The organism is Micromonospora sp. CPCC 205546 (assembly GCF_036902715.1).
Classification (GTDB): Bacteria; Actinomycetota; Actinomycetes; order Mycobacteriales; family Micromonosporaceae; genus Micromonospora.
Genome location: NZ_JBAKHL010000004.1, coordinates 284,242 through 341,402, shown reverse-complemented (window position 1 = coordinate 341,402; position 57,161 = coordinate 284,242). Strand labels below are relative to the sequence as shown.

Annotated in this window: 53 protein-coding genes, 1 tRNA gene and 1 pseudogene (2 of these 55 only partly in view); 22 read left to right on the top strand and 33 right to left on the bottom strand. The window is 72.6% G+C overall.

The window, feature by feature from the left end:
- Positions 1–164, bottom strand: partial view of a histidine phosphatase family protein gene (locus tag V6U77_RS03655; RefSeq protein ID WP_334604710.1) — the beginning only. 484 nt of this gene lie to the left of the window's left edge; the window shows 164 of its 648 coding nt (coding positions 1–164); its start codon is at positions 162–164; the stop codon falls past the left edge of the window.
- A gap of 6 nt (positions 165–170) precedes the next feature.
- The gene (gene hemL / locus V6U77_RS03650) at positions 171–1,508 is read right to left on the bottom strand and encodes a glutamate-1-semialdehyde 2,1-aminomutase (RefSeq protein ID WP_334604709.1); all 1,338 of its coding nucleotides are present in this window, start codon (positions 1,506–1,508) and stop codon (positions 171–173) included.
- Between the two features lie 291 nt (positions 1,509–1,799).
- Between hemL and V6U77_RS03645 the strand changes: the two genes are divergently transcribed.
- Positions 1,800–2,135, top strand: coding sequence for an STAS domain-containing protein (locus V6U77_RS03645; protein WP_334604708.1), 336 nt, complete (start codon positions 1,800–1,802; stop codon positions 2,133–2,135).
- A gap of 237 nt (positions 2,136–2,372) precedes the next feature.
- Here the strand turns inward: V6U77_RS03645 and V6U77_RS03640 are convergent, their stop codons facing one another.
- Positions 2,373–2,927 (bottom strand): response regulator, encoded by a 555-nt coding sequence (locus V6U77_RS03640; protein ID WP_334604707.1) that lies wholly within the window; start codon positions 2,925–2,927, stop codon positions 2,373–2,375.
- Complete coding sequence (locus tag V6U77_RS03635) at positions 2,924–7,291, bottom strand: HAMP domain-containing protein (RefSeq protein ID WP_334604706.1); 4,368 nt, start codon at positions 7,289–7,291, stop codon at positions 2,924–2,926. The genes V6U77_RS03640 and V6U77_RS03635 overlap by 4 nt, the downstream gene beginning before the upstream one ends.
- 234 nt (positions 7,292–7,525) lie before the next feature.
- Here V6U77_RS03635 and V6U77_RS03630 point away from each other — a divergent pair, with 234 nt between their 5' ends.
- Positions 7,526–9,595 (top strand): SpoIIE family protein phosphatase, encoded by a 2,070-nt coding sequence (locus tag V6U77_RS03630; protein ID WP_334604705.1) that lies wholly within the window; start codon positions 7,526–7,528, stop codon positions 9,593–9,595.
- Positions 9,596–9,749: 154 nt separating this feature from the next.
- Positions 9,750–10,181 (top strand): hypothetical protein, encoded by a 432-nt coding sequence (locus V6U77_RS03625; protein WP_334604704.1) that lies wholly within the window; start codon positions 9,750–9,752, stop codon positions 10,179–10,181.
- A gap of 44 nt (positions 10,182–10,225) precedes the next feature.
- Here the strand turns inward: V6U77_RS03625 and V6U77_RS03620 are convergent, their stop codons facing one another.
- Positions 10,226–11,575 (bottom strand): FAD-binding oxidoreductase, encoded by a 1,350-nt coding sequence (locus V6U77_RS03620; RefSeq protein ID WP_334604703.1) that lies wholly within the window; start codon positions 11,573–11,575, stop codon positions 10,226–10,228.
- A gap of 90 nt (positions 11,576–11,665) precedes the next feature.
- Between V6U77_RS03620 and V6U77_RS03615 the strand changes: the two genes are divergently transcribed.
- Positions 11,666–13,762, top strand: a complete 2,097-nt coding sequence (locus tag V6U77_RS03615) for a S9 family peptidase (protein WP_334604702.1) — start codon at positions 11,666–11,668, stop codon at positions 13,760–13,762.
- Positions 13,763–13,813: 51 nt separating this feature from the next.
- Here the strand turns inward: V6U77_RS03615 and V6U77_RS03610 are convergent, their stop codons facing one another.
- Together V6U77_RS03610 and V6U77_RS03605 are read right to left on the bottom strand one after the other, a co-directional pair.
- Entirely contained in the window at positions 13,814–14,755 is a 942-nt protein-coding gene (locus V6U77_RS03610; protein WP_334604701.1) for a threonine ammonia-lyase, read from the bottom strand.
- A gap of 37 nt (positions 14,756–14,792) precedes the next feature.
- Complete coding sequence (locus tag V6U77_RS03605) at positions 14,793–16,013, bottom strand: alpha/beta fold hydrolase (protein WP_334604700.1); 1,221 nt, start codon at positions 16,011–16,013, stop codon at positions 14,793–14,795.
- A 157-nt stretch (positions 16,014–16,170) separates the two neighbouring features.
- On the opposite strand from V6U77_RS03605, the gene V6U77_RS03600 reads away from it, so the two are divergent.
- A complete protein-coding gene (locus V6U77_RS03600) occupies positions 16,171–16,359 on the top strand; it encodes a hypothetical protein (protein ID WP_334604745.1) in 189 nt (62 codons plus the stop codon).
- 58 nt (positions 16,360–16,417) lie between these two features.
- Here V6U77_RS03600 and V6U77_RS03595 read toward each other — a convergent pair whose 3' ends face one another.
- The 9 genes from V6U77_RS03595 to V6U77_RS03555 form a co-directional block, all read right to left on the bottom strand.
- Positions 16,418–17,938, bottom strand: a complete 1,521-nt coding sequence (locus V6U77_RS03595; protein ID WP_334604699.1) for an FtsX-like permease family protein — start codon at positions 17,936–17,938, stop codon at positions 16,418–16,420.
- Complete coding sequence (locus V6U77_RS03590; protein ID WP_334604698.1) at positions 17,935–18,636, bottom strand: ABC transporter ATP-binding protein; 702 nt, start codon at positions 18,634–18,636, stop codon at positions 17,935–17,937. The genes V6U77_RS03595 and V6U77_RS03590 overlap by 4 nt, the downstream gene beginning before the upstream one ends.
- Positions 18,633–19,169, bottom strand: a complete 537-nt coding sequence (locus V6U77_RS03585) for a PadR family transcriptional regulator (protein WP_334604696.1) — start codon at positions 19,167–19,169, stop codon at positions 18,633–18,635. Before V6U77_RS03585 ends, V6U77_RS03590 begins: the two co-directional genes overlap by 4 nt.
- A gap of 81 nt (positions 19,170–19,250) precedes the next feature.
- Positions 19,251–20,789, bottom strand: a complete 1,539-nt coding sequence (locus V6U77_RS03580; protein WP_334604694.1) for a SpoIIE family protein phosphatase — start codon at positions 20,787–20,789, stop codon at positions 19,251–19,253.
- A 1-nt stretch (position 20,790) separates the two neighbouring features.
- Positions 20,791–22,158 (bottom strand): sensor histidine kinase, encoded by a 1,368-nt coding sequence (locus V6U77_RS03575; protein ID WP_334604693.1) that lies wholly within the window; start codon positions 22,156–22,158, stop codon positions 20,791–20,793.
- A complete protein-coding gene (locus tag V6U77_RS03570) occupies positions 22,149–23,177 on the bottom strand; it encodes a SpoIIE family protein phosphatase (protein WP_442934361.1) in 1,029 nt (342 codons plus the stop codon). The genes V6U77_RS03575 and V6U77_RS03570 overlap by 10 nt, the downstream gene beginning before the upstream one ends.
- Entirely contained in the window at positions 23,165–23,584 is a 420-nt protein-coding gene (locus V6U77_RS03565) for an ATP-binding protein (RefSeq protein ID WP_334604690.1), read from the bottom strand. The genes V6U77_RS03570 and V6U77_RS03565 overlap by 13 nt, the downstream gene beginning before the upstream one ends.
- The gene (locus V6U77_RS03560) at positions 23,581–23,994 is read right to left on the bottom strand and encodes an STAS domain-containing protein (protein WP_101413704.1); all 414 of its coding nucleotides are present in this window, start codon (positions 23,992–23,994) and stop codon (positions 23,581–23,583) included. The genes V6U77_RS03565 and V6U77_RS03560 overlap by 4 nt, the downstream gene beginning before the upstream one ends.
- Positions 23,994–24,851 carry an STAS domain-containing protein gene (locus V6U77_RS03555; protein ID WP_334604689.1) on the bottom strand — a complete coding sequence of 286 codons (858 nt, stop codon included), beginning with the start codon at positions 24,849–24,851 and terminating at the stop codon, positions 23,994–23,996. Before V6U77_RS03555 ends, V6U77_RS03560 begins: the two co-directional genes overlap by 1 nt.
- 162 nt (positions 24,852–25,013) lie before the next feature.
- On the opposite strand from V6U77_RS03555, the gene V6U77_RS03550 reads away from it, so the two are divergent.
- Entirely contained in the window at positions 25,014–25,370 is a 357-nt protein-coding gene (locus V6U77_RS03550; RefSeq protein ID WP_091624489.1) for an STAS domain-containing protein, read from the top strand.
- 10 nt (positions 25,371–25,380) lie between these two features.
- Here the strand turns inward: V6U77_RS03550 and V6U77_RS03545 are convergent, their stop codons facing one another.
- The gene (locus V6U77_RS03545; protein ID WP_334604688.1) at positions 25,381–26,691 is read right to left on the bottom strand and encodes an MFS transporter; all 1,311 of its coding nucleotides are present in this window, start codon (positions 26,689–26,691) and stop codon (positions 25,381–25,383) included.
- Between the two features lie 50 nt (positions 26,692–26,741).
- On the opposite strand from V6U77_RS03545, the gene V6U77_RS03540 reads away from it, so the two are divergent.
- The 4 genes from V6U77_RS03540 to V6U77_RS03525 all read left to right on the top strand — a co-directional run bounded on the left by V6U77_RS03540 (position 26,742) and on the right by V6U77_RS03525 (position 28,748).
- The gene (locus V6U77_RS03540; RefSeq protein ID WP_334604687.1) at positions 26,742–27,425 is read left to right on the top strand and encodes a FadR/GntR family transcriptional regulator; all 684 of its coding nucleotides are present in this window, start codon (positions 26,742–26,744) and stop codon (positions 27,423–27,425) included.
- Positions 27,426–27,464: 39 nt separating this feature from the next.
- Positions 27,465–27,938, top strand: coding sequence for a large conductance mechanosensitive channel protein MscL (gene mscL / locus V6U77_RS03535; protein WP_334604686.1), 474 nt, complete (start codon positions 27,465–27,467; stop codon positions 27,936–27,938).
- A gap of 81 nt (positions 27,939–28,019) precedes the next feature.
- Complete coding sequence (locus tag V6U77_RS03530) at positions 28,020–28,268, top strand: hypothetical protein (RefSeq protein ID WP_334604685.1); 249 nt, start codon at positions 28,020–28,022, stop codon at positions 28,266–28,268.
- A 105-nt stretch (positions 28,269–28,373) separates the two neighbouring features.
- Entirely contained in the window at positions 28,374–28,748 is a 375-nt protein-coding gene (locus V6U77_RS03525) for a hypothetical protein (protein ID WP_334604683.1), read from the top strand.
- Here V6U77_RS03525 and V6U77_RS03520 read toward each other — a convergent pair.
- Entirely contained in the window at positions 28,690–29,997 is a 1,308-nt protein-coding gene (locus tag V6U77_RS03520; protein WP_334604682.1) for a benzoate/H(+) symporter BenE family transporter, read from the bottom strand. The genes V6U77_RS03525 and V6U77_RS03520 overlap by 59 nt on opposite strands.
- Positions 29,998–30,146: 149 nt before the next feature.
- Between V6U77_RS03520 and V6U77_RS03515 the strand changes: the two genes are divergently transcribed.
- Entirely contained in the window at positions 30,147–30,614 is a 468-nt protein-coding gene (locus tag V6U77_RS03515; RefSeq protein ID WP_334604681.1) for a helix-turn-helix domain-containing protein, read from the top strand.
- Between the two features lie 44 nt (positions 30,615–30,658).
- Here V6U77_RS03515 and V6U77_RS03510 read toward each other — a convergent pair whose 3' ends face one another.
- Complete coding sequence (locus tag V6U77_RS03510; protein WP_334604680.1) at positions 30,659–31,696, bottom strand: helix-turn-helix domain-containing protein; 1,038 nt, start codon at positions 31,694–31,696, stop codon at positions 30,659–30,661.
- A 63-nt stretch (positions 31,697–31,759) separates the two neighbouring features.
- Here V6U77_RS03510 and V6U77_RS03505 point away from each other — a divergent pair, with 63 nt between their 5' ends.
- From V6U77_RS03505 to V6U77_RS03485, 5 genes are all read left to right on the top strand, one after another.
- On the top strand, positions 31,760–32,479 hold the full coding sequence (locus tag V6U77_RS03505) for a PP2C family protein-serine/threonine phosphatase (protein WP_334604679.1): 720 nt from the start codon (positions 31,760–31,762) through the stop codon (positions 32,477–32,479).
- A gap of 80 nt (positions 32,480–32,559) precedes the next feature.
- The gene (locus V6U77_RS03500; RefSeq protein WP_151452587.1) at positions 32,560–32,898 is read left to right on the top strand and encodes a PadR family transcriptional regulator; all 339 of its coding nucleotides are present in this window, start codon (positions 32,560–32,562) and stop codon (positions 32,896–32,898) included.
- On the top strand, positions 32,895–33,713 hold the full coding sequence (locus V6U77_RS03495) for an ATP-binding cassette domain-containing protein (RefSeq protein ID WP_311412189.1): 819 nt from the start codon (positions 32,895–32,897) through the stop codon (positions 33,711–33,713). Before V6U77_RS03500 ends, V6U77_RS03495 begins: the two co-directional genes overlap by 4 nt.
- Entirely contained in the window at positions 33,710–34,402 is a 693-nt protein-coding gene (locus V6U77_RS03490; protein WP_334604678.1) for a hypothetical protein, read from the top strand. Before V6U77_RS03495 ends, V6U77_RS03490 begins: the two co-directional genes overlap by 4 nt.
- An 81-nt stretch (positions 34,403–34,483) precedes the next feature.
- Positions 34,484–35,668 carry a GNAT family N-acetyltransferase gene (locus V6U77_RS03485; protein ID WP_334604677.1) on the top strand — a complete coding sequence of 395 codons (1,185 nt, stop codon included), beginning with the start codon at positions 34,484–34,486 and terminating at the stop codon, positions 35,666–35,668.
- A 25-nt stretch (positions 35,669–35,693) separates the two neighbouring features.
- On the opposite strand, the gene V6U77_RS03480 is transcribed toward V6U77_RS03485, so the two are convergent.
- From V6U77_RS03480 to V6U77_RS03435, 10 genes are all read right to left on the bottom strand, one after another.
- On the bottom strand, positions 35,694–36,776 hold the full coding sequence (locus tag V6U77_RS03480; protein WP_334604676.1) for an NAD-dependent epimerase/dehydratase family protein: 1,083 nt from the start codon (positions 36,774–36,776) through the stop codon (positions 35,694–35,696).
- 78 nt (positions 36,777–36,854) lie between these two features.
- Entirely contained in the window at positions 36,855–37,151 is a 297-nt protein-coding gene (locus V6U77_RS03475) for a hypothetical protein (RefSeq protein ID WP_334604675.1), read from the bottom strand.
- Positions 37,152–37,324: 173 nt separating this feature from the next.
- Positions 37,325–38,428, bottom strand: coding sequence for a Gfo/Idh/MocA family protein (locus V6U77_RS03470; RefSeq protein ID WP_334604673.1), 1,104 nt, complete (start codon positions 38,426–38,428; stop codon positions 37,325–37,327).
- Position 38,429: 1 nt separating this feature from the next.
- Positions 38,430–39,491: a Gfo/Idh/MocA family protein gene (locus tag V6U77_RS03465; RefSeq protein WP_334604671.1), complete on the bottom strand. Its 1,062-nt coding sequence runs from the start codon at positions 39,489–39,491 to the stop codon at positions 38,430–38,432.
- The gene (locus tag V6U77_RS03460; RefSeq protein WP_334604670.1) at positions 39,488–40,375 is read right to left on the bottom strand and encodes a sugar phosphate isomerase/epimerase family protein; all 888 of its coding nucleotides are present in this window, start codon (positions 40,373–40,375) and stop codon (positions 39,488–39,490) included. Before V6U77_RS03460 ends, V6U77_RS03465 begins: the two co-directional genes overlap by 4 nt.
- A gap of 33 nt (positions 40,376–40,408) precedes the next feature.
- Entirely contained in the window at positions 40,409–41,251 is an 843-nt protein-coding gene (locus V6U77_RS03455) for an ATP-binding cassette domain-containing protein (RefSeq protein WP_334604669.1), read from the bottom strand.
- Positions 41,248–43,029, bottom strand: a complete 1,782-nt coding sequence (locus V6U77_RS03450; protein ID WP_334604668.1) for a dipeptide/oligopeptide/nickel ABC transporter permease/ATP-binding protein — start codon at positions 43,027–43,029, stop codon at positions 41,248–41,250. The genes V6U77_RS03455 and V6U77_RS03450 overlap by 4 nt, the downstream gene beginning before the upstream one ends.
- On the bottom strand, positions 43,026–43,967 hold the full coding sequence (locus V6U77_RS03445) for an ABC transporter permease (RefSeq protein ID WP_334604667.1): 942 nt from the start codon (positions 43,965–43,967) through the stop codon (positions 43,026–43,028). Before V6U77_RS03445 ends, V6U77_RS03450 begins: the two co-directional genes overlap by 4 nt.
- Positions 43,968–44,048: 81 nt before the next feature.
- On the bottom strand, positions 44,049–45,443 hold the full coding sequence (locus tag V6U77_RS03440; RefSeq protein ID WP_334604665.1) for an ABC transporter substrate-binding protein: 1,395 nt from the start codon (positions 45,441–45,443) through the stop codon (positions 44,049–44,051).
- A gap of 202 nt (positions 45,444–45,645) precedes the next feature.
- Complete coding sequence (locus V6U77_RS03435) at positions 45,646–46,794, bottom strand: ROK family transcriptional regulator (protein WP_334604663.1); 1,149 nt, start codon at positions 46,792–46,794, stop codon at positions 45,646–45,648.
- A gap of 514 nt (positions 46,795–47,308) precedes the next feature.
- Between V6U77_RS03435 and V6U77_RS03430 the strand changes: the two genes are divergently transcribed.
- The 3 genes and pseudogenes from V6U77_RS03430 (at position 47,309) to V6U77_RS03420 (ending at position 50,221) form a co-directional block, all read left to right on the top strand.
- Positions 47,309–47,383: transfer RNA gene (locus V6U77_RS03430), tRNA-Lys, on the top strand.
- Between the two features lie 753 nt (positions 47,384–48,136).
- Positions 48,137–49,510: a calcium-binding protein gene (locus V6U77_RS03425; RefSeq protein WP_334604662.1), complete on the top strand. Its 1,374-nt coding sequence runs from the start codon at positions 48,137–48,139 to the stop codon at positions 49,508–49,510.
- A 435-nt stretch (positions 49,511–49,945) separates the two neighbouring features.
- Positions 49,946–50,221 (top strand): annotated as a pseudogene (locus tag V6U77_RS03420) (GntR family transcriptional regulator).
- A gap of 204 nt (positions 50,222–50,425) precedes the next feature.
- Here the strand turns inward: V6U77_RS03420 and V6U77_RS03415 are convergent.
- Positions 50,426–51,121 carry a class I SAM-dependent methyltransferase gene (locus V6U77_RS03415; RefSeq protein WP_334604661.1) on the bottom strand — a complete coding sequence of 232 codons (696 nt, stop codon included), beginning with the start codon at positions 51,119–51,121 and terminating at the stop codon, positions 50,426–50,428.
- A 424-nt stretch (positions 51,122–51,545) separates the two neighbouring features.
- Here V6U77_RS03415 and V6U77_RS03410 point away from each other — a divergent pair, with 424 nt between their 5' ends.
- Positions 51,546–52,568: a zinc-dependent alcohol dehydrogenase family protein gene (locus V6U77_RS03410; protein WP_334604660.1), complete on the top strand. Its 1,023-nt coding sequence runs from the start codon at positions 51,546–51,548 to the stop codon at positions 52,566–52,568.
- 275 nt (positions 52,569–52,843) lie between these two features.
- Here the strand turns inward: V6U77_RS03410 and V6U77_RS03405 are convergent, their stop codons facing one another.
- From V6U77_RS03405 to V6U77_RS03395, 3 genes are all read right to left on the bottom strand, one after another.
- Entirely contained in the window at positions 52,844–53,230 is a 387-nt protein-coding gene (locus V6U77_RS03405; RefSeq protein WP_334604744.1) for a MerR family transcriptional regulator, read from the bottom strand.
- Positions 53,231–53,370: 140 nt separating this feature from the next.
- A complete protein-coding gene (locus V6U77_RS03400; RefSeq protein ID WP_334604659.1) occupies positions 53,371–54,870 on the bottom strand; it encodes a SulP family inorganic anion transporter in 1,500 nt (499 codons plus the stop codon).
- 225 nt (positions 54,871–55,095) lie between these two features.
- The gene (locus V6U77_RS03395; protein WP_334604657.1) at positions 55,096–55,962 is read right to left on the bottom strand and encodes an SDR family oxidoreductase; all 867 of its coding nucleotides are present in this window, start codon (positions 55,960–55,962) and stop codon (positions 55,096–55,098) included.
- 119 nt (positions 55,963–56,081) lie between these two features.
- Between V6U77_RS03395 and V6U77_RS03390 the strand changes: the two genes are divergently transcribed.
- Together V6U77_RS03390 and V6U77_RS03385 are read left to right on the top strand one after the other, a co-directional pair.
- Complete coding sequence (locus V6U77_RS03390; protein ID WP_334604656.1) at positions 56,082–56,714, top strand: TetR/AcrR family transcriptional regulator; 633 nt, start codon at positions 56,082–56,084, stop codon at positions 56,712–56,714.
- 56 nt (positions 56,715–56,770) lie between these two features.
- Positions 56,771–57,161: the 5' portion of a hypothetical protein gene (locus V6U77_RS03385; RefSeq protein WP_334604655.1), read on the top strand. It continues 116 nt past the right edge of the window; 391 of the gene's 507 nt are visible here — the first part of the coding sequence; its start codon is at positions 56,771–56,773; the stop codon falls past the right edge of the window.

Sequence of the window (57,161 nt, the reverse complement as noted above, 5' to 3'; positions counted from 1 at the left end):
GCCACCACGTGCACGACCTCCCGCTCGGCCAGCCCCTGCGCGGCGGCCTTGGCCATCTGCACGCCCAGCTCCGAGAGCCGGAAGCCCGGCAGCCGGCCGTAGAGGATGCCGTCCGGGTTGTGCACCTCGCCGTGCCGCAGCACGTGGACCACCGTCTTGCTCACCGTACGCTACCCCCCGTGACCCGCCGCTGCCGCAGCGTTGGCCGCCGCCGGCAGGGCGGCGGCGATCTGCTCCAGAGCGGCGTCGTCCAGCGCCGCAGACACGAACCACGCCTCGAAGGCGCTCGGCGGCAGGTAGACGCCGCCGGCGAGCATCGCGTGGAAGAACGCCTTGAACGCCGGCACCTGCTGGGTGCGGGCGCTGTCGTAGTCGACCACGTCGGCGTCGGTGAAGAAGATCGAGAACATGTTTCCCGCGTACGACAGCCGGTGCGGGACCCCGGCGGCGGCCAGCGCGTCGGCGGCGAGCCGGCCCACGACGGCGGCCGTGTCGTCGAGCTTGCGGTAGAGCGCGTCGTCGGCCAGCCGCAGCGTGGCCAGGCCGGCGGCGCAGGCCAGCGGGTTACCGGAGAGCGTGCCGGCCTGGTAGACCGGGCCGGCCGGGGCCAGCCGCTCCATGATCTCCGCGCGCCCGCCGAACGCCGCGGCGGGCAGCCCGCCGCCCATGACCTTGCCGTACGTCCACAGGTCGGCGTCGGAGGGGTCGAGGCCGTGCCAACCGGCGCGGGAGACCCGGAACCCGGTCATCACCTCGTCGACGATGAGCAGCGCGCCGTGCGCGTGCGCGATCCGGGCGAGCTGGGAGTTGAAGCCGTCGCGGGGGGCGACCACGCCCATGTTGCCGGCGGCGGCCTCGGTGATGATCGCGGCGATGTGCCGGCCCTCGGCGGCGAACGCCTGCTCGACGGCGGCGACGTCGTTGTACGGCAGCACGATCGTGTCGCCCGCCGCCGCGCCGGTCACGCCCGGCGAGTCGGGCAGGCCGAGGGTGGCCACGCCGGAGCCGGCGGCGGCCAGCAGGCCGTCGGAGTGCCCGTGGTAGCAGCCGGAGAACTTGATGATCCGCGGCCGGCCGGTGAACCCGCGCGCCAGCCGGATCGCCGACATGGTGGCCTCGGTGCCGGAGTTGACCAGCCGGACCTGCTCGACCGGGGTGCGGTCGACGATCTCGGCGGCCAGCTCGACCTCGCCGGGAGTGGGGGTGCCGAAGCTGGTGCCCCGGGTGGCGGCCGACCTGATCGCGTCCACGACCGCCGGGTGCGCGTGGCCGAGGATCAGCGGGCCCCAGGAGGAGACCAGGTCGACGTAGCGCCGGTCGTCGGCGTCGTGGAGCCAGGGTCCCTCCCCCCGGACCATGAAACGCGGCGTGCCGCCGACGGCACGGAACGCGCGCACGGGGGAGTTCACCCCGCCGGGCACGATGGCCTTGGCGCGGTCGAACAGGGCCTCGGAGGCCGGTGCGTCGGCCGGGTAGCGGCCGGATCCGGCGGGAAACATATCGGTCACGATGCCGCCATTGTGTCAGCGTCGGACGGCGAATCGGCAGGCACCCCGCACCGGGGTTACCAGGCTCACCCGGGCCGGCCTCCCACCGCCGCGCCGGCGCGGGCGTTCCCGCCCGCCGCGAGCGCCCGCCCCGCCTCCTGGGCCGCGTCCGTTTCCTCCGCCGGGGCGGCGGGTCGGCTCCCGCCCTCGGGAGGTGCCGCCCGCCTCGTGGGATCGGGATCGTCGCGCTCGAGGGGCCCGATCGGCACCGCTCGACGGGCCGGGTCGTCGAGATCGCGCTAGGCTGACCCGGTGGATCGTGCCGAACTGTCCATCACGCTACACCGGACGGGCGACGAAGCTGTGCTTCGCCTGGCCGGTGAGATCGACATGCTCACGGCCGCCCAGCTGTCGACCGTCGTCAACGAGATCCTCGCCGAACCGCCGCCGCGGATCGTGCTCGACCTCGGCGGGGTCACCTTCTGCGACTCGCAGGGCCTCGGCACCCTCGTCGTGCTCAGCCGCAAGGCCAGTCACGCGCAGAGCCTGCTGGTCCTGACCAACGTCGGCGACTTCCTGCTCCGCGTGCTGGACATCACCGGCCTGCGCAGCGCCCTGATGATCCGCAACGACCAGACCACGGGCTGACCCCCCGCCCAGCCCACGAGTCGACTCCCCCGCCCGGCCACGGGCTGAGGGAGATCTTGGCAGGAAACGGCCCCTCCAGGGGCCGCCAGCTACCAAGATCTCGCGGCGCACGCCGTCCCCCCGCCCGGCGTGGCCCACACGCCCCCGCCCACCCGGGCGTCGATCATGACGTCAGCCCGGGCGATCCGACCATTCCCCTGGCCAACCTCATGATCAACGGGCGGGGGCGGGACCCGGTCAGGGGGTGTTGCCCCAGCGGGCCTGTTCGAGGAGCTGCACCGCGCGGTCGCGGGTGTCCGGGTCGTCCAGGCGCAGCATCCCGGTGGCCTCGTCGACCGCGTCCGTCAGCACCCGCAACTGCGCGTCGCGCTCCCGCACCAGGTCCGACTGGGCCGCGAGCTGCCGGGTCTTGACCCACAGCTCCACGAAGACCGACACCTTGGCCCGCAGCACCCACGGGTCGAACGGCTTGGTCAGGTAGTCGACCGCGCCGACCGCGTAGCCGCGCAGCGCGAGCTGGGCGTCCCGGTCGGCGGCGGTGAGGAAGATGATCGGCACGTGCCGCGTACGCTCGCGCCGCTTGATGTGGCTGGCCGTCTCGAAGCCGTCCATGTCCGGCATCTGGGCGTCCAGCAGGATCACCGCGAAGTCGTCGACCAGCAGCTGTTTGAGGGCCGCCTCGCCGCTCTCGACGGCGACGGACTGCACCGGCAGGCCCTGGAGAATCGCCTCCAGGGCCATCAGGTTCTCCCGGCGGTCGTCCACCAGCAGCGCCTTTGCCATCTGGGTCACGAACTCTCCTCGGTTCGGCTGCCGCCGATCCAGGACGACATGAGTTCGATCAACTCGTCCAGGTCGACGGGCTTGGTGATGTAGTCACTTCCCCCGGCCGCCAGCGCCGACTCGCGGTCGCCGGGCATCGCCTTCGCGGTCAGGAAGACGATCGGCAGGTCGGCGAACCGGTGGTTGCGTCTGATCTGCCGGGTCGTCTCGTACCCGTCCTGATCGGGCATCATCGCATCCATCAGGACGATGTCCACCTCCGGATGCTCAGCCAGCAGGCGGACCCCGTCCGCCCCGTTGTCCGAGTACAACACGGTCAGGCCGTGCAGTTCCAACGCGCTGGTCAGCGCGAAGACGTTCCGGACGTCGTCGTCGACGATCAGCACGGTGGCTCCGTCCAGCCGCCGGGTGGCCGGCGTGGAGGCCGGTTCCGGCAGCTCCGGCGGCGGCATGAGCAGCGAGGACGGCAGCCCCGCCCGCGCCGGTGACGGCGGCAGCGGCGCGACCACCGCGTCCGGGGCCAGCACGTCCGGCACGAAGAGGGTGAACGTCGAGCCCTGGCCGGGCGCCGACGCCACCACGATGCTGCCGCCCAGCAGCCGGGCCAGGTCCCGGCTGATGGACAGCCCGAGCCCCGTGCCGCCGTAGCGGCGGCTGGTGGTGCCGTCGGCCTGCTGGAACGCCTCGAAGATCAGCGACAGCTTGTCGTCGGAGATGCCGATGCCGGTGTCGACCACGGTGAACGCGATGACCTGCCGCGCGTTGGTCAGGGCCGGCACGTCGAAGACCGCGCTGTCGGGCGCCGGCCCGATCCGCAGCGTCACCGCCCCGTCGTCGGTGAACTTGACCGCGTTGGAGAGCAGGTTGCGCAGGATCTGCTGGAGCCGCTGGGCGTCGGTGACCAGCGCCTCCGGCAGGTCCTTGCTGATGCGCACCTGGAAGTCCAGGCCCTTCTCCTCCGCCTGCGGCGCGAACGCCTGCTCCACGTAGCCGCGGATCTCGTCGAACCGGACCGCGGTGGGCTCGACGTCCATCCGCCCCGCCTCGATCTTGGACAGGTCCAGGATGTCGTCGATCAGCGACAGCAGGTCCGAGCCGGCGCCGTGGATCGTCCGGGCGAACTCGATCTGCTTCGGCGTGAGGTTCTGCTCCGAGTTCTCGGCCAACAGTCGGGCCAGCAGCAGCAGCGAGTTCAACGGCGTACGCAGCTCGTGGCTCATGTTGGCCAGGAACTCCGACTTGTACGCCGACGCCCTCGTGAGCTGCTGGGCCTTCTCCTCCAGGCCGAGCCGGGCCAGCTCGATCTCCCGGTTCTTCGTCTCGATGTTGCCCTTCTGCTCCGAGAGCAGCTGCGCCTTGTCCTCCAGCTCGGCGTTGGTGCGCTGGAGTTCCGCCGACTGCTCCTGCAACTCGTGGGCGAGCCGCTGCGACTGCGCGAGCAGTTCCTCCGTACGCCGGTTGGCCTGGATGGTGTTGACGGCGATGCCGGTGGTGAGCACGAGCCGCTCCAGGAACGACAGGTGCAGCTCGGAGAAGGCCGCCACGCTGGCGAACTCGATGACCCCGAGCAGCTCGCCCTCGAAGAGCACGGGCAGCACGACCAGGTCGGCCGGCGGGGTCTCGGCGAGCCCGGAGCGGAGCATCAGCCGGCCGTCCGGCGCCCCGCCCATCCGGATGGTGCGGCGGGACAGGGCGGCCTGGCCGACCAGCCCCTCGCCGGGGCCGAAGGTGACCTCGTGCCCCCGGGCGACGTAGCCGTAGGAGGCGGTCAGCCGCAGCCGCATCACGCCCTCGGAGTTGTCCGCCAGGAAGAACGCGCCGAGCTGCGCGTCGACCAGCGGGGTCACCTCCATCATGATCATCCGGCAGACCTCGCCCAGGTCGCGCTGCCCCTGGAGCAGGCCGCCGATCCGGGCCAGGTTCGAGTCGAGCCAGCCCTGCTCGGCGTTCTTCTTGGTCGTCTCCCGGAGGGTGACGATCATCTGGTTGATGTTGTCCTTCAGCTCGGCGACCTCGCCCTGCGCCTTGACGGCGATCCGCTGGGTCAGGTCGCCCCGGGTCACCGAGGTGGAGACCTGCGCGATGGCGCGCAGCTGGGTGGTGAGGGTCGAGGCGAGCTGGTTGACGTTCTCGGTGAGGTCGCGCCACGTGCCGGAGACGCCCTTGACCTGGGCCTGGCCACCCAGCTTGCCCTCGCTGCCCACCTCGCGGGCCACCCGGGTCACCTCGTCGGCGAACGACGAGAGCTGGTCCACCATCGTGTTCACCGTCGACTTCAACTCCAGGATCTCGCCCTGGGCGTCGACCGTGATCTTCTGCGACAGGTCACCCTTCGCCACCGCCGTGGTGACCGAGGCGATGTTGCGCACCTGCGACGTCAGGTTCGACGCCATCGAGTTCACGTTGTCCGTCAGGTCCCGCCACGTACCCGAGACGCCCTTGACCTGGGCCTGACCGCCCAGCTTGCCCTCCGTACCCACCTCGCGGGCCACGCGCGTCACCTCGTCGGCGAACGACGACAGCTGGTCCACCATCGTGTTCACCGTCGACTTCAGCTCCAGGATCTCGCCCCGGGCATCCACCGTGATCTTCTGCGACAGGTCACCCTTCGCCACCGCCGTGGAGACCTGGGCGATGTTGCGCACCTGGGCGGTCAGGTTCGACGCCATCGAGTTCACGTTGTCGGTCAGGTCCCGCCAGGTGCCGGCGACACCGCGCACCTGGGCCTGCCCGCCGAGCTTGCCCTCCGTACCCACCTCGCGGGCCACCCGGGTCACCTCGTCGGCGAACGACGACAGCTGGTCCACCATCGTGTTCACCGTCGACTTCAACTCCAGGATCTCGCCCCGGGCATCCACCGTGATCTTCTGCGACAGGTCACCCTTCGCCACCGCCGTGGTGACCGAGGCGATGTTGCGCACCTGCGACGTCAGGTTCGACGCCATCGAGTTCACGTTGTCCGTCAGGTCCCGCCACGTACCCGAGACGCCCTTGACCTGGGCCTGACCGCCCAGCTTGCCCTCCGTGCCCACCTCGCGCGCGACGCGGGTCACCTCGTCGGCGAACGACGACAGCTGGTCCACCATCGTGTTGACGGTGTTCTTCAGCTCCAGGATCTCGCCCTGGGCGTCGACGGTGATCTTCTGCGACAGGTCGCCCTTCGCCACCGCCGTGGAGACCTGGGAGATGTTGCGCACCTGGCTGGTCAGGTTGCCGGCGAGCTGGTTGACGTTCTCGGTCAGGTCCCGCCAGGTGCCGGAGACGCCGCGCACCTGGGCCTGGCCGCCGAGCTTGCCCTCGATGCCCACCTCGCGCGCGACGCGGGTCACCTCGTCGGCGAACGACGACAGCTGGTCCACCATCGTGTTGACGGTGTCCTTCAGCTCCAGGATCTCGCCCTGCGCCGCCACGGTGATCTTCTGCGACAGGTCGCCCCGGGCCACCGCCGTGGAGACCTGGGCGATGTTGCGCACCTGGGCGGTCAGGTTCGACGCCATCGAGTTGACGCTGTCGGTCAGGTCCTTCCAGGTGCCGGCCACGTTCGGCACCTCGGCCTGCCCGCCGAGCTTGCCCTCGGTGCCCACCTCGCGGGCCACCCGGGTGACCTGCTCGGCGAAGAGCCGCAGGGTGTCGGTGAGGTAGTTCATCGTGTCGGCCAGCTCGGCGACCTCGCCGCGCGCGCTGACCGTGATCTTCTGCGACAGGTCGCCCTTGGCCACCGCCGTCGCCACCTGGGAGATCGACCGCACCTGGCCGGTCAGGTTCGACGCCATGGTGTTCACCGAGTCGGTGAGGTCCTTCCAGGTGCCGGCGACGCCGCGCACGTCGGCCTGGCCGCCGAGCTTGCCCTCGGTGCCCACCTCCCGGGCGACCCGGGTGACCTCGTTGGAGAAGGACGAGAGCTGGTCGACCATCGTGTTGACCGTGCGGCCGATCCGCAGGTACTCGCCGCGCAGCGGCCGGCCGTCGATCTCCAGGGCCATGTGCTGGGAGAGGTCGCCGTCGGCCACCGCGACGATGACCCGGGCGATCTCCGTGGTCGGCCGGCCCAGGTCGTCGATCAGCGAGTTGACCGCCCGCTGCCCCTCCGCCCAGGAGCCGTCCAGGCCCTCGTCGTCCAGGCGCTCGGTGAGCCGACCGTCCCGCCCGACGATCCGGCTGATCCGCCGCAGGTCGAGGTACTGCCGCTCCTGGAGCGACACGACCTCGTTGAACGCGTCCGCCACCTCACCGGCCCGGCCCGCCCGGCGGGGCAGCCGGACCTTCAGGTCGCCCCGACCGACCCGGCGCAGTGCCTCGGTCAGCTCGCCGAGGAGCGCCTCGTGGTCGGGCGCGGACGGGTCCACGGTCGCCGACTGTTTCGTGGTCATCATTCCTCGCTCAGCTCGGGGCCACCGGCTCCTGCCGACGCCGGCCATCCCCTCATTGTGCCCGCGACCCCCACCCCGGCCGGCGACCATGCAGTCGTGGTGCCTCGTGAAACGGGCGAAGGGTCAGCATCCGCCCACCACGGGTGCATGATCGACGAGGCGGGAGGGCGGGGCGGGGTGGGTACTCGTACGGGCATCGGCTTGGCACCCGCACGGGTGGCGGTGGAGGATACGGGGATGTCAGCGGAGGCGGGGCCCGCGACGAACGGGGGCCGAGACGAGCACGTCCGGCGCGTCAGGCTCCCCGCGGACCGGCGTACACCGGCCGCGGCGCGGGCCCTCGTCCGGTCCGTCCTCACCGAGGCCCGCCTGGACGGACTGGCCAACGAGGCCATGCTGCTCACCACCGAGCTCACCACCAACGCGGTGGAGCACGCCCGCACCGAACTGGACATCGAGGTGGTCGCCGACCAGGTCGGGATCACCGTCACGGTGTCCGACTTCGCCGCCGGCCCCGTGGAGGAGCTGACCGTCGGGGTACGCAACGACGCCACCGACATCGACGAGGTCTCCGAGCGCGGCCGGGGGCTGCTGCTGGTCGACCACTTCGCCAGCCGCTGGGGCACCACCTACCTGCCCACCGGCAAGGGCGTCTGGTTCCGGCTGGACCTGCCCGGCACGGCCACGAACGCCCCGGGGGGGCCCGTCGCGGCGACCGCCGGGGGCGGCGCGCCGACGACCCCGGAGAGCTCCGCGCCGAGCGCCGGGGCCATGAGCGAGCTGATGCAGACCACCCCCGATCCGTACGCCGAGGATCCGCTGCCCGACTTCGCGACCAGCCTGCTCACCCGCGTGGCGGAGATGGTCGGCGCGGCGGGCGGGGTCGTGCGGTTGGACCGGGGCGACGGGCAGGGCACCCAGGTGCTGGCCCGCTACGGCCGCCAGCCCCGGCCCGGCAACGAGCTGCTCCGGGTGCCGCTGGCCGTGCACCGGCCGTACGCCGGCGAACTGGAGCTGGACGCGGCCCCGTCGGCGTACGCGCGACCGTTGGCCGTGCTGATGGCCGAGCGGCTCTCGCTGCACCTGGAGAACGACCGGCTGCGTCGGGCGGACGTCCGCCGGCAGGCCTGGCTGACCTTCCTCGCCGAGGCCAGCGAGCTGCTCGCGCAATCGCTGGACGTCGAGCTGACCATGGCGCTCGTCCCCCAGCTCGTGGTGCCCCGGCTCGGGCAGTGGTGCGCGGTGCACACGACCGACGAGTGGGGCCGGCTGCGCCTCGCGGCGGCCAGCCACGCCGACGAGTCGGTGCTGCCCCAGCTGCACCAGGTCCTCGACGAGACCGGCCCGGACTCGGTCCAGGCCCGGCTGCGCGAGGCGTCCCGCAACGGCACCCAGATGCCGCTCGGCGCGCCGATGGAGGGCTTCGCCGTACCGCTGATCGCGCGGGGGCAGCGGCTGGGCACGCTGGCCGTCGGCCGGCACCAGCGGCACCGGCACGACCCCGACGAGGTCGCCGTGCTGGAGGACGTCGCCCGACGGGCGGCGCTGGCGATCGAGAACGCCCGGATCCACGCCGAACGCCGGCGCATCGCGCACACGCTCCAGCAGTCGCTGCTGCCGCCGGTGCTGCCCGTGGTCGAGGGCATCGGCTTCGCCGCCGAGTACGTCCCGACCGGCGGCGACGTCGACGTCGGTGGCGACTTCTACGACGTGGTGCCCCTGCCGGACGGGCGCTGGCTCGTGGTGATCGGCGACGTCTCGGGCAAGGGGGTGCAGGCGGCCACGGTCACCGGCCTGGTCCGCGACGTCATCCGGGTGCTGGTGGGCGACGGCAAGCCGCTGCCGGAGGCGCTGGCCCGGGTCAACGAGACGCTGTTGGAGCGGGGCGGTGGACGCTACTGCACCCTGGCCCTGGCGGCGGTCGGCCCCGGCGAGGGCAAGCAGCTCGACGTCTGTCTGCATCTCGCCGGCCACGACCGGCCGGTGCTGCTGCCCGCCGGCGGCGGGGCGCGTTTCGTCGGCACCGGGGGCACGGCGCTCGGCCTGCTCGACTCGATCGCCTCCCCGACGGCGGAGGTGCCGCTCGACCCGGGCGACGCGCTGGTCTTCTACACCGACGGGGTCACCGAGCGGCGGCGCGGTCGGGAGCTGTTCGGCACCGAGCGGCTGCGCGTCGCCGCCATGCCGCTGGCCGGCTACTCGGCCGACGTGGTCGCGGCCCGACTCCGCTCGACGGCGATCGGCTTCTCCGCCGAGGCACCCCGCGACGACATCGCCATCCTGGTGCTCCGCAACGACGCCAGCTGAGCACCGGTGGCCCGGCTGGCACGGCCGACCGGCTGGTGGTGACCGGCCGGGGTGGCCTGCCCGCCGTCGGACGGTCGGCGCCGGTCAGGGCCGGCACGCCGCCTGCCCGCGAGAACGGGTCGGCGCCGCCGGACGACTCCGCTAGGTTGGCCGCATGTCGAGCACCGTCCATGGAGCCACCGAGCGTCCGCCGCTGCTGCGCAGCGTCGTCGCCACCCAGGCGGCTCTTCTCGCCGCCTTCGCGGTCGTCGTCGCGCTCTGGGTGGGCCGGATGGCCGTTGCCGGGGTCGGGCCCGAGGAGATGCGCACCGGCGCCTACGACCCGAAGGACCTGGTGCCGTTCGGCCTGAGTGGAGCGAATCCCCTCACCTGGCTGTACGGCGCGGTGTCGCTGCGCTACCTCGCCGGCCTGGCCGCCGGGCCGCTGCTGGCGGTCTACTCGGTGGTGCTGCTGGCCGGGAGCCGGCCGGCCATGTCCCGCCGCACCTTGCGGGTGCTGCTGGGCCTGACCGTGGGCGCGGTGCTGGTGACCGCGCTCCGCTTCGCACCGATCGGCACGGACATGCAGCGCTGGTGGCTGGACTGAGCCAACCGCGACTCCGGCGAGGCGCGAGCGGCTCACCGAGCACGTCAGAGGCCGCCGGGGAGGCGGCCCGGGGCGAGGCGGTGGTGCGGGTCGAGGTGCTCCTTGGCCGCCCGCAGCCGGGCCAGCCCGGCCAGCTCGCCCCACAGGTCGACGGCCCGCCGGACGGCGGCCGGCGCGGAGACCACCACGCACCGGCCCTGCCGGGCGAGGAGCACGCCGCGGACGGCGGCCAGGATCGACGCCACCCGGTCGGGGGGCATGGCACCGGGCAGGGCCGTGTGCACCACGCCGAGGCCGGCGGAGCCGCGCACCGGCACGGGCCCACCGGCGGCGTCCCGCAGCGCGTAGACGGCGGCGTGCAGGTCGGCGATCGGCACCTCGATCCGCAGTGCCGTGTCACCCGGGCCGAACGGGTAGCGCCGCCACCAGTCGGGCGCGGCGTGGCTGGCGGCCGTGCCCGGGCCGAGGAGCGCGACGAGCCGGTCCGCGCGCTCGGCCACGTCGGCCGGACCGCCCTCCAGCAGCACCACCAGCCGCCCGGCGCCGCCCGGGCCGCCGCGGACGCGCCCCGCCATCGACGGGTGCGCGGCCATCGCGGCGGCCCGGGTGCCCTGGCGCGGCCGGGGTCCCGCGCCGGCCGGCAGGTCCAGCTCGACCGCCGCCGGGTCGAGGCGCGCGGCGAGCACGGTGCGGATCAGGTCGTGCACCTCCAGCGGGGTCCACACCGGCCGGCTGACCCAGAGCCGGCCGGCCGGGACGGGCTGCACCCGCAGGGTCGCCGAGACCAGCACGCCGAGCGCACCCTGCGAGCCGCACAGCAGCCGGGCCAGTTCCAGACCGGCGAGGCCGCCCCCGGCGTCGACCAGCTCGCCGTCCGCGTCGAGGTAGCGCACCCGGACGAGCTGGTCGCAGGGGCTGCCGTGGCGGTGCCGCAGCGGCCCCGACTCGCCGGCGGCGAGCACGCCGCCGAGGGTGGCGCCGGGCGACGGGGCGTCGAGCGCCAGGCGCTGCCCGGTGCGGTCCAGCGTGGCCTGCACCGCGCGCAGCGGCGTGCCCGCCCCGACCTGCGTGGTCGGCGCGCCGACCGGCTCGTGCCCGATCCCGGCGAGCCGGCCGGTGTCGAGCATGATGTCGACCCGGTCGGGGGCGGCGCCCCAGTCGATCTTCGTGCCGGCGCCGCGGGGCACCACCGTCAGGTCGTGCCGGGCGGCGAGCCGCAGCACCTCGGCCGCGGCGCGGGCGCCGCCCGGGACGGCGACCCAGCGGGCCGGACGGCCGGCCACCTCGTCGGCGGGGCCGGCGAAGCGGGCGAACGGCGGGCCGCAGATCTCCGCCAACCGGCGGGTGATGTCGAGGGCTCCGGGCCGGTCGGTGGAACTCGTTGCAGCCGCCATGCCGGCCATCGTACACATGTTCGAAAGATGTGGCGGCGGGTCGTCGACGAGGCCGCGCGGCGGGCGGCGCGCGGCCGGTAACGTGGCGCCGTGACCACCGAGACCCCCGTGCCCACGGCGAAGCGGGTGCCCAGCGAGCGCACCCACCACGGCGACACCGTCGTCGACGAGTACGCCTGGCTCACCGCCAAGGACGACCCGGAGACCATCGCCTACCTCACCGCCGAGAACGCGTACACCGAGGCCCGGACGGCGCACCTCGAAGGGCTGCGCGCCGACCTGTTCGAGGAGATCCGGCGACGCACCCAGGAGACCGACCTGTCGGTGCCCAGCCGCAAGGGCGGCTACTGGTACTACACGCGGACGGTCGAGGGCCAGCAGTACGGCGTGCAGTGCCGCCGTGCCGTGCGCGACGGCGAGACCGAGCCGCCGGTCAGCGTGGACGGTGCTCCGCTCGACGGCGAGGAGGTGCTGCTCGACGGCAACGTGCTCGCCGAGGGGCACGACTTCTTCGCGCTCGGCGCGTTCGACGTCAGCCCGGACGGGCGGTGGGTGGCCTACTCCACGGACTTCTCCGGTGACGAGCGGTTCACGCTGCGGGTCAAGGATCTCTCCACCGGCGAACTGCTGCCCGACGAGGTGCCCGACACGTTCTACGGCACCGCCTGGTCCGCCGACGCCTCCGTGCTGTTCTACGTGACGGTGGACGAGACGTGGCGCCCCAACCGGGTCTGGCGGCACACCCTGGGCACGCCGTCCACCGAGGACGTGGTGGTCTACCAGGAGGACGACGAGCGGTTCTGGGTCGGCGTGGAGCTGAGCCGCTCGGAGCGGTTCATCCTCATCGACGCGCACAGCAAGATCACCAGCGAGGTGCTGGTGATCCCGGCCGGCAACCCGACCGGCACGCCGGCGTCCGTGGCGCCCCGGCGGCAGGGCGTGGAATACACCGTCGAGCACCACGGGCACCGCTTCCTGATCTTGCACAACGACGGCGCGGAGGACTTCGCGCTGGCCTACACCTCGGCGGACGCGCCCGGCGACTGGGTGCCGCTGATCGAGCACTCGCCCGGCACCCGGCTGGAGGCGGTCGACGCCTTCGCCGACCACCTGGTCGTCTCGCTGCGCACCAACGGGCTGACCGGGCTGCGGGTGCTGCCCGTCGGCGGCGGCGACGCCTACGACATCGACTTCCCGGAGCCGCTCTACAACGTCAGCCTGCAGAGCAACCCGGAATACCGCACCAGGCAGATCCGGCTGGGCTACACCTCGCTGGTCACGCCCGGCTCGGTCTACGACTACGACCTGGTCACCCGGCAGATGGTGCTGCGCCGGCAGAAGCCGGTGAAGCCCGGGCCGGACGGGCGGGCGTACGACCCGGCCGACTACGAGCAGCACCGCGACTGGGCGCTCGCCGACGACGGCACCCGGGTGCCGATCTCGCTGGTCTGCCGGGCCGGCACCCCGAAGGACGGCTCCGCCCCCTGCGTGATCTACGGCTACGGCTCGTACGAGGCGAGCATGGACCCGTGGTTCTCCGTCCCCCGGCTCTCGCTGCTCGACCGGGGCGTCGTCTTCGCCGTGGCGCACGTCCGCGGCGGCGGCGAGCTGGGCCGCAGCTGGTACGACCAGGGCAAGCTGCTGGCCAAGAAGAACACCTTCACCGACTTCGTCGCCTGCGCCCGGCACCTGGTCGAGGCGGGCTGGACGGCGAGCGACCGGCTCGTGGCCCGGGGCGCCTCGGCCGGCGGGCTGCTGATGGGCGCGGTCGCCAACCTCGCCCCGGACGCGTTCGCCGGGATCGTCGCGCAGGTGCCCTTCGTGGACGCGCTCACCTCGATCCTCGACCCGTCGCTGCCGCTGACCGTCACCGAGTGGGAGGAGTGGGGCAACCCGCTGGCCGACCCGGAGGTCTACGCCTACATGAAGTCCTACACGCCGTACGAGAACGTGCGGGCGGTGGACTACCCGGCGATCCTCGCGGTGACCAGCCTCAACGACACCCGGGTGCTCTACCACGAGCCGGCGAAGTGGATCGCCCGGCTGCGGACGGTCGCCCCGCGCGGCGACTACCTGCTGAAGACCGAGATGGGCGCCGGCCACGGCGGCCCGAGCGGCCGTTACGACTCCTGGCGCGAGGAGGCGTTCGTCAACGCCTGGATCCTCGACCGCCTCGGCCGCGCCTGAGCGGGGTCGGGCAGGGGCCCCGCCGACAGGAGGGGCCCCTGCCCGGCGGTCTCAGCCGAGGACGCCGGCCAGCACCGCCGGGTCGACGTTGCCGCCGGTGACCACGGCGACCGTACGGCCCGGCGGCAGCTCGGCGGCGCGGAACAGCCGGGCGGCCACGGCCACCGCACCGCTCGGCTCCACGACCAGGCGGGCGTCGCGGACCAGCCGGCCCATCGCGGCCCCGATCTCCTCCTCGGTCACCGTGACGATGCGGTCGAGCCGGGCCCGCAGGTGGGCGAGGGTCAGCTCGGACGGTGGCAGGCGCAGCCCGTCGGCCATCGTGCGGTAGGTGCGCTCCTCGCCCCACACCACCACCGAGCCGGCCGCCAGCGAGTCCCGGGCGTCGGCGGCGAGTTCCGGCTCGACGCCGATCACCGTCGCCCCCGGGCGCAGGGCGGTGACCGCGGTCGCGACGCCGGAGGAGAGCCCGCCACCGCCCACGGGCACCAGCACCACGTCGACGTCGGGCAGGTCCTCGACGATCTCCAGCCCGACCGTGCCCTGCCCGGCCACGATCCGCCGGTCGTCGAAGGGCGGCACCAGCACCGCACCCGTCGTCGCGGCGATCCGCTCGGCCTCCGGGCCGCGTCGCGGGGGCGGCACCAGCAGCACCTCGACGCCCAACGCCCGGATTTGGTCGACCTTGACGGCCGGGGCGCCCTCGGGCACCACGATCCGGCACGGCACGCGGGCCGCCCGGGCCGCGTACGCCAGCGCCAGGCCGTGGTTGCCCGACGAGTGGGTGACCACGCCGCGCGCCCGCTGCTCGGGCGTCAGCCGGGCCACCGCGTGGGTCGCGCCGCGCAGCTTGAACGACCCCACCGGTTGCAGGCTCTCCGGCTTGAGCCACAGCTGCGCATCCCATCCGGTCCGCAGCAACGGGGTACGCAGCACGGTGCCCGCGATGTCGGCGGCGGCGTTGCGGACGTCGGTGATCGAGACCAGCTCCATCGCCCCATCCTGCCCGACACGCGGGGGCACCACGGTCCTACATCGGTTCGACCGGGACGGCGAGCGGCTGCTCCGTCCGCCCCGCCGTGTAGTCCATCTCGACCGGGTCGCCCTCCCACGGGACCACGAACGTCCCAGTGGTGTTGCCGTCGACGTTGTACGGCCGGTTCGGGTGCCGCGCGCTGCGCAGCCACTTCCTGGACAGTGTGTGCAACCACTTCCGCTGGCGCTCCCAGACGACGAGGTGCCCGGTGCCGTCCAGCCGGTACATCAGTTTGCGCCGGCCCTGGATGGCCCGGTAGAGCTCCGGGACCGAGAAGTTGAGCGGCGGGTAGTTGGCCGTCGCGTCCTTCTCCCCGTAGACGATGAGCACCGGCACCTCCTCGCCGAGGTTGGTGCGGTCGGCGGTCACCCGCTCCCGGTTCCAGCCCCACCAGTACGCGTTGCGGAACCGCGAGACACCGGGCCCCCAGGTGCGAGCTACCTGGTCGTTGTCGAGGAAGGCGTCCCACACCACGTCGACGATGTCGTGGGCGTCGTCCCGCTGGCCCGGGTAGCGGGGTTCCACGTCCACCTCGCTGTCCCACGACTTCTTGAAGCCGGTCCTGTGCAGGATGTGCATCGGGAACCCGTACACCGAGCAGGGGGTGCTGACCGGCAACGGCGTCGACGGCGCCGACGGGCCCGTCACCGCGAAGATCGGTGCGAGCAGCAGGAGGCTGGCCACCTTGGCGGGGTCGACCGTCATGGCGTACGGACCGACGGCGTAGGCGCCCGCCGAGTAGCCGATCAGATCGATCTTGGGTGGCATGTCCGGCCGGCCCAGGATCCAGTTGACGACGCTACCGAGTTCCCCCCAGTCGCTCGCCGAGTTGGTGAGCTGCTTCGGATACCTGGCCGCGCACGGTTCCCGGGGCAGCAGGAGGTGCTGCTGGAGCGGGTTGATGTTGCACGGGTCGTTCATCTGCACCGGGCGGGTCGACCTTCCCATCCCCTGGAGGTCCATGACGAAGACGTCGAACCCGTCCTCCGCCAGCTCCCTCGCCCAGCTGTACCTGCCCTCTCCCGCGTCGTACCGCAGGTCGAACGAGACGAGCCCCGGGCTGCTGCGGCCGTGCACCATGAGCACCGGTTGGCGGTCCCGGCCCGGCGGGAGGTCGGGTTTGAACCAGCGGACGAACAGCTGGATCAGCGCGCCGTTGTTCGCGTCGAGGTTCGACGTGTGGCTGACCGCGAAGTCCTCGCTGGTGAATTGCATGAGCGGTACTCCGATACTCCGGCCTGGGCTGGCATGGGCACGTCCCGGTGACGCCAGGATCGCCTGCCGCCCCGGGAGGCGCGGGTCGGCCGCTGCGCGTTCACCCGTCCGGGCGCCGGCACCCGGCGGCCCGTTCGCCGGTGCCTAGACTGCCGGAGTGACCGGGGGCGACGGGGTGGACGACGACGAGCCGGCCGAGGGCTCACCGGCGGCGGGGTGGCGGGCGGCGGCGCGCGACCGGCGCGTCTGGGCGATCCTCGCGGTGGTCGCGTTCCTGCTGGTGTGCTGCTGTTCCGCCGCCGCCGGGACGCTGCTCGCACTCGCCACCGGCCTGCTCGCCGTCTGACGCGGCCCGGCGACCCGACGGCCGGTTCGCGGGGCGAGCTGGCCGGCGGATCGCGGGCTCAGGTCGCCCGAATCTCCTCCACGGCCGTGCTCGCGCGCAGGAAGAGCAGGCCGACGCCGACCGTCACCAGCACCGCCGTCAGGGCGCCGGCCCCGAGCATCGCGAGCTGTCCCAGCGGTACGTCGGGCGGCACGGTCACCTCCGAGACCTGCACCATCCGGGTGTGGCGCGCCCGGGTGACCGGGTCGGCGCAGAGCTGGGCGGTGGCGTCGCAGACCTCGTCGTAGTCGGTGCCGTGCGGCGCGCGGAAGAGCCCCCGGGCCAGCAGCAGGCCCACGGCGAGGGCGAGGGTCACCGCCGGCACGGCCGGGGCCAGCGACTGCCAGGCGATGGACCGGCCGAGCGTGGGCCGGGGCACCCCGGTCGCCACCAGGGCCGCGTACGCACGCCGCCGGGCGGTGATCCCCTCGACCACCGCGACCACCAGCCCACCGGCGGCGACCAGCATGGCCACCGCCACCGCCAGGTCCACCAGGTCCATGGTCCGCAGATAGAAGTCGTCGCCGGCCAGTCCGCCCCCGGTCCGCCGGCTCAGCTCGCCCGCCGCGACGAAGTACTCCCGCAGCCCGGCCGCGCCCGCGCCGAGGAGCACCGCCGCCAGCAGGGCGGCGAAGGTGCGGCTGCCCGCCCACGGATCGGCCATCAGCCGGCGGGCGGCCAGCAGCGCGGCCGGCCCCCGTGCGTAGCGGTGCAGCACCCGCCCGGTGATCCAGGAGATCCAGCCGGTGCCGACGACCACCCCGACCATCGCGGCCAGCCCGCCGCCGATCAGCAGCGCCGGCACCAGCCACGACGGCGCGTCGGTGCCGCGGCGGTCGTACCAGCGGGTGACCGGTTCGATGGCGACGAAGGCGGCCAGCCCGGCGACGATGAGGACGCCCGCCCAGGGCCGGGGGCCGCGTTCCCGACGGTGCGTACGCAGCACGCCGAACGGGGTCGTGCTCACCCGGCGCAGCATCAGCGCGGTGGCCAGCGCCGCCACGACCGGCAGCCCGACCAGCACGCCCACCAGCACGCCCGCCGAGGGCAGCACGTCGGTGGGCAACGCGAGCCGGCCCCGGGCGTCGGGCCGGTCGAACAGCTCCCGGCCGGCGAAGTGGACCGACGCGCCGGCCAGCGTGCCGAGCAGGCTCGCCAGGCCTGTCTCCAGCACGGCGATCCGGGTCACCTGGCCCGGGCTGGCGCCGGCCAGCCGGAACGCGGCCAGCCGGCGGTCCCGTGCCGGGGCGCCGAGCCGGGCGCACTGCCCCGCCAGCGCGAGCACGGGAACCATGAGCAGCAGCAGGGCGAAGGCCGTGCCGCCGCGCAGCCCCGGCTCGACGAGCAGCTGGTTGGCGTAGTGGTGGGACCAGCGGGCGCCGTTGCCGTCGGTGGCGGGCGGGGTCGGGATCGCCAGCACGGTGAGAGCGGCCAGGGCGGCGAGGGTGGCCAGGGCGGCGCTGAGCGCGGTCAGCGCCACCCGGGCGGTGTCGGTGCGGGTGCCGGCCAGGGCGAGGCGGAGCAGGGTGGACGGTCTCACCGGCGGCTGCCCGGCAGCGGGGTGTCGAGACCGAGCCCGGTGTGGTCGACCATGCCGTCGCGGAGGATGACCTCACGGTCGGCGTACGCGGCGATCTGCGGCTCGTGGGTGACCAGGACTACCGTGGTCCGCTGCTCGCGGGCGAGCCGGACCAGCTGGATGAGCACCTGTTCGCTGGCGAGCGTGTCCAGCGCGCCGGTCGGCTCGTCGGCGAAGAGCACCCGGGGCTCGGTGACCAGGGCCCGCGCCATGGCGCAGCGCTGCTGCTGCCCGCCGGACATCTCGCCCGGCCGGACGTCGGCCAGGTCGACCACGCCGAGCCGGTCCATCCAGGACAGCGCCGCCGTGCGGGCCTCGCGCCGCCGGGTGCCGGCGAGGAGCAGCGGCAGGGCGACGTTCTCGGCGGCGGTCAGCTCCGCGACGAGCTGACCGAACTGGAAGAGCACCCCGAACTCGGTGCGGCGCAGCCGGGACCGCGCCGCCTCGGACCAGGTGTCGATGCGGTGGCCGTGCCAGCTCACCTCGCCGGCGTCCGGGCGCAGGATGCCGGCGAGGCAGTGCAGCAGGGTCGACTTGCCGCAGCCGCTCGGGCCGGTGACGGCGACGATCTCCCCCTCGGCGACGTCGAGCGTGACGCCGCGCAGCGCGGGTGTCCGCCCGTAGGTCTTGACCACGCCGCGAGCCTGAAGTTCCGTCACGAGTGCACCTCCCGGTGCCAGTCGGCGACGCGCTCCAGGGTGGTCCGCAACCACCGCAGGTCGGCGTCGAGATGGGCGATGGCGAAGTCGGCCGCGAGGACGTCGTCGAGGCTGGCCGAGGGCGCCGTCTTCACCGCGGTCAGCTCGCGCAGCCGCGCGGTGTGGGCCTGCCACTGGGCGACGAGACAAGCGCGGGCCGTCTCCACGTCGGACACCAGCAGCGCCACGACCACCTTGGCGAGCAGGGTGCTGGTGACGTACGGCATCGGCGGCTCGACCTCGGCGAGCCACCGCTCCAGCGCGGCCCGGCCGTCGGCGGTCAGCGCGTACGCGGTGCGCTCCGGGCCGCCCTCGCGTTCCTGCCCGGCGGGTGCCACCAGCCCGTCGCGCTGCAACCGCCCGAGAGTGGAGTAGACCTGCCCGAAGGCCAGCGGCCGGGCGCGCGGCAGGCGCTCGTCGTGGGCGCGCTTCAGCTCGTAGCCGTGCCGGGCACCGGCGGCCAGCAGCGCGAGCAGGACGTGCGGCGTGGACACGGCGCCACTATTCACCGAGTGAATAGTGACTGTCAAGGAGCCCGCGCGGCGGGTCGGTGAGGACGTGGAGCCGGCCCGCCGTCAGTTGCGGCGCAGGGCGACCACGGCGACGTCGTCGTGGATCTCCGGGGGAGCCAGCTCGACGAGGAGCCGTTCGCAGAACCGGTCCAGGTCGTCGTCGACCCGGCCGGCGGCCACCGCCAGAGCGGCCAGCCCGTCGTCGATCGTCGCGTCGCGCCGCTCGATCAGGCCGTCGGTGTAGAACACCAGTGTCGCCCCGGCCGGCAGCACGAATTCCAGGTCGGGCGGTCGGGGCGCGCGGACCCCGAGCAGCGGGGCCGAGTGCTGCACGAACTCCACCTTGCCGTCGAGGCTGAGCGCCGGCGGCAGGTGCCCGGCGCTGGCCAGCCGGATCCGGCCGCTGGGTGGGTGCAGCAGCAGCACGCAGATCGTGGCCAGCTCGTTGGGGAGCAGGATGCGCATGAGTTCGTTGACCCGGTGCAGGATCTCGCCCGGCTGGTGCCCCTCCACCGCGTACGCCCGCACCGCGTGCCGCAGCTCGGCCATGACCGTCGCGGCGTGCAGCGAGTGGCCGGCCACGTCGCCGATCGCCAGCAGCAGGTGACCGTCGAGCATCACCAGCTCGTAGAAGTCGCCGCCCACCTCGGTCTGTGCGCTCGCCGGCTCGTACCGCACGGCCAGGTCGAGCCCGTTGACCTCCGGGATCCGGCGCGGCAGCAGGCTGCGCTGGAGGGTGACCGCGATGCGGTGCTCCTCGTCGAAGGAGCGCTGCGCCTCCACCGCCGCCGCCACCGCCTGGGCGAGCTGCCGCAGCACCGGGGTGCGGGCGGTCTGCGTGGCGGTGGGCACGACCACGTAGAGCGGCGCCCGGTCCTCACGCAGCCGCGCGGCGGCCACCGTGACCGTGTCGCCCGCCGGCCACTCGACCAGGCCCCAGGCGGCCGGCTCGTCCACCCGGACCGCCGTGCCGGTCGGCACCCCGGTGTCGTCGACGACCCACGGGACGATCGCGGCCGTGCCGCCGGGGCCGTCCGCGATCCCGGCGAGACAGTCGCCGTCGAACGTCTCCGCGATCACCGCGGCCGGGCTCTTGAAGATCTGCGCGGCGCCGGCCGCCGCCGCCTCCAGCAGCCGCGCGAAGTTCGGGGCGGAGTGCACCGCCACGGTGGTGTCGGCCAGCCCGAGCAGCCGTTCGGCGAGCAGCTCCGCGCGCTGCCGGGCCCGGTAGTAGCGCAACACGGCGTGCGAGGTGGCGACCAGTTCCTCCGGCTCGATCGGCTCGGCCAGGTACGCGTCCGCGCCCCGGGTCAGCCCCTGCGCCCGGTCCGCCACGTCCACCGCGTGCGCGGACACGTGGATCACCGGCATCGCCGGGTGCGCCGCCTTGATCCGTTCACAGACCTCGAACCCGTTCAGGTCGGGCAGCCGCACGTCGAGCACCACGAGATCGACCGGGTCCACCCCGACCCGGGCCAGCGCCTCGGTGCCGGACTCGGCCTCCAGCACCGCGAACCCCGCGCGGGAGAGCCAGCTCACCAGGAGATAACGCTTGGTGGGGCTGTCGTCGACCACCAGCACCGTCGCCGGGCCACCCTCCACGTCACGCTCCTCCCGCGGGCAGGGTGACCGTGAACGTGCTGCCCCGCCCCGGCTCGCTGGACACCACCAGGGAGCCACCGAGCAGGTTCACCAACCGCCGCGCGTACGGCAGGCCGAGGCCCGTGCCGCCGACCCGGGTCGCGCCGGGCACCTGGTAGAACTCCTCGAAGATCCGCTCGTGCAGCTCCGGGGGGATGCCCGCGCCGGTGTCGGAGACGGAAAGCGACCACTGGTCGTCGCGCCGCTCCGCCCGCAGCCGGACCTCCCCGCGCTCGGTGAACTTGAGCCCGTTGTGCAGCAGGTTGCGCAGGACCTGGGCGAGCAGCACCTCGTCGGTACGCAGCGTCGCCGGGACGGGTGGCTCCTCCACCACCAGCTCCACGCCGGGTCGGGTGGCCAGGGCCCGCAGCGTGCCGCGCAACTGGCCGAAGACCGGCCGCAGGTCGACCTCGGTCCAGTCGGGCTCGATCCGGCCCGACTCGGCCTTGGCCAGGTCGAGCAGCTCGTTGACGAGCGTGAGGAGGTCCCCCGCCGACGAGCGGATCAGCCCGACCTGGCGGGCCTGCTCGGCGGTGAGCGGGTCGGAGGCGGAGTCGCCCAGCAGCCGGCCCAGTCCCATGATCGCGGTGACCGGTGCCCGCAGCTCGTGGCTGACGTTCGCCAGGAAGCGGCTCTTCGACTCGCTCGCCGCGCGCAGCTGCGCGGACTTCTCGTCCAGCTCGGCGTAGAGGGCCACCACACCGCGGTTGGTCTCCTCCAGCTCCTCGGTGAGCTGGTTGTAGAGCGCCATCACCCCACGGTTGGTCTCGGCCAGCTCCTCGTTGAGGACGGCCAGCTCGTCGCGCTGGCTGCGCACCTCGTCGAGGGCGGCGATCAGTTGCGCGTTCTGGGCGGCCAACTCGTCCAGGGCGCTGCCCGGGGCGTTCCGGTCGAGCTCGGCGCGCAGCTCGGCGAGACGCTCGGGGGTCGGCACCTCCGCGGTGACCGGAACACGTCGGGACATCCTCACGACCGTATCCCCCTCCCGGGTCACCACGCCCAACTTGTCCACCAACCGCGCCACGGCGCCGGACTGCGGCTCGTACCGCCCGCCGGGCAGCGGACGCACCGGGACGAGGTCCACCCGCAGGTGACGCCTGCCGTCGACGGCGTCGTCGACGAGGACGAATGCCACCTCCGCCCCGCCGACCGAGTGCAGCAGGTCCCGGGCGACCTCGCTGAGCGCCGTGGCGATGCGTACCTGGTCCTGGTGCTCCAGGCCCACCGCGGCGGCGACCTCGCGGCCCCGCTGCCGGACGACGAAGATGTCGTGTTCGACCCGCAGCGCCATCGTCAGCAGGAGCGCTCCGGTCGGTCCGGTCACGACCATCCCCGGACGACCAGGACGCAGGCGTCGTCGCGACGCGTGCCGGCGTCACGCAGCACCGTCGCGGCCACCACCAGGGGCGACCGGTCGGCGAGGCCGGGATAGTCGGCCAGCTGCCAGCGGTCCACCACCCCGTCACTGTGCATCACCAGCAGGGCGTCGGTCTCGAAGGGGTATTCGTACTCCCGGACCGAGGGACGCTGGTGCCCCGCGATGCCGGGCAGCGAGACCAGGCCCCGCCGCTTGCCGTCGGCGCCGATGACGGCGGCGGAGATGTTGCCCAGCCCCGAGTAGCGCAGCACCCCGGCCGACGGGTCCGGCTCGGCCACGGCCAGCGCCGCGCCGCGGGTGTGCGACATCGAGCGGTGCAGGTACGCGACGACCGTCGACGGCGCCCCCGGGGGCGCCTTGCGGAACGCGTCGAGCGCGGCGTCGGTGGCGGCGGAGGCGAGCGGCCCGTGCCCCAGGCCGTCGCAGACCAGCACCTGGTGCCGGCCCTCGACGGTCCGCCACCCGTACCCGTCGCCGCTGACCGACTCCCCGGCCAGCGGCCGGCTGAGCGCGCCGACCCAGGGCCGCTCGTGCCCGTCGTCGCGGTCCGGCCACACCTGGACGGCGAGGACGGTGCCGCGCCCCGGCCAGGAGTAGCCGTCGAACCAGCTGGCCTGCCGGACGATCGCGCCGAGGCCGATGCCGAGCGTCCCGGCGGTGGAGTGCCCGTCCTGGGAGGAGGCGGTGAGATCGACCATCCCGGGCCCGGCGTCGAGGGCCACCAGCTCCACGCCGGCCTCTCCGTCGCGCCGCACCGGCCGCAGCAGCAGGACACCGTCGTCGGCGTGCTTGACCAGGTTGCTGGTCAGCTCGGCGGCGACGATGGCCAGGTCGGCGGTGCGGGTGGTGCCGAGTTCGAGCTGGGCGCCGAGCCGTTCGGCGGCCCGACGCACCGTGCTGGCCGCGCTGCCGCTCTCGACCCGGAACCAGACGCCGCGGTCGGGGACCGCGTCGTCGTTCACCGGGACCACTTGGTGACCGTGATCCGGGTTCCCTCGCCCACGGCGGTCTGGATGTCGAACTCGTCCACCAGCCGGCGTGCGCCGCTGAGCCCGAGGCCGAGCCCGCCGCCGGTGGTGTAGCCGTCGGTCAGCGCCAGGTCGAGGTCGACGATGCCCGGTCCGGAGTCGGCGAAGACGATCCGCACGCCCCGCCGCCGACCGTTGTCCACCGTGGACACCTCGACCATGCCACCGCCGCCGTACACCAGGGTGTTGCGGGCCAGCTCGCTCGCCGCGGTGACGATCTTGGTCTGGTCGACCAGCGAGAGCTTCACCGCCACCGAGACCGTACGCACCAGCTGTCGGACGCGGACCACGTCCTCGTCGCTGCGGATCGCCTGCGCCTGCGGTTGGCCCAGGTCGACTCCGGCGGTCATGACAACGCCGTCGTCTCGGCGTCCGGTTCGTCGTCGAACGCGAGCTCGTGCTCGTCGGCGTGGGCCGCCGCGATCAGCTCCATGCCCCGCTCGACGTTGAGCGCCGTCCGGATGCCGTTGAGCGACAGGCCCAGCTCGACCAGGGTGATGGCGACGGCGGGACGCATCCCGACCACGACCGTCTCCGCGTCGAGCACCTTGGAGATCGAGGCGATGGTCGACAGCATCCGACCGACGAAGGAGTCGACGATGTCCAGGGCGGTGATGTCGATGATCACGCCGTGGCAGCCGGTGGCGACGATCCGCTCCGCGAGGTCCTCCTGGAGCTGGACCGCCGTCTGGTCGGACATGTCGACCTGGATGGAGACCAGCAGGATGTCGCCGATCTTGAGGATCGGCACCCGTTCCATCAGGCCTCCCGGCGCTGGCGGCGGCCGGTCTCGACCCCGGTGAGCCGGAGCACGTGCCGCAACGCGTCGGCGAGGCTGGCCTTGGTGGCGATGTCGCCGAACTCGATGCCCAGGGCCACGATGGTCTGCGCGATCTGGGGCCGGATGCCGGAGATGATGCAGTCGGCGCCCATCAGCCGGGCGGCCACCACGGTCTTGAGGATGTGCTGGGCGACCTGGGTGTCCACCGCCGGTACGCCGGTGATGTCGATGATCGCGTAGGGCGAGCCGGTGTCGACCAGGGTCTGGAGCAGCCGCTCCATCACCACCTGGGCCCGGGCCGAGTCGAGGGTGCCGACCAGCGGCACGGCGACCACGCCCTCCCAGAGCTTCACCACCGGGGTGGACAGCTCCAGCAGCTGCTCCGCCTGGTCGGCGATGAGGCTCTCACGGGTGCGCACGAAGCTCTCGAAGGTGAACAGACCCATCTGGTCGACCAGCCCCGAGAAGGCGACGTAGTCGCGGAGCGTGTGGGGGCCGCCCTCGGCCTCCATCAGCTCCAGCAGCACGTCCTTGAGCGCGAAGACGCTGACCGCGGTCTCGGAGGCGGAGAAGCCCTGCCGGGCGCGCCCCCGGGACAGCTCGGAGAGCACGGCGCGCAGCTCGGTGGCCTGCTCGGAGTCGAGGTCGACCGCACCCTGCTCGCTAGCGATGATCATGCTAGAGTGCAGCTCCTGCATCTGCCGGCGCAGCTCGCCCTGGCTGAGCCGCCCGCGCAGGGACCCCGCGGCGATCTCCGTCCAACGCTGCATGATCCGCTCGGCGTGACCGGTCAGCAGACCGGCCAGCCGGCTGCTTTCCTCGACGCTCAACGCCATGGTGAACCCCCTTCGACCTCGACGGCGGACTCTATCACCGGAGGCCGGAGCGCTAGTTGTCGCAGGGCAAACGAATGAGGGCGGCCACCGGATACCGGCTCCCGTTCTGCGTACCACCCCGATCGTGGGATACCGTTTCCCCGATAACAGGAGGTCTGGCGAATGTCCTTGACGGTGCACACGGAACAGCGCGGCGACGTGGTCGTCGTCTCGGTCGCGGGCGAGCTGGACATGGCGACCGCACCGCAGTTGCAGGACCAGATCACCGACCTGCTCGACAAGGGCCGCAGCCGGCTCGTCTTCGACCTGGCGAACGTCTCGTTCTGCGACTCCACGGGGCTGTCGGTGTTCGTCCGGGCCAAGAACAGCTGCGACGAGGCGGGCGGCGTGGTACGGCTGGCCGCCCCGCAGCGGGGCGTACTGCGCATCCTCGAGGTGAGCGGTCTCGTCGAGGTGCTGCACACCTACCCGACGGTCGACCAGGCCGTGGCCGGCGACCCCACGCCGGCCACCTCCTGACGCTCCCCCCTCACGCCTCGTCCTCGATGTGTCGGGGACGGGCGATCACCATGCCCGCCCCGGTCTGCACGGCGAGCGCCGTCAGCAGGAAGCCGATCGGGACGGTCCACCCGCCGGTCGTCCCGTAGAGGATGCCCACCAGCAGCGGTCCCAGTGCGGCGATGAGGTAGCCGACGCTCTGGCTGAACGCGGAGAGCGCCACGGTCCCCTCGGCGGTCCGCGCGCGCAGCCCGATGGTCGCCAGGATCATCGGGAAGGCGCTCTGCCCGATCGCGAGCAGCACCACCCAGAGCAGCGCCCCGTCGTGCGGCGCGACGGCCATCCCGACGTAGGCGAGGGCCATCGCGGCGGAGAGCGTCAGCACCAGCGGGTGCAGGGTGCGCAGCCGCCCGGCCAGCGTCGGCATCAGCATCGCGATCGGCACGCCCAGCGCGGTCACGCCGGCGAGCAGCAGGCCCGCGTCCTGCGGTCGGTAGCCGGCGTCGCGGAAGAGCTGGGCCAGCCAGCCCATGATCGCGTAGGCGCCCAGCGACTGCATCCCGAAGTAGACCGCCATCGCCCAGCCGAGCCGGGTCCGGCCGGGCCGGATGCGTCGGGGACGGGGCGCCACCACCGCCGGGGGCGCCGCCCGTCGGGCCGCGCGCGCCCGCAGCGCCAGCGGCACCCACGGAAGCGCGGCCACCAGGGCCAGCCCGGCCCAGACGGCGAGCCCGGCCCGCCAGGTGCCGAAGAGGTGCGCCACCGGCACCGCCGCTGCGGCGGCCACCGTCGCGCCCACCGTCAACGCCATCGAGTACGCCCCGGTGACCAGCCCGACCCGGTGCGGGAAGTACTGCTTGACCAGGAGCGGGAGCAGGACGTTCGCCACCGCGATCCCGGCCAGCGCGAGGGCGCTGCCGGCGATGAAGACCAGGGCGGAGTCCGTCCCCACCCGGGCGAGCTGCCCGGCGGCGAGGATCAGCATCGCCACCACCAGCACCCGGGCCGGGGAGTGCCGGCGCACCAGCCGCGGGGTGAGCGACCCGAAGACGGCGAAGGCCACCGCGGGCAGGGTGGTCACGACCCCGGCCAGCGCCCCGGAGAGGGCCAGGCCGCCGCGCACCTCGTCGAGCAGCGCGCCCAGGCTGGTGATCGCGGCCCGCAGGTTGAGCGCCACGAGCAGCATCCCGACGAGCACGAGCAGGCCACCAGTGACCGGTCCGGCCGGTGCCGGGGTGGCTACGCCGTCCGGCCGGGTGCCGGCGGGCGCCGGGCCGGCGGGGGCCGGCGGGACGCCGGCGTCGAGGCGAGCGGCCGGCAGGGCGGCGGTTGGCGGGGTCATGCGTCTGAACCTACAATCATGGGATGAATTCCGGGCAGGTGTTGTAACCAGTGCCACCGTCGGTTGATTCCGCCGCCGCGCCGCCCCGGGGGCACCGGGTGCGGCAGACCATCGCGCAGCTCAGGGAGCGCATCCTCGGGGGCGAGTGGCCGGTCGGTGGGCGGATCCCCACCGAGCCGCAGCTGGTCGCGGCGCTCGGCGTGGGGCGCAACACGGTCCGCGAGGCGGTGCGGGCGCTGGTGCACTCCGGCGTGCTGGAGTGCCGGCAGGGCTCCGGGACGTACGTGGTGTCGACCGACGAGCTGGCCCCGGTGGTGGCGCGCCGGCTCACCGCCGACCGGATGGCCGAGGTGGTCGAGGTGCGCCGCGCCTTCGAGGTGGAGGCCGCTCGGCTCGCCGCGCTGCGGCGTACGGCGGAGGACCTGGCGGCCCTGGACGGCGCGCTCGCCACCCGCGAGGCGGCCTGGCGCGACGGCCGGTTCGACGAGTTCGTGGCGGCCGACGCGGCGCTGCACACCGCCGTGGTCGCGGCGGCGCACAACGGCATGCTCGCCGAGCTGTACGCCTCGGTCGGCACCGCGCTGCACAGCACGATCGCCCAGTCGATGGGCGGCGCGCTGGAGCCGGAGCGCTACGTCGACCACTCCCGGCTGGTCGAGGCGATCCGGGCCGGCGACCCGGGCCGCGCGGCGATCGAGGCCGGCGCTTTTCTGGAGCCCGCGCCCGGGGCATAGGTTGTGCCGGACGAAAGACCGGACACCTCAGGAGTACGGATGCTCAAGGGCTTCAAAGAATTCATCATGCGCGGCAACGTCGTGGACCTGGCGGTCGGTGTCGTCATCGGCGCCGCGTTCACGGGCGTGGTCACCCAGCTCACCAAGTCGTTCCTGGAACCGCTGATCCGGGCCTTCGTGCTGCTCATCACCGGCAGCGACAAGGGCCTGGCCGGCACCGCGCCGACGTTCCGCGGCATCCCGTTCGACTGGATCGCGTTCGTCAACGCGCTGATCACGTTCCTGCTCACCGCGGCGGCCCTCTACTTCCTGGTGGTGTTCCCGATGAACAAGCTGGCCGAGCGGCGCAAGCGGGGCGAGGAGCCGCCGCCGAAGGCGCCGAGCGAGGAGGTCAGGCTGCTCACCGAGATCCGCGACGCCCTGGTGGCCGCCGGCCACTCCACCCCCGGGCAGCGACGCGGCGCGCTCGACGAGGTGCTCGGTCGCCGGGACGAACCGCCCACCGGGCGCTGAACCCGACGCACGCACATCAGCCCCTGCGGGAATCCCGCAGGGGCTGCGCATTTTCGTACGCCTGTTCGATAGAGTCCCGCCATGGAGCAGCGGAAGCACTGGTGGAACGGGAAATGGGGCCGGCTGGCCCGGCGCGACGTCTTCCTTCGGGTGGACGCCGACCGGTGGCACGTCGAGCAGCGCGCCGGCGGCTCCGAGGGCGTCTCCCGGTTCTACGAGCACGACACCGCCGACGAGGCCGAGGAGACGGTCCGGGCGCTGCTCCAGGGCACCGACACGTGGCGCGAACTCTCCCCCCGCCCCCCGACCGCCTGGTCCCCGGAGGTGTGATCGGGCCACCACCGAGATCTTGGACAGTTCCCGTTCGACCCGAGCGACAACTGTCAAGATCTTGACGATGGTTTAGCCGCAGCGGGGGCCGGGAACCGCGCGAGGATGGAGCAGCAGGGCACCGAGCGGCAGGCGACAGTTTCCCGGGTCACCACGGGCATGCGGGTGGTCGACGTCGACGGCACCGAGTTCGGCACCGTCGACCTCGTGCAGCGGGGCGACCCGAACGCGGTGACCGTGCAGGCGCCGACCGCCGACCCGGGCGGCAGCCTGGACGAGCTGATCGAGTCGACGGCGGTCGAGGAGCCGGACGTACCGGCCGACCTGGCGGCCCGGCTGCTGCACAGCGGCTACCTGAAGGTTTCCACCGACCTGGTCCGCACCGGCGCGGTCTACGTGCTCGCCGAGCAGATCGCCGCCGTCAGCGACGACCGGGTACGCCTCGACGTTCCGGCCCGGGACCTGCCGCCCGAGGAGTGAGCGCCGGTCCGGGCGCATCCGGGCCGGGTGACGCGACCGACGACCCGGGCGAAGCGATCGCTGGGCCGGGCGCCGGCCCGGGCGCGGTTGGCCCGTCGGAGCGGTGGCGGAAGAGCAGGAGCATCACCCCGCCGGCGACCAGTCCCCAGAACGCGCCGCCCACGCCGGCCAGGGTCACCCCGGAGGCGGTGACCACGAAGGTGACCACCGCGGCCTCGCGGGCCGCCGGCTCCGCGAGCGCCGAGGCGAGCGCGGTGGCCAGCGCGCCCAGCAGCGCCAGCCCGGCGACCGCCTCGATCAGCACCGGCGGGGCGAGCGCGACGAGCGCGGTGGCCGCCCCGGCGCCCAGCCCCAGCAGTGCCAGCCCGATCCCGGCGGTGACCGAGGCGATCCAGCGACGGTCCGGATCGGGGTGGGCGTCCGGGCCGGCGGCCAGCGCGGCGGTGATCGCCGCCAGGTTGACGGCGTGTCCGCCGGCCGGCGCGGCGGCCAGGGTGGTCAGCCCCGTGGCGCGCAGCGCAGCGCCGAAGGGCGGCCGGTAGCCGTAGCCGACCAGCACCGCCATCCCCGGCACGTTCTGCGCGGCCATGGTGACCAGGAAGAGCGGCAGCGCCAGGCCGACCATCGCGGAGACGTCCCAGGCCGGGGCGGTCAGCTCGACCGCCGGGAGCAGCCGGGCGCCGCCGAGCCCGGAGACCGGGGTGGTCAGCGCGATCGCCGCCACCGCGACCACCAGCGCGCCGGGCACCGCCCAACGCCGGGCGAAGCGGTGCAGCACCAGCCAGGCCAGCACCACGGGAACGGCCAGCCGGGGCACCTCGACGAGCGCGCGGACCGGGGCGGTGCAGAGCGGCAGCAGGACCCCGGCGAGCATCGCGCCCGCGACCGGCCGGGGGATCGCCGCGACGGCCCTCCCGAGCGCGGGGAACAGCCCGGCGGCCACGATCAGCGCGCCCGAGACGAGGAACGCCCCGACGGCGACGGGCCACCCGCGGGGCATCGCACCGGTGGCGACCAGCAGCGCCGCGCCCGGGGTGGACCAGGCGACGCTCATCGGGATCCGGTGCCGCAGGCCCAGCCAGACGGCGGAGATCCCGGAGGCCACGCACACCGCCAGCAGCCCGGAGGCCGCCTGCGCGTCCGAGGCGCCGACGGCCCGCAGGCCCGCCAGCACCACCGTGAACGAGCTGGCGAACCCGACCAGCGCCGTCACCACGCCCGCCAGCACGGGCTGCGACCGTCCCGCCATTGCGCCTCCCCCGATCGTTCCGTTTACGGAACAGAAACCTGTAGCACCATAGCGGGGTGCCGCAGACGCCACCAGTCCACCGATCGGCCCCCGATCCGGGCGCCGAGTCCGTCGGTCGCCGCGTACGCGCCCTGCGCGAGGAGCGGGGGATGTCGCTGTCCGCCCTCGCCCGGCTCGCCGGCGTGGGAAAGGCGACCCTCTCCGGCCTGGAGAACGGCACCCGCAACCCGACCCTCGAGACGCTCTACGCGGTCACCGCGCAGCTCGGCGTACCGCTGACGGCCGTGCTCTCCGGCCCGGCCTCCGGGCCGGTCGTCCGCGGCGCCGCGGTCAGCGCCATCCTGCTGGAGGTCTTCGAGGACGGCGACGCCACCTACGAGCTGTACCGGATGCTGGTCGCGCCCGGCCCGGAGCAGCTCTCCCCCGCCCACCAGCGGGGCGTCACCGAGCACGTCACCGTCTTCTCGGGCGTCCTGCGCGCGGGCCCGGTCGACGCGCCGCTGACCGCCGGCGCCGGCGGGCACCTGCGCTGGACCTCCGACGTGCCGCACGTGTACGCCGCCGTCGGCGACGAGGAGGTCGCCGCCAGCCTCCTGCTCCGCTACCCCCGCCCCTGAGCACCGCCGGCGGCACCCCACCGGTGCGGCCCGGTCGCGTCGGCTCAGCCGTCGACGGGTGTCGGCACCGGCAGCCGCCGCTGCACGGCCCAGATCGCCGCCTCGGTGCGCGACGCCGACCCGGTCTTGCGCAGCAGGTTGGACACGTGCACGGTGACCGTGCGTACGGAGATGCCGAGGGCCCGCGCCGCCTGCTTGTTGGACATCCCGGCGACCAGGCAGCCCAGCACCTCGACCTCCCGAACGGTCAGCTCGGCGTCGAGCGGGTCGGCGGGGCGGCGCGGCGCCGCCCTCGTGGGGCGTGGGGCGGGCACCGGTACGAGCAGTGCCTCAGGTCCCCGGCCGGCGTGGGCGGCGAGCAGCTCGGTGAGCGCGTACGGGTTGCCGCCGGTGCGCCGCCAGACGGCGTGCACCAGCCGGCCGGACGGGCGCGGGTCCGCGTACACCTGGGTCAGCACCTCGGCGACCTCGGCCGGGAGCAGCGGTCCGAGGTGTTGGCGCACGGCGCCCCGGACGCCGCAGAGCCGGGCCAGCGCGCGGACCGCGAGGTCCGGCGCGACGGCGTCCTCGGCGGGGCGACTCGCCACCACCAGCAGCGCCGGCAGGTCGGCAGCGGTCGCCAGCTCGCCCACCAGGTTCAGGCTGGCCGGGTCGAGGGCGTGCAGGTCCTCCACCACCAGCACGGCCGGGCCGGCGCCGACCAGCAGCCGGACGACCCGCACCGCGAGGCGGAGCAGGGTGCCCGGCGCGTAGCGCTCGCGCGGCGCGCTCGGCTGCTGGGCGAGCCAGGCCAGCGCGTCCGGCGGCAGGTCGAGCCCGCTCGTGTCCCGGCCGGTCAGCACGGCGGCCAGCCAGTCGTAGGGGGCGGGGCTGTGCACCCGGGCGGCACCGGAGAGCACCACCGCCGGCCGGGGGGCGAAGGCGTCCAGGGCGGCCGCGACCAGCAGGGACTTGCCCACCCCGGCGGCACCGGTGATCACCGCCACGGTCGGCGCGGCCCGCCGGGAGGTGACCACGGTGGACCACGCGCGGTCGAGCTCGGCCAGCTCACCGGCGCGCCCGACCATGGACACCGGCATCATTCCCCAACCCTACGCAGTAGTGCGTAGAGACGGCGGCAGGGTGTTCTTGGCAAGCTTGACCCCATGACGCTGATCCTCCGCTCGGCCATCATCAACGACATCGGCCTGGTGCGCACCAACAACGAGGACTCCGCCCTCGCCGGTGACCGACTCGTCGCGGTCGCGGACGGCATGGGCGGCCTGCCCGCGGGCGAGGTGGCGAGCGAGATCGTCATCCGCATCCTGGACGAGCTGAACCCGCCGACCACCCCCGACGAGGCCGCCGGAGCGCTGCGCGCCGTGGTGAGCACCGCGAACCGCCGCATCCACGCCGCCATCACCGTCGACCCGGCGCGCGACGGCATGGGTACGACGCTTACCGCCGCCCTGCTCGCCGGGGACTCGCTGGTGCTGGCCCAGGTGGGTGACTCCCGCTGCTACCTGCTTCGCGACGGGGAGCTGACCCAGCTCACCCGGGACGACACCTTCGTCCAGGCGCTGGTCGACCAGGGCGCGCTCTCGCCCGAGCAGGCGCGGCACCACCCGCAGCGGTCCCTGGTGACCCGGGCGGTGCAGGGCTCCGACACGCCGCCGGCGATCGGGGCGCTCACGGTGGTCGCCGGCGACCGGCTGCTGCTGTGCAGCGACGGGCTCTCCGACTATGTCGAGGACGGCACGATCGCCGCCGCGCTGAACACGTACGGCGACCGCCACCAGTGCGGCGAGCAGCTCGTCAAGCTCGCCCACCAGGCCGGCGCGCCGGACAACGTGACCGTCGTGGTCTCGGACGTCGTCGCCGTCTGAGCGCGTCCCGGCTCCCGTCGTGGGCAGCCGCCGCCAGCTAGGTAGTTGTGCCATCTAGGTAGTGCCGCTATGTTCCTCGGGTGGATTCCGACCGGCGCGGGCAGTGGCTGCGCGGGGTGCTCGACCTCTGCGTCCTGGCCCTGCTGCGCGAGGGCGAGTCCTACGGCTACCAGCTCGCCCAGGCGCTGGAGGCCGCCGGCATCGGGCCGATCCAGGGCGGCACGCTCTATCCGGTGCTGCTGCGCCTGCAACGCACCGGCCTGGTCACCGCCGAGTGGCGGGAGGGCGCGTCCGGCCCGGCCCGCAAGTACTACCGGATCACCGACAGCGGGCGGGCGACCCTGCGCCAGGGCGGCAGCGCCTGGCTCGCGTTCGTCGCCCCGGTGACCGGCCTCGTCACGAAGGGGGTCGACGGATGAACGCCGACGAGTGGCTGCGGGTGTTCGCGGCCGAGTTGGACCGGCGCCGGGTCCGGGCGGACGCCGCCCGGCACGTGGTCGCGGAGGCCGCCACGCACCTGCGCGACAGCGGGGGCGACCCGTGGGCCGTCTTCGGCCGGCCGCAGGACTACGCCGCGGCGATCGTCGAGACCATCGGCACCTCGCCCGCCGCGCGTCCCGGACCGGTCCGGCTGCACGCCCGGGGCATCACCAAGCGGTACGGGCGACGCACCGTCCTGCGCGACGCGTCCCTGACCGTCCGGGCCGGCCAGATCGCCGCCGTGATCGGGGCGAACGGCTGCGGCAAGAGCACCTTCCTGCGCGTCTGCGCCGGGCTGGTCTCCCCGGACGCCGGGGACGTGACCGTCTCCGGCCGGGTCGGCTACTGCCCACAGCAGGGCGGCACCGCCGACTTCCTGCTGCCCGACGAGCACTTCGTGCTGGTCGGCGCCGGCCGGGGCGTGGCCCGGGGACCGGCCCGCCGCGCCGGTCGGGCGGCGGCCCGCCACCTCGGCTGGGAGGCCGACGGCGACGTCCTCGCCCGCAACCTCTCCGGCGGCACCCGGCAGAAGCTGAACCTGACCATGTCCACCCTCAGCGAGCCGGACGTGCTGCTGCTCGACGAGCCCTACCAGGGCTTCGACCAGGGCACGTACGTCAACTTCTGGGACCAGCTCGCCCGGCTGCGCGACGAGGGCCGGGCGATCGTCGTGGTGACCCACCTGCTCAACCAGCTCGACCGGGTCGACCTGGTGCTCGACCTGACCCCGGCCACCCAGGGAGGGCGTGCGTGAACCGCCTCGTCACCGTCGCCGAGATGACCCTGCGGGAGCTGCTGCGCCGTCGGGGCGTGCTCCTGCTGCTGCTGTTGATGCCGCTGGCGTTCTGGCTGATCCGGCGGGACTCGCACGTCGGGCAGTCCGTACGCTCGCTGCTGCTCGGCATCAGCTGGGCCGTCAGCACCGCCGCCCTCTTCGCCACCGGCGCGGCCCGCGAGCTGGAGCCCCGGCTGCGGCTGGCCGGCTACCGCCCGCACGACCTCTACCTCGGCCGGCTGCTCGGCCTGTGGGCGGCCGGGCTCATCCTGTCCGTGCCGTTCTTCGTGCTCACCGTCGTGGACGCACCCGAGCTGCGGCACGGCGGGGTGGCGGTGGCGATGCTCTGCTGCGTGGGGGTGGCCGCGCCGTTCGGGATGCTGATCGGCGCGCTGCTCCCCCGCGAGCTGGAGGGGACGCTGCTGCTGCTCACCGTGGTGGCGGTGCAGATGCTGATCGACCCGGCCGGCACCGGCGCGAAGCTGACCCCGTTCTGGTCCAGCCGGGAGATCGCCACGTGGGCGGTGGACCACACCGACTCCGGCTACCTGGCGCGGGGTTCGCTGCACGGGCTGGCCGTCACCGCGCTGCTGATCGCCACCGTGGCGGCCGTGTTCAGCGTCCGGCTACGCCGCCGCCGGCACCTGCGTCACCTGCCGATCGGCTGACCGCCCGCTGGTCGGTCACCGGCAATTGCGGTTGCGGCGACCGCCGGGGCGGGATGGGATGGGCGGATGACCGTCCGCCGGGTGAACGCAGAGGAAAGACTGTCCACCAGCTTCGCGCTCGGCGCGTACGCGTTCGAGGCGTCGCCGCGCAGCGCGGCCCGGGCGGAGGAGTTCCGCGGCTACCTGCCCTACAACGAGGGCAACCGGACGCTGGTCGTCGAGGAGGGGCGCACGACGCTGGCCGCCGCCTCGGCGATCCCGATGCGGCAGAACCTGCGCGGCGAGGTGCTGCCGATGGCCGGCGTCGCCGGGGTCGCCACCCATCCGCTGGCCCGCCGGCGCGGGCACGTACGCACGCTGATGCACCGGCTCCTCGACGAGATGCGCGACGAGGGGCACCAACTCAGCGCGCTCTACCCGTTCCGGCCGTCGTTCTACGCCCGGTTCGGCTACGTGGGGCTGCCGAAGCCGCGTACGGTCACGTTCTCGCCGGCGGACCTGGGCGAGCTGCTCGGCGCCGACCTGCCGGGCGAGGTGCGCTGGGAGCGGATCAGCGACGGCTACCGGGACTGGCGCGCGTTCACCGAGCGGTGCCTGAACGAGCGGCACGGGTTCGCGATCTTCCCCAGCTACCGGGACGTGGGGTTGCGCGACCGTGACGAGCACTGGCTGCTGACGGCCCGCACGGGCGGCACGGTCACCGGCGCGGTGATCTACCGGATCGACGACCACGGCGGCACGCTCGCCGCCGGCGACCTGCTCGCCACCGACCCGCTCGCCCGGGCGCTGCTGCTGCAGTTCTTCGCCCGGCACGTCGACCAGGTGGAGCGGATCACCGTCCAGGTGCCCGTCGAGGAGGCGCCGGAGCTGTGGCTGACCGACCTGGCCGTGCACGTCGAGGCACGGGTGGCCCGGCCGGGTTCCTCCGCGCCGATGGCCCGGCTGCTGTCGATCGACGCGCTGGCCGGGCTGCCTGTCGGGCCGGGCCGGGTGCGGGTGGAGCTGGCCGACGACCGGTGGCTGGCCGGTTCGTACCTGCTGGACGGCACGACCGGCGTGCTGGAGCTGGTCACCGGCTCCGCCGCCACCGCCGGCTCGCCGCCGACCACCACGCTGACCGCCGCCGGCCTCTCCGCCCTGGCGTACGGGGTGCTGGACCCGGTCGAGGTGGGCCTGCGGGGGCTGGGCGACGTGTCGACGGACGCGGCGGCGGAACTGCGCCGTCTCTTCCCCCGCCAACACCCGTACGTCTTCGCCGACTTCTGACCCGCCCTCGCGCTCGGGGCGTGGGTCAGTAGGGGTTGCCGTGGCCGGCGGGGCGGCCGCGGAGCAGGGCGACGGGACGGCCCGGCAGGTCGCCGGCCGCGGACATCGGCGGGCTGGCGGTGTGCGCGCCGTCGGCCATGCCGGCGAAGAGCTCCTTCAGCGCGTCGAGCGCGTCGTGGCGCGGGTGCCAGCCCAGCTCCGTCTCGGCGCGCTCGCTCGACATGAGCGGCGCGTGCAGGGCCAGCTCCACCCAGCCGGCGTCGATCGGTTGCAGCCGCGCCCGCCAGGTCAGCGCGGCGGCGGCGCGCAGCACCGGGGCGGCCACGGGCACCGTCCAGCCGTGGAAGTGCCGGGCCACCAGCTCCGGGGTGAGCACCGGGTCCGCGGCGACGTTGAACGCGCCGCGCGCGTCACCCAGGACCGCCCGGGCGTACGCGTCGGCGACGTCGTCGGTGTGCACCGCCTGCATCCGCAGCCGCCGGTTCGTCGGCACCAGCGGGATCCGGCCGAAGCGCAGCAGCCGGACGGGCGCGAACGGGCCCAGGAAGTAGCGGGTGATCTCGGTGGCAGCCGCCCGCTGGAAGTTCAGGCCGGGTCGCAGCCGCACCACCCGCAGCCCGGGGTGCTCCCGCTCGGCCCGGTCGAGCAGCGCCTCCACCTCGGCCTTGTCCCGGCTGTACGACGAGCCGGGCACCCCGGTCGCCGGCCAGCGCTCGGAGACCGGGCGGTCCTTGGGGCCGGGCGCGTAGACGCCCACCGACGACGCGTACACCAGGGCCGGCACGCCGGCACGGACCACGGCGTCGATCACGGCGGCGCTGCCGCCCACGTTGGTGCGGTGCAGCACGCGCTGGTCGTGGCTGGGCTGGATCTGCCAGGCCAGGTGCACCACCGCGTCGGCCCCGGCGAAGACCTCGGCGAGCTGGTCGGCCGCGCCGGGCAGGCCGACGTCGCAGGAGTGCCACTCCACCTGGTCGTACGGCTCGCCGCACTCCGGCCCGGGCAGCCGGCGGGCCACCCCGGCGAGCTCCACTCCGCGTTCCCGCCGCAGCCGGCGCAACAGGGCGGTGCCCGCGTTGCCGGTCGCCCCCACCACCACGATCCGCATGCCCGCCCCGTACCCGGTCAGCCCCGGCTCAATCGTCGATCACGCCCACCGTCGGGAGTACGGCGAGCGGCGCACCCGTCAGGGGCGGGGCGAGTGGCGGACCCAGTTCTTCTGCCCGCTCCGGCGGCGGCCCTGCGAGGCGGCGAGGCAGCGCGGGCAGATCCGGCCGACGGGATCCGCCTCGGTGAGCACGTCCGTCGACGTGTACTCGAACCGCACGTGCGGGAAGCGGCGCAGCCGGGTCCGGCTGAGCGGGAGCCCGCAGACGGTCTGGTTCTGCCCCGGCAACCAGGCGTGCACCTCGCCGGCCGGCCCCCGTACGCCGTCCGGGCCCGTCTCCTCGCTCGACGCCGCCACGGCCGGGGTGCTGCTCATCCTCATACGGACACGATTCCCCCACGCGCCCGCGCCATGCCTGCACCCCACCCCCGCCCCCACCGTTCGTCGCCCGCACCGCCGGTCGGGCCTGCCTCATCTCGTACGCCCGGAGACGCCCGCCCACGACGGGCGGGCGTCTCCGGCGGCGGTCGCCTGCGCGCGGCCGGCCCTCACCCGACGGCACCCGTGTCACGTCGACCGGGGGTCTCCAGCCTCGAACTGATCGTCGTGAAACCTCCGCCGGAGCGGGCGGCGGCGGCGATGGCCGTGAGCACCTCGAGGACGTGGAGTCCCCGTGTCGCCGAGGCCAGCGCGGGCTGCCCCGCCAGGATGGCCCGGGCCATCTCGACCAGGCCCATCCCCATGAATCCGTCGGAGTCGCGTGGGCCGGGGAGCACCTCGACGAAGTCGGTGCTGCCCGCTGCCCTGAGCAGCACGGGGCCGCCCCACGAGTTGGCCTGCGCCGCGACGATCGTGCCCTCGGTGCCGTGGATCTCCAGGTGCGGCGTACGCGTCGCCACGACGTCGAAGCTGGTCACCAGCATGCCCATGGCCCCGCTGGCGAACTCCAGGACGCTGTTGATGTGGGTGGGTGTCTGCACGCTGAAGGTCGACCCCGCGCGGGGTCCGGCCAACACGACGCGTTCGGTACGCGCGGTCGCGCCCAGCGCCCCCACCCGGACGACGGAACCCATGAGTTCGGTCAGGACCGTGAGGTAGTACGGACCGATGTCGAACAGAGGTCCGGCGCCCTCCTGGTAGAGGAACTCCGGCTCGGGGTGGAACCGTTCCGGCCCGGCGTTCATCATGGCGGCGTTCACCGACGTCGGGGTGCCGATCGCGCCGTCGGTGAGCAGCGCCGCGCAGGTCTGCGCCCCGACGCCCAGGAAGGTGTCCGGCGCGGTGCCGACCTGCAACGACCGCGCCCGGGCGGTCTCGACGATGCGGTGACCGTCGGCCATGGTGGTCGCCAGGGGCTTCTCCGTGTAGACGTGCTTGCCGTGCTCCAGGGCGCGCAGGGTCACCTCGGCGTGCGCCCTGGGTGGGGTCAGGTTGAGGACCAGGTCGATGTCCGGGTGGGTCAACAGGGCGTCGACCGGGTGCACCTCCGGCACCGCGTGGGCGGCGCCGAGCGCCCGTGCGCGCGCCGGGTCGGCGTCGGCGCAGGCGACGACGGTGACCGCCGGGTCCCCGGCGACGTTGGCCAGGTAGCGGGAACTGACGTTTCCGCACCCCACGACCCCCACCCGTACGGACCCTCCGAGGTGGGACATCTCAGGAGAGCCTGATCTCGCGGCCGGCCCGCGCCGACTCGTAGATCCCGTCGAGCATGCGCATGATCTCCGTGCCGTGGGAGACGGGTGCCACCTGCTCGGCCTCGCCCAGGCACAGCGCGACGAAGTGCGCGATCTCGTTGGCGAACCCCTCCGCGAAGTCGAAGCTGAGGTGGTCGATCTGTGGTCCCACGTTCAGGACGGTGTCGTGCATCTCGGTGGCGATCCGGAGCGCCGGTTCGAGTTCCGCGCCACCGCGCTCGCCGAACACCGCCACTTCGAGGCGGTCCTCGAGCGCGTGCAGGGAGTAGCTGGTCTCCAGCGTCAGGGACGCCCCGTTGTCGAACCGGATGAAGGCCGCGGCGAAGTCCTCGACGTCGCTCCGGGTCGGGTCGTAGTCCGCGACCTTGTACCGCGACAGCGACGTGACGTTCGCCCGGTTGCCCAGCCGGGCGTGGGTGACCGCGCTGACCGTGACGGCCCTGGGGGTGCCCATGAAGTACCAGCAGAGGTCCAGGACGTGCACGCCGATGTCGATGAGCGGTCCCCCGCCGGACCGCTTGTGGTCCGCGAACCAGCCACCGGGGTTGCCGAGCCGTCGGATGTTCGTCGCGCGGGCGTGGTAGACGTCGCCCAGCAGCCCGCTGTCCACGAACGACTTGAGGACCTTGGCGTTCGCGCCGAACCGCCGGACGAAGCCGACCTCCAGGTGCTTGCCGCTGCGCTCGACGGCCTCGACGAGCGCCTCGGTCTCGCCGGCCGTACGACTCAGGGGCTTCTCCACCAGGACGTGCTTGCCGGCGTCGAGCGCCGCCGTGGCGATCTCCGCGTGGCTGTCGTTCCACGTGCAGATGCTCACCGCGTCGATCTCGGGGTCGGCGAGCAGGCTGTCGAGCGTCGGGTGCACGCGGGTCACGCCGAAGGTCTCGGCCTTCTGCGCGCTCCGCTCGTGGTTGACGTCGAACACCCCGACGAGGTGGACGTCCGGGTTGGCGGCGTACGCGCCCAGGTGCATCTCCGCGATGCTCCCGACGCCGATCACGCCCACGCCGAGCCGGCTCACTTGGCCGCCTCCGCCTCGGCGAAGAGCCGCTTCGCGTTGGCGAGACCGATCGGGTTGGCCATCAGGCACTCCTCGATGCCCTCGAACTCGATGGACACGAAGCCGTCGTAGCCGGCGTCGACGATGCCCCGCACGATCCTGCGCATGTCGAGGTCGCCGTAGCCGACGATGGAGCCGAGCAGGTAGGTGCCGCCCGGGGTGTGGTGCCAGCCGTCGCCGGGGTACTGCGAGCGGACGTAGAAGTCCTTCAGGTGCACGATGCTGGCGTACGGGGCGTTCTCGGCGACCGACACCACCGGGTTGTCGTCCACCGACATGAAGTTGCCGACGTCGAGGGTCGTCTTGAAGTTCGGCTCGTCGACGAGGTGGATGAGCCGCCGTACGCGCTCACCACCGTTCATCAGCAGCCCGTGGTTCTCCACGCTGGTGGTGATGCCGTACGGGGCGGCGTACCGGGCGATCTCCTTGCACGCCTCGACCATGCGGGGCAGCAGCGCCTCGAACTCGGCGACGTCCTTGGCCCGGTGGGCCCACTTGGCGACGTCGTGGCGGAACAGGGTGATGTCCAGCGCGGCCGCCACCTCGATGTGCCGCTTGACCCGCGCCATGTTCTCCTCCGCGTCCTCGCCGAGGAGGTCGGCGGGGACGACGAGGTTGGACAGGGTGACGCCCTGGTCCGCCGCGCGGCTCTTGATCTCCTGGACGAATCCGGGGTCCTGGTCGAGGGTCGAGGTGTCGTTGGAGATCTCCGGGGAGAGCGACACCGTCGCGATCTCCATGTGGGTGGCGTCGCTGGCGCCGATCCAGTCGATCACCTCGAGGAGGCTCATCCGGCCGGTGCGCAGGTGCTGGTAGAAGGAGTAGGAGCTGAAGCCGAACTGCACGGGTACTTCCTTCGGTCGGTTGGGTCGGAGGGGTCAGGAGGCGAGCGCGGCGTACTGGCGGCGTCGTTCCGCCTGACGTGCCGGGTCAGGGATGGGCGACGCCATGAGCAGCCGTTTCGTGTACGGGTGGGTCGGTCGCGACGTGACGGTGTCACCGTCGCCGGTCTCCACGATCCGGCCCTTGAGCATGACCGCGACCCGGTGGCAGATGTAGCGGACCACCGACAGATCGTGGGAGATGAAGAGGTACGCGACGCCGGTCTGCTCCTGGATGTCGATGAGCAGGTCGAGGATGCGCGCCTGGGTGGAGAGGTCGAGGGCGCTGACCGGTTCGTCGCAGACGATGAGTCGGGGCTTCAGTGCGAGGGCGCGGGCGATGGCGATCCGCTGCCGTTGCCCGCCGGAGAACTCGCGCGGGTACCGGTGCCCGGCGTCGGCCTCCAGGCCGATCTGACCCAGCAGCTGACCGATCCGCGCGGAGGCTTCGGCGCCGGGCACCCCCTGCGCCCTGAGTGGCTCGGCGAGGATGCTCTCGACGGACATCGCCGGATTGAGCGACGAGTACGGATCCTGGAAGACGACCTGGATGTCCCGGCTCAGGGCCCGGCGGGCGCGCCGGTTCGCGTGGGTGATGTCGGCGCCGTCGAACGTGACCGTTCCGGCGCTGACCGGGGCGAGCCCCAGGAGCGCACGGCCCAGCGTCGTCTTTCCCGAGCCGGACTCGCCGACCAGGCCGACCGTCTCTCCCGTCCGGATCTGCATCGAGACGTCGTGCAGCGCGTGGAAGGAGGGACTGCGCCACCGGGCCCCGCGATAGACGACGTTGACGTCGCTGACGTCGAGCAGTGGTGCGCCGGAATCGTTGCGGGTGCTCATGACTGCGCCTCCTGCAGGTCGTCGCGCGAACGCCGGGGAGGGGTGTCCTCCAGGGTCGCGTCCAGGAGCATGCGGGTGTACTCGTGCTGTGGGTTGGCGAAGAGTTCGGCGACCGGTTGCTGCTCGACGACGAGGCCGTCGCGCATCACCGCCACCCGGTCGCAGAGATCGGCGACCACACCCAGGTTGTGGGTGACGAGGATGAGGCCCATGTTGCGCTCCCGTTGCAGGTCACGGAGGAGTTCGAGGACCTCCGCCTGGACCGTGACGTCGAGGGCGGTGGTCGGCTCGTCCGCGATGAGCAGCTCCGGATCGCAGGAGACCGCGCCCGCGATGAGCACCCGCTGTGCCATTCCTCCGCTGAGCTGGTGGGGGTAGGCGGTGAGCGTGCGGCCGGGGTCGGGGATGCCGACGCGTTCGAGCAGGTGCAGGGCCCGCTCGGTCGCGGCCTTCTTCGACAGGTTGAGCTTGCGCCGCATCGGCTTCGTCAACTGGGCGCCGATGGTGAAGGACGGGTCCAGGTTGGACATCGGCTCCTGCGGCACGTAGGCCATCTTCGGCCCGCGCAGCTTCTGCAACTCGCCCTCGCGCAGCCCGATGAGGGACCGCCCGTCGAGGGAGATGTGCCGGGCGGACACGGAGGCGTCGGGTGGCAGGAGTCCGAGAATCGCAAAGGACGTCTGGGACTTTCCGGAGCCGGACTCCCCGACCAGACCGAGCACCTCTCCCCGCGCCACGTGCAGCGACACGCCCCGCACCACGTCCTTGGCCGCTCCGTCCTCGGCCACGTACCGCACCGACAGGTCCTCGACGCGGAGCAGGGTGTCCGCGGGGAGGGCGGTCGCGGGCGTACGGTCGGTTTCGCCCTGGACGACCGTCGTGTCGTCCCGGCGGGCGGACCGCGCCGCCCGCTTGGCCTTGGGCTTGCGGCCGACCCCGAGCGAATCCGCCAGGGCCGTGCCGAAGAGCACGAGTGCCATGACCGTGCAGCCGATGGCGACGCCGGGTGCGATGACCAGCTCGGGCGCACGCTGGAAGTTCTGGAAGGCGTTGCTGAGTTCGCCACCCCAGCTGGGGCGCTGCGGGTCGCCGAAGCCGAGGAACTCCAGGCCGGACTGGACGATGATCGCCATGCCGAAGATGAACGAGGACCGGACGAGGACCGGCCCCAGCACCACGGAGAGCACGTGGCGGAAGATGATGCGCAGGTCGGACAGCCCCGCGACGCGGGCGGCGTCGAGGTATAGCTCCTCGCGCACCGCGATCACGGCGCTGCGGGTCAGCCGGAAGATGTCCGGCGACGCCAGCACACCAAGGGTGATCATCGTCGGGGCGAGGCCGCTGCCGAGGGAGGCGATGACCACGATGATGATGAGGATCTCCGGCAGGGACATCAGCATGTTGAAGATCCAGCTCGACACCCCGTCGAACCGCTTCGCGTGATAGCCGGCGAGAAGACCTGCGGGAATCCCGCACAGGAGAGCGACGGCGACCATGATCGCGCCCGCCTGGAGGCTCACCCGCCCGCCCCACAGCAGACGGCTCAGGATGTCCCGCCCGTTTCCGTCCGTGCCGAGCGGGTGGTCGCCGCTCGGCGGTCGGAGCGCCTCCGAGAGCACCACCAGGTTCGGGTCCTGCGGGGAGAGCAGCGGCGCGAGGATGCTCGCCACGACGATGGCCAGCAGGACACCCCCCGCCACCACGCCCATGGGGTTACGCAGGAAGGAGCGGAATCTCCTGGCTGTCAGGCCCGCGCGGGCCGTCACGTCGGCGCTCATGCGTTGCGTACCTTCGGGTTCAGTGCGGCGTAGAGGATGTCGACCGCGAGATTGACGAGCACGACGACCAGCACGGTGAAGAGCAGGACGCCCATGATCACGGGGATGTCGCTGTTGCCCGAGGCGTTGATGGCGACGGCGCCGATGCCCTGCAGGCCGAACACCCGCTCGATGATGGCGGCCCCGCTCATCGCCGCGATGAACTGCAGGGAGAGCATCGTCAGCGCTGGCGGAGCCGCGTTGCGCAGGACGTGGGTGAGCAGGATCTCTCGCTGCGAGAGGCCGCGGCTGCGCAGCGTACGGACGTAGTCCTGGCCGTTGACGGTGATCACGGAGTTCCGCAGCTGCTGGGCGATGGCGGCGATCGAACCGATCGACAGCGCGACGACCGGCAGGGTGATGGACCAGAGCCAGCCGCTGGGCGAGTCACCCAGGTGGACGTAGCCCGTGGCGGGGAACCAGCCCAGCTGCACGGCGAAGACCAGGGCCAGGATGATCGCGACCCAGAAGTTCGGCAGGCTGAAACCGAACACCATGAACACCTGGAGTACGCGGTCGAACGTTCCGGGTCGGGTCGCCGCGAGCAGCCCGAGCACGACCCCCAGGACCGCGGCCACCAGGACGGCGCCCAACGCGAGGGAGACGGTGACCGGCAGCCGCGTCACGATGAGGTCGCTCACGTCGGCGTTCTGCGCGGACGAAACCCCCAGGTCACCGCGTACGACCCCGCTCAGCCAGCTCAGATACTGCTCGACGACCGGCCGGTCGAGGCCGAGCTGCTCCCGCTTGACCGCGACCTGTTCCTCCGTGGCATAGAGGCCGAGCGCGCCCCGAGCCGGATCGGAGCCGGTGAGCATGAGGAAGAAGAACATCCCCGTCACGACCGAGAACGCCAGCAGCAGGCCCGTGGCCAACCGCCGACCGATGAAGCCCAGCATGCCTGCTACCTCCTAGATGACCTGTAGTGATCCACCGGATGGGTCGGCTCGGTCGCCGACCCATCCGGGGTCGATCGGCGGTTACTTCGCCGGGGCGAAGAAGCGGAGGCTCGGCATGAGCTGCGCCTGCTGCATGGTCACGTCGATGTCCGACCTGAACAGGTAGACGTTCTCCTGCGTGACGATCGGCGCGAACCAGGCCTGCTCGACGAGGTGGGTGTTCAGCTCCTTGTAGAGGGCGGCCTGCTTGTCACCCTGCGCGGCCGGGATCTCCTTGAGCAGCCGGGTGACGGTCTCGTCGGTGTACTTGAAGTTGTTCCACAGCGACGTCGGGGTGAGCTTGTTCAGCACGTCCGTCCACGCCGGGATGTTCGTGGAGAACGAGAGCATGAACGCAGGCTGGCCCTTCAGGGTCTCCAGGCCGCCGTTGGCGAAGCCGTTGACCGGCACCTGCTCGACCGTGATGCCCACGTCGCCCAGGTACTGGGTGACGATCGGCACCAGCGGGGACATGAAGCCCTCGCTGTACGAAACCTTGATCTTGAAGCCGCTGCCGTAGCCCGCCGAGGCCAGCAGCTCGCGTGCCTTCGCCGGGTCGTACGGGTATCGCGCGTTCAGCTCCGGGACCCACGCCTCGCTGGACGGGTTGAAGGTCTGGGTGGAGACCTGGCCGAAGCCGCCGTAGTGGGTGTCGAGGATGGCCTTGCGGTCGAGCGCGTGGTTGATCGCCTGCCGCACCCGCACGTCGCCGAGTGCCTGCGACGCCTTGCCGGCGCGGTCCTGCAGGATGATGCCCTGCCACTCGCCGGGCACCGTCTTGACGGTGAGCCCGTCGGTCTTGGCCTTCGGCACCATGTCGGAGGTGCCGTACATGAACTGGATCTGACCGGTGGCGAGCGCGTTGTACCGGGCGGTGAACTCCTCGTACGGGCGGATCACGACGCTCTCGAAGGGGAACGCCTCGCGGTTCCAATAGCCGTCGCGTGCCTTGAACGTGTACTTGACGCCCTTCTCGGAGGCGCCCGAGTCGTACGTGTAGGGCCCGGAGCCCACCGGGTTCGAGGCGATGCCGCCCGAGCTGAGCGCCGTGGGGCTCGCCATGTATCCCAGATACGTCGCCAGGGCGGCCAGGAGGCCGGGGCTGGGCTCGCTGAGGTGCAGGCGCACCGTGGCCTTGTCCACGACCTCGACGCGTTCGATCGCCCTGGCCGCCTCGGAGGCGCTGCCCGCCCCCTTCTTGCGTGCCTCGAGGTTGACCTTCACCGCATCGGCGTCGAAGGTGGCGCCATCACTGAAGGTGACGCCGTCCCGCAGCTTCAGGGTGAGTTCGGTGAGGTCGGCGTTGTACTCGTACCCGGTGGCCAGGTTGCCCTCGATCTTCGACTCGGGCGTCTTGCGGAGCAGCGGGTCGTAGACGGCCTCCGCGTAGTGGATGACCGCGCCTTCCTTCATCTCGGCGGGGTCCCAGGTCAGCACGTCGCCGTTGTTGCCCAGTACGAGCTGGGACGAGCCTGCTTCATTCGCCTGCCCGCCACCGCTACAACCGGCGAGGGCGAGAGCGACTACGGCAAACGTTGCCGTCAGCCTGCGTGTCAGTTGCACCGTGTTCCCTTCTATTGCTGCTGCAAAGCCAGCGCCGGTCGGCGTCGCTCTGGGTGACGGGGATCGGATCAGCGGATCAGGCGATCCCGAGTTGTTGGCTCATGACCATGGCGGTCGCACCGCGCAGGACGATGTCGTCGCCGAGCTCCGAGAGCCGCAGGACGATGTCGCCGTGGACCTCCGTCAGGGCGCGCTGTCGGATGGTTTCCATCGCCGCGTCGGCCAGCGGTCCCTCCAGCACCCGGCGCGGCCCGCTGAGGACGATCTCCGAGACGTTGATCGCGGCCACGATCGGGGCCAGCACGGCACCGAGTGCCTCGCCCGCGGCGGCGAGGACCCGGGTGTGCTCCGCGTCGGTACGAGCTTCCGAGAGGTCTTCCTGGATGCGTCGGGTCGACAGCCAGGTCTCGAGGCAGCCGAGCTTTCCGCAGACGCAGGCCCGCTCGCTGCGGGTGTCCACGACCACGTGGCCGATCTCGCCGGCCGCGAACCTGCTGCCCAGGACGGGCGTGCCGCCCAGCAGCAGACCCGCCCCCACGCCGACACCGACCCGCACGAGAAGGGTGTCCGCCGCGCTCTCGCCGTAACTGCGCTCGGCGAGCGCGGTGGCGTTGGCATCGTTCGACACGACCACGGGGCAGACGAAGCGCTCGGTCAGCACCGACTGGAGGTCGAGGTCCTTCCACCCCAGGTTGGGTGCGCTGAGGACGACGCCACCGAGGTCCACGATTCCCGGGGTGCCGATGCCGATGCCGAGCAGCCGCGCTGTCACCTGTTCGCGCAACGCCCCGACGAGACCGACGACCTTCGCCAGGGCTTCGGCTCCGGTGCTGCCCTCGATCTCGACCTGCCGCCGAGCCACCACCGAGCCGCCGAGGTCGAACACGGCCCCCCGGTAGAGCGTCGAGTGGCTCAGGTCCACGGCGACCGCCTGGTAGGCGTGCTCGTTGAACTCGAGCATCATGGCCGGCTTCCCCGGCCGTGTCCCCGCCCGCGTACCCACCTCGACCACGAGGTCGTCCGCGAGGAGATCACTCACGACGTCCGAGACCGAGACCCTCGTCAGCCCGGTACGTCGCGCCAGATCCGCCCGGCTGAGCGGCCCTTCCCGGTACAGCATGCGCAGCAGCAACTCACGGTTGTGCACGCGGGCCTGCTCCGGGAGCACCTTCTCGCCGGAGCGGACCCGGGCCGGAACCCGGTCCCCGCGCAGGGTCCCCACCACGCGGCCCTGCGGCTCCGGCGGTGTGGTTCCCGTCTCATCAATGCACGTCACACGGTTAGTACAGGTGGCTAACAAACTGCGGACAAGAACCAGGCTCGCGTTGTTCCCAAGTTGTTACATTCCCGTGGCGCCGCTTCCGAGACTACTTCGACCAACCCAACGGCCCTGGTAAAAGCGCTGATCATGGCGCTGGTCGGCCTGCGGACGCGTCGGGCGAGCCGATTCGACGACGGGCAGGGACACCACCAGAGCCAACCCTCCGGTATGGTCCCAGCGGAGGCCGGCTGGCCTCCTCCGGGGTCGCGCGCCGGACCACGACTGGCCCCCGGCCCGTGAAGATCAGAAGGTGCCGGCGACCTGAGGCACCCGGCCGGCGAGGGCAGTTGGCGTCCGTACGCCCGCAGGTGCCGTCGTGGGCGGGTTGCGACGCTCGCTGCTCCCCTGAGCTGCCGGTCGCCCGGCGGCACGAAAGCCGAGAGTCGCAACCGGCCGCCTTCCGGTAACCTGAGCGCGCGGGCCGCTAGCTCAATGGCAGAGCTGTGGACTTTTAATCCATAGGTTCAGGGTTCGAGTCCCTGGCGGCCCACCACAAACCGCCCCTGAGCTGTGAGAACGCCGGACGAAGATCATCGGGCACAACCAGGGCACAACACAACTCCGATCTTGGTCCGCGCGAGGTTCCCGCCGGGTGCTATCCGCGTCCCGCAGGAGGCCGCCGACCAGGCCGCGCGGCCGGCCCTTCTTCGGCATCCAGTGAACGTAGGTCTCCAACGTGATCCGCAGGTTGGCGTGGCGCAGCGCCTTCTGTACCTCCTGAGGCTCCACGCCGTTGCTCATCAGCGTGGTGGCGAAGAAGTCGCGCGTCAGGTCAGAGCGCGCCTCCGGCGGGGGCCTCAAATTCCAGGATGGTAAGGGTGGACCAGGGGTCGCGGTGGAGGGTGGTTGAGGGGAGCCATCCCGTCACCGTCGTCACAGGCAGAGCCGAGCAGATCCGCCCCACAGTGAGCCCTCTTCAACCTGATCTTGCAGGTCAGAGACGGTGCGTAGCCCGGGGATCGATGAGGGCGAGCCACGGTTATTCGACGCCGGAGCGCTGCGAGCGGCGTGCTTGAGGTTGCGCTCATTGTCGCCGATCCGCCACTTCCACTGACTACTGAGTGGAGTTGATCGATATACGCTGTGTCTCGTTCATTGCCGGTCGGGACACGGTCGCCCTGGCGGTGGAGGCAGCGGCTTCCCACCGTGTGGTCCCGACGTCGCCTCGTCGGGCTAACACCAGCACAAGGGAGCCACATTGCGACTTGTCCTCTCATCCCTCACCCTGTCACGACCACAGGGACGGTTGTCACGTCGACTCCGGCAGACGGGAGCCACGGCCGCGCTCGTCGTGGCGGCGCTGGTCGTCACCGCCACCCCGGCACTGGCGACGATCACGATCTCCCAGCCGACCGTGCCGACCCTCGCACGCGGGGCATCCGGCGAGGTCACCTTCACCCTCGACGCCAACGCCAACGACCCGGTCGGCAAGATCGCTTTTACGGCTCCGGCGAACACGACGTTCGCCCGCACGTCCTACACCTATAACGGCGGGCCGGGCGCATTGTCCTGCGGGCTCAGCGGTGACGCCAAGACCCTCACCTGTCCGGAGACCGGGACCCTGCCCGGCTTCTTCTGGCCCGGCGTCGCCACCATCGGCGTGCGGCTGCTGATGGACCCGGCAGCACCCACCGGAACGGTCATGACCGCCGGGACGGTCACCAACTACGACTGGGCCGGCGTCCAGAACGCCCAGGGCACCTACACCGTCCAGACCCCGCCGCCCGTAGCCGACCTGGCCGTGGCCGTCACCGACTCCGCCGACCCGGCAGCGCTCGGCGGCACCTACAGCTACACCGCCACGGTCACCAACAACGGCGCGGACCCCGCCACCGGCGCCACCACGGCGCTCACCCTGTCCGGGACCTCCGCCGGCATCGTGTCGGCTTCTGCCTCGCAGGGCTCCTGCACGGTCACCGCCCCGACCGTATCCTGCGCCCTGGGCGGGCTCGCCACCGCGGCCACCGCCACCGTCACCGTCACCGTCGAGCCGCAGGCCGCCGGCACCATCACCGCCACCTCCATGGTGTCGGCCACCGAGTCTGACCCGGTCAGCGCCAACAACACCGACGTCGAATCCACCATCGTGACCAACGGCCTCGGTTGCACCATCACCGGCACCGCCGGCAACGACACCCTCACCGGCACCAACGGGGCCGACGTGATCTGCGGCCTGGGTGGGAACGACACCATCAACGGCGGCAACGGCGACGACGTCCTCTACGGCGGCACGGGCATCGACATCATGGACGGCGGCAACGCCGACGACGTGCTCCACGGCGGCACGGGTGATGACGTGATGGGCGGCGGCAACGGGGCCGACCACCTCTACGGCGGACCCGGCAACGACACCAACTACGGCGAGACCCTCCTCGGGTCACTGCTGCACCTGTTCGACAACGGCTCCGACCACATCTACGGCGGACCCGGCAACGACGACCTCGACGGCCAGAACGGCAACGACATTCTCGTCGACACCGACGGCACCGACAGCATGTCTGGCGGCCTCGGCAACGACAACATCAACATCCAGGACGGCACCGGCGGTGACACCGCGAACGGCAACCTCGGCACCGACACCTGCACTGCTGACACAGGAGACACCACCACCAACTGCTAGCCGACGTTAAGCCTCAGGACAGCCAGCCACCAGCGGCGTTCGGTGGAAAAACCGGCGACATGCTCAGTCACGACGACCCCCGCCAACCCGGCGTCGTCGCCGTGAACACCGAACGCCGCTGGGGTCTGGCTCGTCCCGCCGCCGTGTCCGCAGAGGCGGTGGCCGACCGGCCACCAAGTTGGCCAACGGCCGCAGGGGCACCTGGTCGTCGACATCACGGCCTGGCCTGCCCTGGCCGGCTGCGGGACGATCGGCCAGGAGCCGACTCGGCTGCCGGTCCCGGGTCAGGTCAAGAGCGCCGCTGTGGCGGTGTCCGCCGGGTGCCGGACCGTAACACGGAAGCCGCTCCTCATACGTCTAGGTACGTAGAAGGCTGAGGGCGGTCATCGGAGGACTTCTACCGTCGAGCTATAAAGATCGACCCGGGGGGCCCGCATTGACCACGGGGCCCGCTGCCGCCGTACCGGCAACTGGCCGGCATCCTCGCCGCCCGGACCGAGCGTGGCGACTGGCAGCCCAACCGGGCGATCCCGTCCGAGTCTCAGTTGGTGCAGGAGTACGGCCTCGCGCGAGCGACCGTACGGCGAGCGATCGCGGTACTTGTGGACCAGGGTGTTGTTCGTAGTGCCGCAGCTGGGAACCTTCGACTGGGCTGGAACCAGGAGCGTCGGCCGTCCCGACGAGTCCGATGGCCGGGTGGTGACCGAGTGAGCGAAGACGGACGCCTGCGGACTCTGGCGGACAAGTCGAGCAGGTCACCTCTGTCGGCCGCGCAGCTCATCAGCCAGCTGGCCACGAGGCTCGTGGTATTCAGGTCTGCTTGGTCGCCAACCCAGCCACCGGAGGCCTCTTCAGTTCTCGATCACCGCCACGCCGAGACCTCACCCGGCCAACACCCACCTACGAAAACGCGCCCTAGGCGGACTCGAGGACGAAGAAGAGGAAACACATGAAGGACCCGGAGTTCATGTCGGGTGGGAGCAGTTCCGCAGGAGTGTCCGGAGAAGGGGGCGGCTCGCTGATCGTCGCGATGCGGAACCCCGCAGCGGCGAAAGCATCTGCGATGGCGTGCAGCGGCCGGTGCCAGTAGGTCAGCCACACAGTCTGACCGTCCATGACGTAGTCCTCGGAGTACTTCGTCAGCGCGAAGTAGTCGGCCTTCGGATAGGCGATCGCATAGACGGCGGGGTGGATGACCGAGAGGATCAGGCGGCCGCCCGGCTTCAGCACGCGACGCAGCTCGGCGAGGGGACCGGACCAGTCCTCCAGGTAGTGCAGGACCAGGGATGCGACGACGTCGTCGAACTCGGCGTCCGCGAACGGCAGTGGCGCGCTCAGGTCCGCCACGTGCAGGTCGGCGTCCTCGCCCAGCCTCTGGCGGGCCAGGTCGACCATGGCCGCACTCACGTCGAAGCCGGTGACCACGGCTCCCTTGGCGCGTAGCGCAGCTGACAACGGGCCGGAACCGCACCCCGCGTCGAGGATCCGGCGACCTCGTACGTCGCCGGCGAGACGGAGCATCTCAGGTCGCTCGTAGTACGCGTTGAACAGGTTGGACTCGTTCTCCGTCGAATAGGCGTCCGAAAATCTGTCGTAGTCGCTTTTCGTCACCGTGACCCCGTTCCCGTGAGAGGCAAGGACGCATTCGGGCAGGTCCCGTCACGGCGCCCCGGTCAGCAGCTTGCACAGTATCCCGTTGATCACCTGCCGGTGGTCCCGCGACCGGCCCGAACGCCGACCCGGCGCGCATTGCACCGGCTCGACGTGGTCCGCGGAAAGCGGAATCCGATACGGCTCGAAGAGCCGACACCGGCGCCGTCCCTGTCGTCGAAGCCGACCTCACGGGCTTCGGACAGCGAAGTCGGCAGCGTACGACGATCGCCATCCACCGCAGCACCCTGGCCTTCCCGCGTCGACGCCCCGACGGGCTTCGCCGGGCAGCCCTGAGGGCGGTACTTCCACGCCTGTCCGGGTACGCGTAGGGGTGAGCGGCCAGGTCGCGGTGTGGCCGGGTCGAGACGAGAGGAAGAACCTGATGCGTGGTGTCGTCCTGCACGCCCCTCGCGACGTACGGGTGGAGGAGCGTGAGGATCCGCGGATCCTCCTGCCGACCGACGCGGTCATCCGCGTGTCCGCCACCTGCGTCTGCGGCTCTGACCTGTGGCCGTACCGCGGCATCGAGGCGGTCGACGGGCCGTCCCCGATGGGCCACGAGTACGTCGGCGTCGTCCAGGAGGTCGGCGGCGAGGTCAAGGAGATCAAGCCGGGCCAGTTCGTCGTCGGCTCCTTCTTCGCCTCCGACAACACCTGCCCCGTCTGCCGCGCGGGCTACCAGTCCTCGTGCCTGCACCGGGAGCCGGTGGGCGGGCTCGGCGCCCAGGCCGAGTACCTGCGCGTACCGCTGGCCGACGGCACCCTGGTCGCCACGCCCGACCTTCCCTCCGCCGACCTGGTCCCGGACCTGCTCGCCGCCTCCGACGTGCTCGGCACGGGCTGGTTCGGCGCGGTGGCCGCCGAGGTGGGGCCGGGCAAGACCGTGGCGGTCGTCGGCGACGGTGCGGTGGGGCTGCTCGCCGTGCTGGCGGCGAAGCAGCTCGGCGCCGAACGCATCATCGCGGTCAGCCGGCACGAGCCCCGCCAGAAGCTGGCGGCCCACTACGGCGCGACCGACATCGTCACCGAGCGCGGCGACGAGGGCGTGGCGCGGATCAAGGACCTCACCGACGGCCTCGGCGCGCACTCGGTCATCGAGGCGGTCGGCACCCAGGAGTCGATGATGCAGGCCATCCGCTCCACCCGTGCCGGAGGGCACGTGGGCTACGTCGGCGTGGCGCACGGCGTCGAACTGCCGGGCGAGGAGCTGTTCTTCTCCCACGTGCACCTGCACGGCGGCCCCGCCCCGGTGCGTCGTTTCCTGCCCGAGCTGATCGACCTGATCCTCAAGCGGGAGATCGACCCCGGCAGGGTCTTCGACCTCAGCCTCGCCCTCGATCAGGCCGCCGAGGGCTACCGGGCCATGGACGAGCGTCGGGCAGTCAAGGTCCTGCTCAATCCGTGAGCAGCGACGTAGGGGCGAACCGGCTCGCCGCCCGACCCGCCCCCACGTCGTGCGCGGTCGACGCTGACAGGCCACCTCGGCCCTCGACGAAGCCCGGACGCCGGTTGGGCCCGGATCGCTGCCCGAGCCACCCCCGCGCAGACCGGGGAGGCCACCTCGTTGCGGTGTTGGATTCCTCGGTGTCGACCGCCGCCGCAGGCTAGCGGAGCGGTCCGACACGGTCGGGGCGCCGGGGCCGGGCCAGGCCCGCGATATGAGGCGGCGCGCTGGCCCGGTCAGGTGGGCGGGCCGCCGTGCTGGTCGAGCCGGTCGCGGAGCGTGCCGGCGAAGTCCTCGGCCATGGCGAGCTGGCCGCGCAGCGCGCCGACGCGTGCGGTGGCGGCGGTGTGGAACGTGCCGAGCCGGTCGAGCAGGGCGGCCCGGTCGGCGCCCTCGGCCGTGTCGAGGGCGTCGAGGACGGCGAGCAGGTCGCGCATCTCGTCGAGGGTGAAGCCGAGCGGCTTCATCCGCTTGACCACGGCGAGCCGGTCGAGGTCGGGTGCCGTGTAGAGGCGGAAGCCGCCGTCGCTGCGGGCCGACGGGACGATCAGGCCGACGTCCTCGTAGTGCCGGATCGTGCGGACGCTCAGCCCGACCCGCTCGGCGGCCTCGCCGATCTGCATCAGCCGCCCTTCGCCGGGGGCGGACGCCGGCGCCACGACCGGGTCGGGGGCCGGCGCCGGCGCCACGACCGGATCGGGGGCGGGCGCCGCGACCGGGTCGGGGACGGGCTGCGACCCGGCCGTACGGTTGTCGGGGGCCATCAGTGCCCGACGCCGAGCCGGCCGGCGAGGGTGCCGTGGATGTGGGCGCTCGGACGGTTCAGCTCGACGATCTCCACGGTCTTGCCGCGCGCGGCGTACCTGGTCGTGACGGCGTCCAGGGCGGCGACGGAGGAGGCGTCCCAGACGTGGGCGTGCGTCATGTCGATGACCACGCTGTCGGGGTCGTTCGCGTAGTCGAACTGGCCGACCAGGTCGTTGCTGGAGGCGAAGAACAGCTCGCCGTGCACCGAGTAGATCCGGCTCGTCCCCTCGGGGTCGAGGACGCTGGTCACCTCCACCAGGTGGGCGACCCGGCGGGCGAACACGACCATCGCGGTGAGCACGCCGACGACGACGCCGACGGCGAGGTTGTGGGTGGCCAGGGTGGTGACGACGGTGGTCACCATGACGATCGTCTCGCCGTACGGCATCCGCCTGAGCGTGGCCGGGGCGACCGAGTGCCAGTCGAACGTCGACACCGCCACGATGACCATCACGGCTACCAGTGCGGCCATCGGGATCACGGCCACCACGTCGCCGAGCGCCACCACCAGGATCAGCAGGAAGACGCCGGCCAGGAACGTGGACAGCCGCGTACGGGCGCCCGACGCCTTCACGTTGATCATCGTCTGGCCGATCATCGCGCAGCCGCCCATGCCACCGAAGAACCCGGTGACGATGTTCGCCACGCCCTGCCCCCACGACTCACGGGTCTTGCTGGAGGGGGTGTCGGTGATGTCGTCGACCAGCTTCGCGGTCATCAGCGACTCCATCAGGCCGACCAGTGCGATGCCCAGGGCGTACGGGGCGATCAGGGTCAGCGTGTCCATGGTCCAGGGGATCTGCGGCAGGCCGAGCGTGGGCAGGCTGTCCGGCAACGCCCCCTCGTCGCCAACGGTCGGCACCGCCGCGTGGGTGGCGACCGTGACCACGGTCAGCACCACGATGGCGACCAGCGGCGCCGGGACGGCCCGGGTGAGCCGGGGCAGCCCCACCATGATCGCCAGCGCGACCGCCACGAGCGGGTACACCAGCCACGGCACTCCGAGCAGGTGCGGCACCTGGGCGGCGAAGATCAGGATGGCCAGGGCGTTGACGAAGCCGACCATCACGCTGCGCGGGATGAACCGCATCAGCTTCGCCACCCCGAGCGCGGCCAGCAGGATCTGGATCGCGCCGCCGAGGATCACCGCGGCGATCAGGTGGTCGAGGCCGTACTCCTTGGCGAGGGGCGCCACGACCAGGGCGACCGCGCCGGTGGCTGCGGAGATCATCGCCGGTCGACCGCCGCAGATCGCGATGGTCACCGCCATCGTGAACGAGGCGAAGAGGCCCACCCGGGGATCGACCCCGGCCAGGATCGAGAAGGAGATCGCCTCCGGGATCAACGCCAGGGCGACGACCAGGCCGGCGAGGACCTCGGTGCGGAACACCTTCGGCGACAGCCAGGACGGACGGGGCAGGCGCGGGCGGGAGACCGCGGAGAGCATGGAGGACATACAGCCGTTTCCACTCGGGCGGGGCACGTCGACAGGCACGCACCGCGCCCACCGGGTCGGGCGGGGTCGGTCAGGCTCGCATCGCGTACGGACTCACGGCCGCCGACGTCGTCCGGGCGTCGTCGCCCGGTCGCCGCGCACGGAGTCGCGCGGCGCGGCGGCCCAACGGACCCTACTCTTCCGTTACGGAAGAGTTCCACCCGCGTGGCGATCGTCACGGTCGGATCAGGTCGGCCCGGCGCCCGGGGCCGGGACCGCCTTCTCGGCGGCGCGGCTCACCTCTTCCCAGCCGGCCCAGACGTCCATGCGTCGCCTCGAGATGTCGAAGGCGAGGTCGTAGACCATGCTGCCCAGCAGCAGCCGCAGCGGCGGGTCGTCGCTGGCGACGAGCTTCATCAGCGCCTCGCCGGCCAGCCGGGGTTCGCTGTCGACCGACCCCTGCGCCCACTGCCGCGCCAGCTCCTCCCGCAGCGGGTCGTAGGCGGGGTTCGGGGTGGCGGCGGTGCTGCTGGCGTAGAGGTCGGTCCAGTAGCCGCCCGGCTGGACGATGGTGACCTTGACGCCGAACCGGGCGGCCTCGGCGGCCAGCGCCTCGCTCATGCCCTCCAGCGCGAACTTGCTCGCGCTGTAGAGCCCCGTGCTGGGGAAGCCGCCGAGCGCGCCGATGCTGGAGATCTGCACGACGTGTCCGCCGCACTGGGCGCGCAGGTGCGGCAGGACGGCCTGGCTGACCCAGAGCGCGCCGAAGAAGTTGAGGTCCAGCTGGGCGCGCGCCTCGGCCTCGGTGAACTCCTCCACCATGCCCATGAGGAGCGCGCCGGCGTTGTTCACGACGACGTCGAGCCGGCCGAAGTGCCGTACCGCGCGGGCGACGACGTCGAAGACCTCGGCGCGGTCCGTGACGTCGAGTCGCAACGTCAGCAGGCGGTCGGGGTGCCGGGCGGCGAGGCCGTCGAGCGGCGAGACGTCCCGGGCCGCGCCGACGACCCGGTCGCCGGCCGCGAGCGCGGCCTCGGTGAAGGCACGGCCGAGGCCGCGGCTGGCCCCGGTGATGAACCAGACCTTCGGTACGGCGGCCGCTGCGGCTTCCATGGGCACCCCTCTCCTCGCGAGACGGACCGTCTCGTCTTGTCGATGCGGGTGACCCTACCCGACCGGGCGCCTCTGTCAAGACGGACCGTCTCGTCTCATCGTCTTGCTAGATTCGGCCCGTGCCCACGCAGAAGGTCGCCCCCGACTCCAGCCGTCGCAGCGAGACGGCACGCCGCGCCATCCTCGCCGCCGCCTTCGACCTCGTCGGCGAGCTGGGCTACGCGAAGCTCAGCATCGAGGGCATCGCGGCCGCCGCCGGCGTCGGCAAGCAGACGATCTACCGCTGGTGGCCCTCGAAGGGCGCGCTGCTCTTCGACGCCTTCCTCGCGCTCACGACCGACGGCGGGCAGGACGGCCGGGGCGGCGCCCTGCCCGACACCGGCGACCTGGCCGCCGACCTGAAGCTGGTCCTGCGGGCCATCGTCGACGAGCTGAACGACCCTCGCTACGACCAGCCCATGCGCGCCCTGCACACCGAGATCGTCCACGACCCGGCCCTGGCCGCCGACTACGCGCAGCGGCTCGACGGGCCCATGCGGGAGCTGAAGAAGGAGCGCCTGCGCGCCGCCCGGCGTGCGGGGCAACTCGCCGGGGACGTCGACCTCGACGTGGCCGTCGACCTGCTGTTCGGACCGGTGCTCAACCGGTGGCTCCAGCGCACCGGCCCGCTCACACCCGAATACACCGACCAGGTGGTGGACACCGCGCTGCGCGGCCTGCGGCCTGCAACGACTGACGACGGTCGTCGTTGATCCGGTCGTACCCGCCCCACCCGCGTGCGGGCACCGACCGTGGAGGAGGCACGCCGATGACCAGTCAGCGCGAGACAGTGGAGGTCGACCCGGTCCTGTTCCGTGCCGTCTACGACTCGCCCGCCTCGCTGCCGGGCAGGCACCGGTGGACGACCCCGGAGTCGGACGTACGCCGGATCGAGAAGCTGCTCGGCATGCCGCTGCGCAGCATCGGCGCCCCCCTGTGGGTCAGCGGCGACCAGCCGGACTGCCCGAAGTGCGGCCGCCGGGTGAACTGGTACGACATCGTCTCGTCCGCCCTCTCCGGCGTGCACGACCGGATGATGATCGCGACGGTCATCCTGGGCGACCGCAGGTACGTCAACACCGAGGTCCCGGACGCGATCGCCGGGGTGCGCTGCACCGACTGCCGCACGGCGATCGAGGGGCTGCGCAGCTTCAAGTGCC

Coding starts and splice junctions, on each gene's coding strand:
- V6U77_RS03635 (WP_334604706.1), bottom strand. CDS start 7,291: ATGATGACCACGAAACAGTCGGCGACCGTGGACCCGTCCGCGCCCGAC.
- V6U77_RS03630 (WP_334604705.1), top strand. CDS start 7,526: ATGTCAGCGGAGGCGGGGCCCGCGACGAACGGGGGCCGAGACGAGCAC.
- V6U77_RS03625 (WP_334604704.1), top strand. CDS start 9,750: ATGTCGAGCACCGTCCATGGAGCCACCGAGCGTCCGCCGCTGCTGCGC.
- V6U77_RS03620 (WP_334604703.1), bottom strand. CDS start 11,575: ATGGCGGCTGCAACGAGTTCCACCGACCGGCCCGGAGCCCTCGACATC.
- V6U77_RS03610 (WP_334604701.1), bottom strand. CDS start 14,755: ATGGAGCTGGTCTCGATCACCGACGTCCGCAACGCCGCCGCCGACATC.
- V6U77_RS03605 (WP_334604700.1), bottom strand. CDS start 16,013: ATGCAATTCACCAGCGAGGACTTCGCGGTCAGCCACACGTCGAACCTC.
- V6U77_RS03575 (WP_334604693.1), bottom strand. CDS start 22,158: ATGGTCGTGACCGGACCGACCGGAGCGCTCCTGCTGACGATGGCGCTG.
- V6U77_RS03565 (WP_334604690.1), bottom strand. CDS start 23,584: ATGACCGCCGGAGTCGACCTGGGCCAACCGCAGGCGCAGGCGATCCGC.
- V6U77_RS03560 (WP_101413704.1), bottom strand. CDS start 23,994: ATGGAACGGGTGCCGATCCTCAAGATCGGCGACATCCTGCTGGTCTCC.
- V6U77_RS03555 (WP_334604689.1), bottom strand. CDS start 24,851: ATGGCGTTGAGCGTCGAGGAAAGCAGCCGGCTGGCCGGTCTGCTGACC.
- V6U77_RS03550 (WP_091624489.1), top strand. CDS start 25,014: ATGTCCTTGACGGTGCACACGGAACAGCGCGGCGACGTGGTCGTCGTC.
- V6U77_RS03545 (WP_334604688.1), bottom strand. CDS start 26,691: ATGACCCCGCCAACCGCCGCCCTGCCGGCCGCTCGCCTCGACGCCGGC.
- mscL (WP_334604686.1), top strand. CDS start 27,465: ATGCTCAAGGGCTTCAAAGAATTCATCATGCGCGGCAACGTCGTGGAC.
- V6U77_RS03530 (WP_334604685.1), top strand. CDS start 28,020: ATGGAGCAGCGGAAGCACTGGTGGAACGGGAAATGGGGCCGGCTGGCC.
- V6U77_RS03525 (WP_334604683.1), top strand. CDS start 28,374: ATGGAGCAGCAGGGCACCGAGCGGCAGGCGACAGTTTCCCGGGTCACC.
- V6U77_RS03520 (WP_334604682.1), bottom strand. CDS start 29,997: ATGGCGGGACGGTCGCAGCCCGTGCTGGCGGGCGTGGTGACGGCGCTG.
- V6U77_RS03515 (WP_334604681.1), top strand. CDS start 30,147: ATGTCGCTGTCCGCCCTCGCCCGGCTCGCCGGCGTGGGAAAGGCGACC.
- V6U77_RS03510 (WP_334604680.1), bottom strand. CDS start 31,696: ATGATGCCGGTGTCCATGGTCGGGCGCGCCGGTGAGCTGGCCGAGCTC.
- V6U77_RS03505 (WP_334604679.1), top strand. CDS start 31,760: ATGACGCTGATCCTCCGCTCGGCCATCATCAACGACATCGGCCTGGTG.
- V6U77_RS03495 (WP_311412189.1), top strand. CDS start 32,895: ATGAACGCCGACGAGTGGCTGCGGGTGTTCGCGGCCGAGTTGGACCGG.
- V6U77_RS03480 (WP_334604676.1), bottom strand. CDS start 36,776: ATGCGGATCGTGGTGGTGGGGGCGACCGGCAACGCGGGCACCGCCCTG.
- V6U77_RS03475 (WP_334604675.1), bottom strand. CDS start 37,151: ATGAGCAGCACCCCGGCCGTGGCGGCGTCGAGCGAGGAGACGGGCCCG.
- V6U77_RS03470 (WP_334604673.1), bottom strand. CDS start 38,428: ATGTCCCACCTCGGAGGGTCCGTACGGGTGGGGGTCGTGGGGTGCGGA.
- V6U77_RS03455 (WP_334604669.1), bottom strand. CDS start 41,251: ATGAGCACCCGCAACGATTCCGGCGCACCACTGCTCGACGTCAGCGAC.
- V6U77_RS03450 (WP_334604668.1), bottom strand. CDS start 43,029: ATGAGCGCCGACGTGACGGCCCGCGCGGGCCTGACAGCCAGGAGATTC.
- V6U77_RS03445 (WP_334604667.1), bottom strand. CDS start 43,967: ATGCTGGGCTTCATCGGTCGGCGGTTGGCCACGGGCCTGCTGCTGGCG.
- V6U77_RS03410 (WP_334604660.1), top strand. CDS start 51,546: ATGCGTGGTGTCGTCCTGCACGCCCCTCGCGACGTACGGGTGGAGGAG.
- V6U77_RS03405 (WP_334604744.1), bottom strand. CDS start 53,230: ATGCAGATCGGCGAGGCCGCCGAGCGGGTCGGGCTGAGCGTCCGCACG.
- V6U77_RS03400 (WP_334604659.1), bottom strand. CDS start 54,870: ATGTCCTCCATGCTCTCCGCGGTCTCCCGCCCGCGCCTGCCCCGTCCG.
- V6U77_RS03395 (WP_334604657.1), bottom strand. CDS start 55,962: ATGGAAGCCGCAGCGGCCGCCGTACCGAAGGTCTGGTTCATCACCGGG.